This window comes from Zhongshania aquatica, from assembly GCF_027257955.1.
Lineage (GTDB): Bacteria > Pseudomonadota > Gammaproteobacteria > Pseudomonadales > Spongiibacteraceae > Spongiibacter > Spongiibacter aquatica.
Genome location: NZ_JANZNQ010000013.1, coordinates 1 through 57,671, shown reverse-complemented (window position 1 = coordinate 57,671; position 57,671 = coordinate 1). Strand labels below are relative to the sequence as shown.

The window sequence follows — 57,671 nt, the reverse complement described above, 5'->3', positions numbered from 1 at the left end:
GCCTCACTGGTTGGCGCTAAGGAAGTCGGCTTTACTTTGCTGGCGATGAACTTGGCCTTGGTTGTGGTGTTTGTATCGATATTATTTATGGGCGGTGTGGTCGAGCGCTTGTTTCGAGAATTCTCAATCACCCTCGCTGCCGCCATGCTTATTTCTCTGCTGGTATCTCTTACCCTGACACCAAGTTTATGCGCGCGCTGGTTGCGTCCGAGGTTTGATACCGAAAAAGGCGCGACCGCAAATACGAGCGGGTCAAACAGCTTAGAACATCGTATGTCGGCCTTTAGCGAAGAGATGTTTGACTCTCTTAAAAATGGCTATGCCCGCAGTTTAGATTGGGCCTTGCGTCACGGCATTGTGGTGATGTTAGTGTTGGCGGCGGTTATCGGCTGCAATGTGTATTTGTATATCGCCCTGCCAAAAACGACCTTGCCCCAGCAAGACACAGGGCAGGTGCGTGGCTTTGTGCGCGGCGATGATGGTTTTTCCTTTCAGCTGATGCAGCCAAAAATAGAGGCCTTTCGCCAGTATATTTTAACCGACCCCGCCGTTGCCGATGTGACCGGCACCAGTGGCGGCGGTAGCGGACTGACCAATGCTCAAATCACGTTAAATTTAAAACCGTTATCTGAGCGCGGTGTGTCTGCGCAGGAAGTGGTAGATCGGCTGCGGGCGAATGCGCCAAAGGTGCCCGGCGCCATGCTGTATATGATGGTGGATCAAGATATTCGGCTGAGTTCGCCCTTTAGTCGCAGTGACTATGAGTTACTACTGCGCTCAGATTCCCTAGATGCTCTGGGCAAGTGGAGCCGTATTGCGTCGCAGGCAATGCAGGACATACCCGAGTTGGTTGATGTTGATTCGGTGGGTAATGAAGACGCCAGACAGGTGACTTTAAATATCAATCGCGAGCTGGCCAAGCAGTATGGCGTAGATATGAGTATTGTCGCGTCGATGCTAAATAATGCCTTTTCTCAACGTCAGGTCGCTACCTTATACGATGATATGAACCAGTACCGTGTGGTAATGGAATTGGCGCCGGGCTATACCTCGCAGCCTGCGGTCCTCAGTCAGTTAAATGTATTAACCAGCGATGGCGCTAGCGTGCCACTGTCGACATTCGCGACATGGGATTATGGTATGGGCGAAGATCGTATTCGCCATGAAGCGCAATTTGCCTCAGAGGGAATCGGTTACGCCTTGGCGCCCGGTGTGACTGCAGTTGAAGCAGAGGAGGCGATAGCCGCCGTACTTGACCGTATTATGTTGCCGACTGCGGTGCACGTTGCCGCCGACGGTGGTAGGCCGGATTTCGGCGCCGATCTCAATCAGCCTTGGTTAATTTTGTGGGTATTGCTGGCGGTGTATTTGGTGCTTGGCGTTCTGTACGAAAGTACATTGCACCCGCTCACCATTTTGTCGACCTTGCCATCCGCTGGTATTGGTGCCTTGCTCGCCTTAAAAATTAGTGAAACGCCCCTGAGTTTAATTGCTTTGCTGGGTCTGTTTTTATTGATCGGTATTGTGATGAAAAATGCCATCTTAATGATCGACTTCGCGCTGCAAGCGCAGCGCCGCGATGGTTTGCTGCCAGAGCAAGCCATTCGACAGGCAGCGCGCTTGCGCTTGCGCGCTATTTTAATGACCAATCTAGCTGGTCTGCTTGGCGCGGTGCCCTTGGCCATCGGGTTTGGCGAGGGTGCAGAATTACGCCGCCCATTGGGTATCACGATTATTGGTGGCTTGGCGGTTAGCCAGTTTTTAACCCTGTACACCACGCCGATTATATATCTTTATTTAGAACGTTTGCGCCAATACGTGTTGCGCGACAAATCGGCTGAGCAAGTCTTCGCGCCAGCCGTTACCGAAAAAAGTGAATGACAATTTATGAGTTTATTAACTATTAAAAAGTTAACAGCATTTTCCATGCTTTTGAGCTTGGCAGCGTGTGCGGTTGGACCAGATTATCAACAGCCGGCATCGATGGTTCCCACTACTTTTAAATATGATGCCGGCTGGCAAACTATTTCGCCGCAAAGTTGGGCGGCCCAAGGTGATTGGTGGACGGCCTTTAATGACCCGGAATTAAACTTTCTTATTCATAAGGCAGATCAGGCGAATCAAACACTGGCGCAGGCCGAAGCGCGTTATCGTGCTGCACAGGGACAGTGGCGTTTGGCGAGGGGTGATTACAGTCCACAATTAGATGCGTCCTTGAGTGCCAGTCGCAGTGGCGGCGATAATGTCAGCGTAACAGAAAGCTATTCCGCCGGATTAAACGCCAGTTGGGCGCCGGATTTATGGGGCCGCGTGCGCCGCAGTATTGAGTCTAGTAAAGCGGGAATGCAAAGCAGTGCTGCCAATCTTGTTGCTGCACGTTTAAGTATTCAACTCGCTGTTGCGCAGAGCTATATTCGTCTGCGATCTTACGATTTGCAACGCGCTATTCTCGAGCAAACCATGGTGGCTTATGAGCGTTCATCAACTCTAACGAAGAACCAGTACAAAGCGGGTATTGTGCCGCGTTCAGATGTTATTCAAGCAGAAACTCAGCGCCAGTCGCTAAAGTCTGATCTTATCGATTTAAAAAATCAGCGTGCGCTAGAAGAAAACAGTATCGCCGTATTGCTAGGCGAGGCCCCGGTAAATTATTCCTTAGCCCCCGCTCAGCAACTGCCTGAGTTACCGCTATTGCCTGCGTCACTGCCTTCAACTCTGATTTCCAGACGCCCCGATGTGGTGTCTGCTGAACGCCAACTTGCCGTCGCCAGCGCCCAAATAGGGGTGGCGCAAGCAGCATGGCTACCTAGCTTTAGCATTAGTGCAGGCTATGGCGCCAGTGCAACTCGCTTCAGTGATTTGTTCGATGCGCCGCAGGCGATTTGGTCTGTGGGGCCATCCTTAGTGCAAACCCTGTTTGATGGCGGCGCACGCCGGGCCAGCAAAGACATCGCGGTGGCGCAGTATGACGAGCAACTGGCGGCTTACCGGCAAACCGTTTTAGACAGTTTGGCTGAAGTAGAAAATGCACTGGCAACCTTGAGCTTGTTGAAAGAAAAAGCCGAACAGCAGGATATTTTGTTAAAGCTCGCCGAAGAGAATGAACGCATCGTTAATAACCGTTATAAATCCGGCTTGGTGAGTTTTCTAGAAGTTGCTACTGCGCAAAACCAGACCCTCAATGCGCGTCGCACCAGACTGGCTACTTCAGCAGATCGCTTGCAGGCGTCGTTGCAATTAGCCGCAGTGATTGGTGGAGCATGGGATATTAATGATCCAGTGGTGCAGTCGGTGAGTTACCTCAATAATTCTAACGAGTAGTATGAGCGGTCATTTAATGGAAATTACGTGTAGGTAGTTCTACCTGTGGGAGCTAGGTATATCCCGCGACATCCATAAGGTCTTCATAGTTCGTAATATACGAATCTAGCTTCGGAGGCGCGCCCAATGTATTTGGCTCGATTGATTTATACCAGTCACCCATCAGATAATTTTAAGCCGGAAGATGTCGAGAATATTTTGACGGCGTCGAGGCGAAATAATTTAGCTAAATCAGTATCTGGTTTACTGTATTTTAATCAGAATTATTTTCTGCAATGCCTAGAGGGATCGCGGAGTTCTATTAATCAGATATACCATAAAATACTCAACGATGATCGGCATGGCACACCGTTGATTCTTGAATATAAGGAGATTGTCGAGCGTGATTTTCCACGGTGGGAAATGGGTTATCTTCCAGAAACAGCTGATACTAGATTGCTTTATCGAAGGTTTTCGGGTGCCGACGAATTTATCCCCTACCATATGTCCGGTGAGAGTTGTCATCGACTAATGATTGAGATGCGGAAGTTAGTTAAGGCGGTATAGGTGCACAAATTGATCGCGTCGCATTTGGTTAGTGGGCTTTACAAATCGCTTCAGCCCACACGCTAAGCCCGTACTAGCATCTAGTGGATTTTTGCGTCTCTCACCTCATGGCTCCGAATAAATTCTATTCCGCTCCGCTCCGCTCCACTGGCCATGGCATAAGTCAGAATATGGCCAAGAAGATTAACCGTATAGGTTTCCACTGGAATGTTTTCCTTTTTCAAGGCGTTTGCCATTAAGGCCATTTGCTCCGGTTCGACTAGCTTGTCAAATTGACCGTGGTATAAAAATACCGGCGGTGAATTCGGGCTAACATGATTGACCGGAGAGGCGTCTTTCCATTGCGCCTCGGCTTTAACCATCGGTTCACCAATGAGTTTTAAAACCAGCGGTGAGTTGGGCCATCTGGTGAGGTCTGCGGGCGTGCCCCCAGCAACGATACTGCGTAAATGCGGTGATGATTTTCGTTCTAAACCTGCCATCAATATTAAGTGTGCTCCAGCAGAATAGCCCCATCCGCTGATATTACTTGGGTCTATTTCGTATTCATCGGCATGATTGTATAGCCACACCAATGCGTCGGAAACATCGTTCACTTGCGCGGGGTACCTGCTTTCTGGTGCGAGCCGGTAGGTAATGTTGAAGACCACAAAGCCGTTATGAGCGAGTTTTTTGCTGATGCCTTCCATTTTTCCGCTGCGGTTTGTCCAGCCCCCGCCGTGAACCACAATCACTGCGGGTTTGGGGCCCGCAATGTCAGGAATATATATATCTCCGGCCAAGGCGGTCGTGTCTATTTGCTTAAAAACGATATTGTCGATTTTGCGAACGTCTACGGATTTATTAAACCCTACGGTGGAGCAGGCTAAAACGAAGAGTAGGGCAAAGGCAATGAGGAGTAGTTTCATAGTGGTTGTCGAGGTTAGGTGTGGCGTAATTACGCATGGGAGCCGCTGAGTCGCTTGGCATATTCTTGTAGATAATGATTTTTGCTGCTTGTACGGATATTAGCGGCAAGTAGATTACAGGCGGATTCTTATACGGCTTTTCCAACTTCGCGTCGGCTGAGTATCGACTATCCACGATAACGCTGAGCGGGCGTTTCAGTTTTGCTATTCGTTCGTCAGCGCTAGATTGTCTCTTAGTTATAGCGGTATTGCCAGTATTGCAATCTTGGCGATAAAGGCGAAAGGACATAAGAATTGGCTGATAGTTGATTGAGGCGGTTTATTACACGGAGCCAAAGGGAGTTTGGGGCATTTGTTTTTGGGCTTTGACTTATAAATGATATGGTATATCATATCTTAATCCTTGATGTGGCGTCTCTCAATTTACGTGACCCTCTTGATGACTGAAGTGCCTTAACTGTGTCGGGTGCTTTGCTACTGAGCTGAAATGAGTCCTTGTTGCACGTAAATAAATTTGGGTGCAGTTCTGGTTTGTGTTGAAAAAATGAAATCGTTTTATTGGAGAGTTAAATGAAATACAAGCTATTGCTTGGTTTGTTGGCACTGGCCTCGATGAAGGCACATGCCTTAGATGGCGTTGTAGTAAATGACAGAGGCGCGCCTATTGCGGGTGCAATAGTCAAAGGCCTTAACTCCGCTCAAGCTGTTGTAAGTGATGCGCAAGGCCGATTTTCTCTGCCAGGCGATAGTGATGAAATCCATGTTATGGCAGCGGGATATAGCCACCGTGTATTGCATCTACATGAGCAAGATGACGGGTCTATTGTGGTCACTTTATCAAATACCGTTATCGAGCAAGTCGATGTCGTTGGCTTGCCAGTTCACGGATCGGTTATTGAATCAGCCATACCGGTCACGGTGCTGACCGGTGACTCATTGCGCATGCAGCAGGCCGCTACCTTGGGTGATAGTTTGGGACGTCAGCCAGGTGTGAACAGCAATTTTCACGGTTCAGTTGCCAGCACGCCGGTCATTCGCGGATTAAGTGGGCCGAGAGTATTAATCACTCAAAATAATTTGGATGTGAGCGATGTGTCGCGGGTGGGACCTGACCATTCGGTTGCCTCAGAAGTATCAACGGCCCAGCAGCTAGAAGTTTTACGAGGACCCGCGACCTTGTTTTACGGCAGTGGTGCGATTGGCGGCGTTGTGAATGTGGTGGACAACCGTGTGCCAATGAGTTCTGAAACCCGTGGTGAAATCTTATTAAGTCGTGAATCTGTCGATAAGCAAAACTTGGCGTCTTTTAATGTAAGTAGTGGTACTGAAAATTTTGCATTTTATGTCGATGGTTTTAGTCGAGAGTCTGATGATTACGATGTGCCGGTCGCGCTGGACGGAAAGAAGACCGTTGTAAACAGCGCGGAGGATTCTAGTGGCTACACTTTCGGCACAAGTTATTTGCTGGACAATGGTTATGTTGGAATTTCGCTGGGGCGCCTAGATCGAGAATACGGCATTCCCGGCCATAGCCATGGAGGGCATGAAGAGAGCGTGTACGCTGATTTAGAGCAGGATCGATACCAATTTATAAGTGAATTAGATCTGGATTCGTCTTGGCTAAATGCCATTCACACCCGAGCTTCATACACCGATTACACCCACTCTGAAATTGAGGGCGGTGTGGTAGGTACGACGTTCTTTAATAAAAGCTCAGAGTTGCGCGTTGATCTATTTCACAAGGAGTGGGGGCATTGGAAAGGGGCTTTAAATTTACATTATAAAAATAGTGAATTGGAGGCCGAAGGTGAAGAGGCTTTTACGCCACCTTCAGAATCTGAAACCGTTGCCATGGCGTTAATTGAAGAACGCCACTTTGGTGATGTGTTGGTGCAAATGGGGGCGCGAATCGAACATGTTGCCGTGACCGCAGATAGAGTGTTACTGCCGAGCATTGAGGTACATGGGCATGATGTTGGGCAGGACCAGCACGCTCATGAAGATGAAGTGACTCGCGTTTTTGCAGTAGATCATGACTTTACGCCAATTAGCGTATCTCTGGGTGCGGTTTGGGACTTTATGCCGGGTTATAACGTCGGCATTTCTGTTTCACGATCGCAGCGTGCGCCATCGGCGTCAGAGTTATTATCGTTTGGGCCTCATATCGGCACGCGTGCCTATGAGGTGGGGGCATTGTTCGCACTGCATGAAGAGAATGGCGAGCAGCACTTTGCCTTGAGTGACTCAGATTTCGACCTCGAAACATCAAACAATATCGACCTTTCTTTTCGCAAGCACGAAGGTAATGTCGGCGTTATTTTAAACATTTTTTATAACCAAATTGATAATTACTATTATCAAGGTGCAACGGGGTTATTCGCTGAGAGTGGGCACGACCACGACCACGATCACGGCGGAGACGACGGGCATGACGATGAACTTCCTGTGTATCTGTTTAGCCATGCGGACGCTGAATTATACGGCTTTGAAGCACAGGGAATCTGGAAACTCAGCGAGCGTTGGAAAACAACCTTGTTCTCTGACTATGTGCATGCCGAACTGAAAAGTGGCACTGCGCTGCCGCGAACGCCACCACTGCGCGTAGGTGCGGACTTGGAATATAGCGGTGAACGAGCAAACGCAACACTAAGTTGGACTCGCTATGCCAAGCAGAGTGATGTGGCGGATTTAGAATCGACCACCGATGGCTATGACATGTTAGATGCCACCGTTAGCTATCTGCTGCCAGTGGGCTCACAAGACGTCACTTTATTTCTTAAAGCGGAAAACCTCAGTGATACCGAGGCTCGCGTTCACACCTCATTTATTAAAGATATTGCTCCGCGCCCTGGCCGAAATTTTACAGTCGGTATTCGCGGCACATTTTAGTGCTAGTGACTCGGCATATCCCTCGATTAACGTTTAAAATTTAAGGAAGAAAAAATGAAACAACAGAATACAATGTTTAAGTTGCAGACTTTGGTTATGGCCATGAGTGCGATACTGGTACTTACCGCGTGCGGCGGTGGCGACACAAAAATTGTAGAAAGAGAACCTGTTATTACAGACGGCGATGACCACGACGACTATGATCATGGCAGCGGTGAAGCCGGCGGGCGGTTATTTGTTCTTAATTCTGCTGACCTTCAGGCAGAGGTGTTTGATCTGGATGATAACGACTTAATAAAATCGATCGCTTTGTCTGCCTTGCCGTATTCGGTTTACGCGTCGGGTGCCTATCGCTATGCGGCCTTGGTCGATCGCAATGCCAATAAGGTAAACTTTATTGATGGTGGTTTGTGGCTAGAGCCACATGACGATCATTTTCATGTAAATTCTTCTATGCCGAAGCTCATTAACTACAGTGTTTCTGGCAGCCGCCCGACGCACTTTGTTTCCCACGGTGGCGAAGTGGCAGTTTTCTATGATGGCGATGCGGCAACTAATAGCAATGCTTCGGTTCAGGTTTTAACTGACGAGCTAATCGCTGGTGCGGGTATACCGGCCGAAATTAATTTTGATATGCCGATGCACGGGGTGGCGGAGCCTAGGGGTGAGCATCTGCTATCGACTATTCGCCGCGACGATGCAGACAGTACATCTAATAATTTCGTCCTTCCCGATCAGGTTGGTGTGTACCACGTACACAGTGGAAGCTATGAATTGGAGCAAACTCTCGACGTAAATTGCCCAGATTTACACGGTGCCGCTCAGAACGAAACCCATGTCATTTTTGGTTGCAGCGACGGTGTGTTAGTTGCGGCTGAGGGCGAGAATGGCGATTACAGCGCACAAAAGTTAGACAATCCAGACACGCTTATCGACGGTGCGCGTATCGGCAGTATTTGGGGGCATGAGGCTAGCGAGCAGTTTATTGGGCTTGCATCATCGGGTGATGTCAGCCAGTTTTTTGTTATCGATCCCGCTTTGGGAGAGCTTGAGCTAATAGATTGGGAGCCACTTGACAATGCCAAGCCCGTGGCGCGCGGTTTTGCTTATGAGGCTGAGCAATTTGTTATTTTGGATGATCAAGGCTACCTGACGCAAATAACATCACATCAAGAAGGGGATTATATCCACTGGGAATACAGTGGACGTTTAGAAATTACTGGCGCTGATCTCGGCGAGATGCCAGAGGGGGCTAATTTCTCGATGACCTTCTCTCAAAATGGCCATACGGTCTATATTTCAGATCCAATTTCGCAGCATATTGTGATAGTCGATTTAGACAGCTTTGAGGTTAGCGGTGAGATTGAGCTGGATTATGTGCCGAGCATGATTACGTGGTTGGGTATTGCAGAGGAACATGATCACTAAGGAGTGCTGTTTATAGTTCTGTCAGATATTTGCGGAAGCCTGGCTTCCGCTTTTTTTATGCAGAGTGAATATGCAAGGACAGCGGAAAGCTATTTTCAAAGGGAGGCATTCAAGTAATTTAAGCGCACATATTTAGTCTTTGCGCAGGTTTTGAGAGAATATAGCTGCATCGGTGAGGTATGCTTACGATACATCGAGCCTTATTTGGAGATACAGCTTTGAAGCAGCCGCGACTGAATACCATTATGGGTAAAGCACAGGATATCTGCGCGCACTCAGGTGGTCGTTTAACTGAAAAGCGGAAACGCATTTTAGAGCTCTTGCTGCTATCAACCACTCCGATGTCGGCTTATGAGGTGGCGGATGCCTATAATAAAGATGCCGAAGCCTCGATGCCGACAATGTCAGTTTATCGAATTTTGGATTATTTGGAGTCTGAGCTACTGGTACACAAACTTAGCTCGACGAATAAATATGTCGCTTGTTCACATATCGCCTGTAGTCATGTACATGAAGTTCCGCAATTTTTGATTTGCAGAAAATGCCAAACCGTGAAAGAAATTGCGATATCTAAGCGGATTATTGAGGAGCTAGATCTACAAGTGGCTGACGCTGGCTATAAACTTCTCAATTCACAATTGGAGTTGCCGTGCCTCTGCGATAAATGTTTGGCGAGCGGGGCTTGATATTGCCAGTAAGATTTTAGCGAGGCGTGTAATTGGGGCCACGTGATTTTTCTTTATGTGGATTGGCTGCGTTAAAATAAACCCGCCATTCGACCATCCTTGTCGCCAATGGTTAACTTTGGGCACCGGAATTAGCCACAACAGAGATAATCGGATTAGTATTAACCGGCCCATGAGATAAGCGCTAGCCGGTCTAAAACCTCTGCTTTAAAAAGTCGTCGCAATCCCTTTCTGCCGCTGGATTGGATAAGGCCTTTTTCTTCGTAGTATCGTAGCGTAGCGCTTGGCAATCTCTGCGATGTTCATGGATGATCCTAGTATTGGCAGTGTGATCGCGACGCTTGACTTCAAGTCGATGTTAACTTGTATGCTATCGGTCAGCCGTGATGCTCGCAAGCACAGCTACCGATATACGTTAAATGGTCATAGGAGCTGTTTATGGATGCAGAGTTTTGGCACCAGCGCTGGGGCGCTAATGAGATTGGGTTTCACCAAGAGCAGGGAAACCCCTTGCTTAAGGCGCATTTTTCTAAATTGAATTTGGCTGTGGGTAGTCGGGTTTTTATTCCCCTGTGTGGCAAGACTAAGGATATTGCTTGGTTATTAGCGCAGGGTTTCCACGTTGTTGGTGCCGAGCTTAGTGAGTTGGCGATAGAGGCCTTATTTGCGGAATTGGGGTTGTGTCCTGATGTGACAGAACTGGGCAAACTTTGTCGCTATCGGGCGCCGTATATCGATATATTTGTTGGCGATATTTTTGATCTGTCGGCGGAGCTAGTCTGCGAGGTAGATGCTATTTACGATCGCGCGGCATTGGTGGCCTTGCCTGAGAGCATGAGGCGCAGTTATACCACTTTGCTCATGGAAATCTCCGGCGTGGCACCGCAGCTCATAATTTGTTTTGAATACAATCAAGATCTGCAGGAAGGACCGCCGTTTTCAATTGGCGAAGCTGAGCTGCGTGATCATTATGAGGCAGTTTATGCTCTGCAATGCCTAGAGCGTGTGAGTTTGGAAGGGGGGTTAAAAGGCGGTGTGATTGCCAATGAGGTGGTGTGGTTGCTGAACAAAACGGAAGTGTCATTGCTGTGAGCAGTTTGGACATACACCGACTATGGTGTATGTCCAAATGAATTACCTAAAACTCACCGAATATTGAGCTAAGTGGAAGACATTGGCCGCCAAGCAGCGGTATCTCGTCAGGCGCACATAGGGATTCAGTGCCGCCACTGCTGCTGCCTTTACAGGCATCGGCATTGTCGTAGCTGTCGTCCACCACCTCATTGATCCACTGGGTCACCAAATTAAACGCAGTGCCGTGAACAGTACTGCGAGCAATAGGGGGCATGCGGGCAGCTAGGGTTGTCGCCTCGGGCCCCAAGCGATACGGTAAAATAGAGTCTATGGCACTACCTGGGACGATGTCATATTCGCGTCCTCCGCGGCCCTCGGTGCCACTTGCGGTTGGTCCCTTACAAATACCGAAGGTGTCGTTGACCGAGCGGAACACGTCAAGATAGAAGCCGGTGTTCTGCGCTAGACCACGAGGGTTATGGCAATGGCTGCAGTTTACTTCTAGGTATGAGCGCACGCGCTTTTCAATATCTTGATCGCTGCCGGCGGCAAAGCCCGCGTCACCAGGAACATTAAATTTGGGATTACGTTCTACCTCAGTTAAATACTGAGTAGAGGCGTCCAGCGCCAAGTTGCTAGGACAGTTTTTCATCAAACCGTTTTGGCACAGGTATAGCAATTGGTTCTTGCCATTTATGGGGTGAGCGTCTGTGCCGCTAGGCAGGGATGACTCACTGGCGAAGGGACGGTTTAAGTTCCGTGCTTTTGGCCCAATAGGTGCAGCCCCCGTTTCGGCATCGTCATTGGCATGACAGCTCTGACACTGATTGGCGTTCGGTAATGTGTAGCCATCGGTAGAGCCGACGTAATGCTCGCCGCTGTCCACGTCGTGGTAGTCCCAGCTGGCACTGACAACGGCGCCTTGCTGTAGCAAGCGGGCGACTTTTTGGCCATTTTCTACCGCCCATTTATACTCCAAACCTTCCCAGTAAACCTGACCACCGCTGGTTTGACGTTTTATGATCAAACGCGTTTCCACCGGCGTTTCGGTTTGTTTTGGCTCATCGGTAAACGAAAATGTTTTGGCTAAAATTGTGCCAACCGGAAATAGAATAGTCGCATTTGCACTGTCACCGCCGTCGCGATAAGTCGCTTGCTGGCCTTCTGGAATATAGGCCACTCGATATTTAGTAGAGTAGTCAGAAAACAGCTTGGTATTTAGCACGTACGGTACACCTAGACCATTCGGTAGGCTGGTCGGATCTTGTGGGTCGCTAAACAGATGGTATTGATCTAAACGTGGGCAATTGACTCGATAAGCGTCGGCATTAATTTTTCCGTCAGCCACATTAGCTTGGCAAAGCTGATCGATCAATGATTGTGGTGGCGCCGGATCAATATTGCCTGAAGCGACAAACTCCGGTATCACAATCGGTGCTAGGGTTGGCATATTGCTGCCATAGGTTTGCTCGCAAAGATGGGGTGTTAAATCCGTGTCTGCGGGAAAACTTGGCAAGCTGGTAATAATATCTAATATATCTTCTGGTCCACCCGGCGGTAGGTTCACTAGCAGCTCCAAGCCTTCTGTGCCGTGGAAATTGGCAAAGGTTGCGCTGTCACTGTCGAAATTATTATCCGCGTCGATACACGAATACCACCACTGAGGTTTTTTGCGCTCGCCTGCGTCGTTAAACTTGTAGGCGTTGTAGCGACAAGACGGGTTAGGGTATTGGTTGCCCGAGATAGGCTTACCCTCGGTGTCGGCTGGAATTGGCTGGCCTTTACTGTCTTTTGGATAGCCGCAGTCTGGATTGTATTCGTCTTCGTAACCATCCCAAACAATATGTGCGCCGCGATATTGACCGGCGCCAGCGAGCATTTTTAGACCCACCAGCATGGGAAATGCTGATGTAATCTGCTCACCACCAGTATCAATAATGGCGGCAAAGTCAGGCTGCGGTAGGTCGTTACCGTTGTCGGTAAACGTGTTGTTCCAAATGTGTACGCCTTCGCTGTATAAGTCCAAACGACGGTCGCCTGGTACGCCAAATAATTTGTAGCTGGTGTGAACAATACCGGCGGTACCGTTGTTTTCGAAGGTGTTTTCAAATACATCAATTTTGTCGTAACCCATGGTCAACATACCGGTGCCGCGAGGTACGTTAGAGACGATGCTACCGGGTTCGGCAAAGTTGTAAGTGTTGTTATTGCGAGAGATGTTGCGATACATACGGGTGCGGCTGCCGTAGCGCGTTAGGCCGTCTAAATCGTATACCAGGAACCCCCCGGTATTACATTCAGATAGGTTGTCGGCGTATTCGCCTCCGCGCACGTTTTCTATTTCAAAACCGAACACATTATAGGCTGCACGGCTGTTGCGGATGATGGCGTTGTCCGTTTGGCCAACGTAAATGCCAGCGTCGGACGCACCGACTGATTCAGTGTCTTCAACTAGAATATTCTTTGAATTAACCGGGTAAATACCGTAGCGGCCCGATAGTTTACTCACGGTGTAGTCTGGTGAAGTGGTGTCGGTTTCCAGCGGGTTAGGGTTGTCTGGGTTATGCCGAGCAGGATCGGTACAGGCTACATTGAGCTTGGTTTTGTAGTTTGCGGCGGTAATGGTATCTTCGTTTGCTGTGTTTCGACCACTGGACCAGATTGCGCGGACACTGCGCAGCGTACCGTGGTCAACGCCTTGAAGTTTAAATGCGTCCCCGGGCGAGTCAAGAACGGTCAGATCCTCTACCGTGATACCGCGTACGGTGGTGGCTAAAAAGCCTTCTTGAGAGCCGCTGTTTTTAAAAGATAAAACGGTTTTGTCTTTGCCTTGGCCTTTAACCAGAATATCCTCGTTACCCGAAATCTGAATACCTGATGTAAGCTCAAAATAGCCTTCGGCGAATTCGATAACGTCTTTTGGTTTGACTTCAATCATCGCCAATAACATTTGGTTTGTGGCGTCTGGTCCGGGTTGGATCACGAAGGTCCGCCCCAGCGCAACCTCGTCGGGATTCCCCGTGTCAGGGTTGCCCGTATCGGGGGTTTCTGTCTCGGTATTACTGTTAGAGGACGAGCTACTGCTTGAGCCTCCACAGCCGACAAGAGCGATGATTAGCGCTATCAGGGTAAGTTTGATCAATTCTCTATTTAGCGTATGCATTCAATTAAATCCGTATATTTGTTAAACAGAGGAGGCGCTAGCATGATTATTCGCCGCTCAGTTTTAGTATTCCCCAAACTACTATGCTAGCAAGTATAAATTTGCGTACAATGCAAATTCGCGTCGAAAACAGGTTAATTCGTGACAAAACGTTCAGCGACCATAACGACCAACCTGCAATGGGCACAAATGGTTTCTCGGCTTATCGCTGAAGCGTGTCAAGTCGATCAAGAACGCCTATTTGCGGAAGCCAAGCTAAGCTCCGGTGCATGGCAACAACTTACCCGTGTCGATCAAAACGACATTACCGCGCTGTGGAAGGCTGCCGATCGTTTGGGCGCTCCTCCTGATATTGGCCTGGATGTTTTAGAGCACTTTCATTTTCGTACCCTCGGCCCGCTCGCTTTTAAAATGATGGTGGCCACCACTTTTCGGCAATCTATTATCGAGGCGCTCCATCAAGTATCGTTGGTTAGCGAGGCTTGGCAATACGCCTTAAGCGAGCAGGGTAATCTCGCTGTTATGAGTTTTAAGCTGGCTAATCCAAGAATGGAAATTACCCACCATTCCTATGACGCCTTTATCAGTGCCTGCTCCCGGACTATGCAGGATTGTTTTCCCGGTGAAAATTATCGTTTCGCAGAGATCTGGTTTGCTCACCCAGACTATGGTTTGCGAAAAAAATACGAGCAATTATTAGGCTGCGCCTGCAAATTTAATTCGAGTAGCTACGCTATTTGTATAGAGTCGCGGGTGCTCGACTTGCCGCTACCGTCAGCAGATCCCATACTTTACGAATCGCTGGATTCTCGATTAAAACACCAGGCTCTCAACCTCAAAAACCTCAGTGCTAGTATCGAAACCGCTATCCTTTCCTTGATCGATAGCGGCTTAATTCCCAGTCGTAAAACCATCGCGGACAAGCTGGGCATGGGAGAGCGCACCTTGCTTCGGCGATTGCAGGATGAAGACATCACCTACAAAGAAATTCAGGAGCAAGTTTTTGAAAAACTTGCGTTGCACTGGTTAAAGCGCAACGAATCCATGAACTATATCGCCGAGAAACTGGGCTACTCAGATGCTGCCTCGTTTAGAAAAATGCTTAAACGCAGAACCGGACTCAGCATCCGTGAACTTAGAGCCTCTTTGCTTGAATAACGCTATCCCTTTTTATTAACCTTACCGCTGTCTCGCCGTGCTTATCCTATAGATTGGTATTCAGAATTAAACGTTTGAACACCACTGCATTGTGATCCTCTAAATCCCGCTCAGGTTCCTCTGCCAATGTAATGTTTGGGAAGCGTTTAAACATCTCTCCCAAGGTTAAATACAGTTGGCGCTTGGCCAGTGCGGCGCCGATACAGAAACGCGGGCCATAGCCAAATAGCACATCAGGTTCAAACTTCCGTTTCACATCGAGTTTTTCGGGGTTGCTGAAATAGGCAGGGTCGTGATCTTTAAGGTGCGGCATCATTAACACCATTTGGCCTTTCTTCACGTCTTGACCAAGCAATTGCATATCACTCGGCGCATAGCGCGCAAAGCCCATTTTTGAATTGCCCGACCAGCGCATAATTTCACTGAAGGCATTCGAAAAAGCATCCGCAGACTCTAGCGCCAATGGCACTTGGTCAGGACTTTTCAATAGCGCATAGACTGACCATTGTTGAGCAATCAGAGTGGTGTCTGCGCCCGCGCCGATCAAGGCGAGAATCAGAGTAATAACGTCCCACTCATTAAAACTGTCGTTTTCCGCTTCAATTTTTAGCAAGGCGCTTAGAAAGTCACCTTCCTTCGGATTTTCACGACGCTCAGCAATGACCACCTGCAGTATATCGATGGCCTTGTTGCTGTCTTCTTGCGCTCGAAGGCGACGCTCTTCCGATATTGTCGGGTTCCATGTTTCAGTAAAAGTCTGGGTGACTCGCTTCATTTCTGGCCAGTATTTCTCTGGCACGCCAACCATGGCGGTAATGGAAATAAAGGGGATGTGCTGGGCGACCTCGGTGATGTAGTCAAAGGACTCTGGCGTGCCTATATCGTCAAAAAGGCGTTTAACATGCGGCTCTATTTGGCGCTGGATATTTTCGACCACATTCCGCGAAAATGCCGGTGAGGTGATGCGACGAACCAAACGGTGATGATCGGGATCGGCAAGTAGGCTATGGCCGACCAGCGCTTTTTCGAATTTATTCCAGTTCTCTTCGGTGGGGCGCGGCGGGGCAAACTCCCAGTCATAAAAGTCCGAAGAGAGGTATTCGCGCTTCCAGCAATCCATGATGTCTGGCATTTGGGTCATGATCCATGCTTGCCATGGCGCATACCACACCAATGGTCCCCGCTCGGCCATCGCAAGGCACTGCGGCGCGGGGTTTTCCGCGTATGACTGTGAGTTAGGATCGAATAGGGATTCGATGGGGGGCAGGGCGGTTGCACTTTCTGACATGATAGATTCTCTCCCGTGACGCACTAGGCGGCGCAGATTGTTATTGTTGCCGATGATTTTTAGGCGCTTGCAAAAAAATATACTCCAGTGTAATTTTATTCTCAAGTTACTTAATAATTATAAATGCAATCTGGAGATTCTCGGCATGAAAGATTTCACGAACAAAGTGGCAGTGATTACCGGCGGCGCCAGCGGTGTTGGGCGGGCGATAGCGCATCTGCTCGCCAAAGAAGGCGCCAGGGTTGTTATTGCTGATATTGAGGCCAAGGCACTTGATCGCACAGTATCTGAACTAGAAGCCCTTGGCTGTGAGTGCATGGGCCAGCGTGCCGATGTAACCGACGCCACTTCAATGAATGCCCTAGTAGATGCGGTAATGGCGCGTTTCGGGGCGATGCACTTAGTGTTTGCGAATGCGGGCGTGGGTACAGGCGAAGCGGGCAATATGTGGGATTACGAGCTGAATGATTGGGAGTGGGGTTTTAGGGTAAACACTTGGGGGCTAATCCATTCGATCAATGCCTTTCTGCCTAAATTGGTCGCCCAGAATGAAGAGGCGCACTTTGTGGTGACTGGCTCAGGCAATGGCGCTTTCTTAATGTTGCCGAACACGCCAATTTACACTGCTAGCAAAGCTGCTGTTCAGGCCATTACCGAGAATCTGCATTATCAGCTTCAAGCAATGCAGTCGCCGGTTAAGGTGAATGCCTTATTCCCCGGCCCCCATGTTGTGAATACCGGTATATTCAACTCAGAGCGCAACCGTCCAGACTCCTTGCCGGGAAATCCCGACAAGCCAGATTCTGGTATTCACTCAGTAGAAGACATGAAGGCAATAATGGCGCAGTACGATATGCAGCTACAAACAACCGAGCCAGATGAAGTTGCCGCCTTCGCCATACAAGGGCTGAGGGACGAGAGCTTCTGGATTTCGCCTATGTCAGACAAGGCAAGGGCTGGCTTCATCGCCAGGGTGGACAGTATTTTAAATAGAACTACCCCGACGGTACCTGACGTTTTGTAGTGAAGTATCTGTGGAACTGGTTTTGCACTGTGGCTGCCCCTCAGGGTGGTCGCAGTTTGGTTCTTGACTTGCGTCTGCGTTACTATTCCATCCCAAATTAGGGTTTTAAGGTGAATATTTTGCCAGTCATACAGCTTGGTCGCAGAGAAAGAAAGAAAAAGGCCGTTCGCGAAAATATCTGTGAGCAAACCCTACACCTGATTAGTCGTTACGGCGTGGAAGGGATCACTATTGATGCTATTTGCGATTGTGTCGATATCGCCAAAAAGACTTTTTACAACTACTACAGTTCCAAGCACGACTTACTGGTAGATATTTGTCAGGCGGAATTGTTGCAACGTACCAATGACTTGATCACTGAAGCCATAGCGCAAAGCGATGATTTAGGCGCGCAGCTAGAGTTTGTGCTTGGTGTGCTCGCCACTAGGAATAGCACTGCCAGCAAATTAGAGCGGGAGCTAATCGGCTATTTAGTTAGCTCATTGTCGACCAATATGAATCAAGGTGCTGGTCAACTGCAGTTTATGAATGACTGTTTTTTCAGGCTCTACGATCACAGTAAGGCGCAACTGAAAGCTGGGCTTAGCCCACAGTTTTGTGCGGAAATGACTGTCGGTATGACCAATGTGATTACGCTGAATTGGCTACATGATGACAATTACGATACGTTGGCGCGGTTTCAGTCTCTGCAATTGTATTTGAGGAATAGCATGTTGAAATGAATCGTCGCTAGTTTTGCTCTTTGTTATTGAATCTTTCTGCAGAACATTACGACTATCTCTTCGGGTGCGTCAGTTGTTGGCTAATAACTGAGCGAGTAACTTGTGTTCATATTTTTAATCAGCTTTATGTCGTAAATTAATTACCTCCTCACAGCTTCAGCAAAATACCTAAGAACAGTCAGCTGATATCGCAATGGTTTATGCATTTCAACGTGTAATCTAATACTTTATATCGACAAACGGGCCAGAACCACCGTCGATACCAAGTTTCATTAATAAATCCCATTGCTCCAGAGTTTTAATGCCGTCAGCGTATACTTTAGTGCCAATACTATGAAACATAATGGCAAGACATCTTGCTAATACTTGATTTCTCTCAGAAATTTGGATGTCCATTGTTATGGTACTGTCCAGAGTGATGAAGGCAATGCCACAGTCAAAAATACTTGCCATGTTTTCTAAATGTAGGCCAGCGCCGGTTAGTCCGATAAGATAGTTTTTTTCATGTAGATGCTCGCAAATACGCTTAAACTCGGCAAAGTTTTGCGTAGCGAAATATTCTGGTATTTCAATGCAGGTGCCGGCGGGGAAGCTAGGTTCGAAATTATCTGGAAGATGCGATTTACTTTCATAGTATTTAAGCGTGATTGGTGACGGTGCAAACGCAATAGGATGTCTGAGTTGATCGTTAACGGTATACATCTTTTCAAGTGCTGCATGGTCAAACTGAAACCCCCGTTGAAGGCGAGCGACCCAGGTATATAGTTGACGACGGCTTATTGCATTTTCACCATTCGCATGACTGCATGTTAATTTGCTGTAAAGAAACTGACCGTCACGGGAAAGTACCGTATCGCTATCTATTTCTAGCTTCTTACCGTCAATAATGTCGTCGATTATTTTCTGCCAATATTTCGAGTCCTTAATACTACTACTACTTTCATCGTCATATGTTATTTCAATGTTAGAGGCTCTCTTGCTCTCCGCTAAGCAGAGAGCTTGATCAACTATGCTCAGTGTATGTGCGATACTTTCGTTGGCGTAATACTGATGTGCCGCAGTGGGAATGATGACTTCGTCTTGTAAATCGAATTCTTGTAATTTGGCGAGTAAGGCATAGTAGACTTCCTTTGCTAATGCGCCAGCGGATTTTTGATCGGGAGCTAGAACCGCAAAATCAGATCCATTTAAACGTCCAGAAATCCATTGTTCATGCTCTGTCGATAGGTTTCTGAGTAATTCTCCAAATTGTTTTAGAAGTAAGTCGACAATACTTCGCCCTTCATTTCTATTAAGATCCTGTAAATTGTGTATTCGAAATATAACAAGACTGCCATGATCACTTGCTTCAAGGCTACTTAGGCTTTGGCGCATCAGCATAAGGAAGTGCTCCCGGCTATGTAGCCCCGTAATAGGGTCTATTTGATTTTCTAATTGCATTTTAATTAATTGGGATGATTCTTCTTCAAAAAAATACTTAATGCTATCGGTTAGCGAATTCATTGCGATAACAAGTTCACGAAACTCCAGCGTGCGAGGCAGGGATACCGTTAGAAAACGACGGTTTTTGAGTGCATGGGATTGTTCTACAACACTGTGCAGGGGGGTGGTGATAGCTTTAAGAATTAAGTGACCAATTAGGCCGAAGACTAAGGCAGCAGCCGTGAAGTACATTAGCAAGTTCAAAGCTGTGTTCCATACTGCTTGATAAGCAAAGCTAGGATCACTTTGTACCTCAATCTCACCGAGTTGTTTCCATCCGGCTTGAACTGACGCAACAGCGACATCTGATTTAATACTAAAGATACGCTGGAACCACTGAGCCGGAATTGATGTGGCGAGAGGCCGAGTGAGTTCTATTATAGTCTCACCTTCAGGGCTTAAATAACGAAGTCGCTGATAGTGTCCGCTGTCAAATTGAGCACTTATTAGCAGTTCTACCATAGTATGGTCGTCTGCAAGTTGGCTCGCGGCTAAAGCTAAGTTATTGGCGTTATCTATGTTTTTAATATGGAGTTGTCGTTCCATATTACTTTTTATGGTTAACGTACCGATACCAAAACTACCAAGAAATGCCAAGAGCATTAAAATGGCAATCGAAAGCCATAGTTGTTTATATAGTGACATCGTCGTTTCCTAAGGTCTTAATCCAAACCTTCATCATGAATTTTTGCTAACGTTTTTTGCCAGCGTGATAAGCGTGATTTCGGGTCATAGCTACTTGCTTGCGCTGCGTTACCAACCCATAAGCGCTCACTATTGAAGCCAAATACGGGTGTTAAATCAGGACGTTGGCTGGCTGGCCGAATGTTCGGGTATAAATTGTCCAGAATAAGTGGGGTCGCCGCTGGCGACTCGTAGTAGCTAAGCACCATATGCGCCTGACTTATTTTGCTGGATGCGGCGCCAATCCTCGCCTTTACATAGGTTAGTCTCAGTTTATCTAAAGGTATGCCTAGTAATCTCAAAGCCACAAACTTAGCAATGGTGAAATCCTCACAATCGCCAGCGCCTTTACCTATAGTTTCTAACGGCGAAGCCCAATAGTCATTTTCTCCCCAAAGACTAATGTCATCTCTAAACTGGATGTTGTCGTTGAAGAAATCATTGACCATTTTTAGTTTTGTGTCGGTGTCAGCGTCACTAAGATTTACAAGGAGGCGAGTGAATTCAACAGCGAGTGAATTTGCGTTTGCGCCATATTGAGAAGACGCTAGACGTTCAAATTGTTCAAAATTCGCAATGCCGAAGACATTTAGGGACGTTAAGGCGGCAAGAAGCAGCCAAAGTAATATTCTGGAGATACGATGTGTTCTGTATATTCTTATACAAAACACGTGGTGTATGTAAAAAAGTGTTGGCTGATAGACATTGTTATGTCCGATACCGAGATTGTTTTATGTGGTGGTGCCCACATACACTTGGTTTGTTGACGCTTTGGTACGGTTTTACATGCATAGCGATAAAAATGCATCGTACTAAGGTACTAGGTATGAATTCCTGGCTTTTTTTTATGTGGGCTCGCATTGTTTCCTTTACAGAATAGCTCTCGGTGTCGAAAGCACAGCGCCGCAATATGTGTTGATTCACCCATAAACTAGCAGGGAAATTGAGCCACAAGATGGCCAAAAGGAGCGCTCTTGGCGGTATAACTTTAAGTTCCAATCGGGGTTTTACCCATAACATGGCCGCGAGTTCACCCATATTGTGGTCGTAACGTCACATTAGCGGACGTAAAAAGTCTGGGCAGGCTAATACCTTGGCTGCATACACCCGCGTATTATCCAATCCAATTGCTATGGTACGAGTACTAGCGGGGAAAGACGGTCAAGAAGCTTATAATTAGTTGTCTTTAGTCTGTATATCAAATAAGGCGTTAAAATATATGACATCGACGGATCATCAATATGATACTTTTTGGCCGCGTTTTTGGGCGTTGTTAGTTGATGGATTATTGTTCTTTCCGTTAATGTTTCTTGAGGACTTTATCTACGAAGGCAATAATTCTAAAAATCTAGTTTTTGGGGTGTATTTTTTATTCGGTGCGGTTAGTTACAGTCTTTATAGGATAGTGATGCATGGTAAGTATGGCCAAACACTAGGGAAAATGCTTCTGAAGGTGAAAGCAAGGTCAATACATGGAGGCTCCATGAATTATCGTCAAGCTTTGCTAAGAGAAATCGTTCCGCTGGGCTTCTCAGTAGTGATTGCTTTGTTATCGGCGAGCGCAATTTACTCGGGTGCAACTCCCCATAATGCGTCTGAGCTTATTCCAATCGCTCGGTGGTTCGACTGGGGGGCAACTTTATGGGTTGTCATCGATATAATGACATTTTTCTCAAGTTACCAGTGTCGAGCGCTTCATGATTTCATAGGTAAGACTATCGTATATCGAATTTAATCAGTGGCCTTGTTCAAAGAAGCAATTTATTTGGGGATTACCTTTCTGGCTCAGAAAATATGGCTTTAGGCAAGTAATATGACAGTGTCGTCACAAAAGCCGTCATACGTTTGAGTTCTGCGCTAGACTGGTATCGACCCAAAGCGGACATAAAAATTCTTCGTACTAGTGACGTCTTGAAAATTACAAACATAAAATTGCTGTGCCTGAATAATAGCTCCACCATTAAACCATGGAGGTTAATTTAAAGGTATGAGTCTTGCGGGAATACGTTCAAATAGAGGGGATACATATCAGCGGTCCGTAGCGCTTTATTGGGTTGTTGAGATGCTAATGGATGAGAATATTGCTGGCATTCAAGTCGATGCAGTCGCGTTACCTGACGAGGATTACCTCATTTATGGTGATGATATCGTCATTTTATTCAGCAATGGTAATAAACGCTTCCTCCAGGCCAAAGTCAATCAGACTGATCACCAATACTGGAAACTTACGGACACTGTTTTAAAGAAGGAGCTGATTTCTGCAAGAGACCAACTTCTTGTGGAGGCTGATTGCGACTTTCATTTTTATTCGCGAACGCCATTTAACTTACTACAGCGCCTCATCGAGGAAGCTAATCTTTATCCCGATTACCAGTCTTTTCTTAGAGTAGCTCCGCAGAGGCAGAAGGATACTTTGAGTGACCTCGCCACATTGTGGGAGAACGACCAGGCGAATGCATTTGCATTAGTGAAACGCATAGGTATTGGAGACCACCATTCTTCTGAGGGCTGGCAAAGGCTTAGCCTTGGATTGCTACATGCAAATTTTTCTCAGTCAGAGACTGCACTTAAACTTATTTATAATTATGTTGATCGCCAGCATAGCAAATTAGGCGACCCTCAATTTGTGATAGACCGTCAAGTTGTTATTGGTATGCTTGAAAGGCATGGTATTTATCATGTTCTTGGTTTTAATGAAAAGGTAGTTATAGAGGCATTTCGAGAATTTTCATTACAGGGACGCCAGTGGGTCCGAACCATTGGTGGAGCTAAGATAATTCGATCTGAGCTTGAGTTATTAACGGACGCAGTTCATAGAGGCGTATCTTCGGTGTTATTAGAGGATATAGCCGGTGGAGGAAAAACATGTATTTTGTTGGATTTAATGGAATATTTGGATGCCCAAACTGATATTGCTACCTTATTTATAAAAGGTGATCTTTTCGCATCAATTGATTCACTTAATGACTTGGTGGAGTCTGGGTTGCCGCCAAACTTTATTGCTCAGAGCGCACATCTGGCAGGAAAGTGCCGTCTTGTTGTTATTATTGATTCACTGGATGTACTAGCAGTTGGGCGGAGCCACAAAAGCCTCCGGTGTTTTCTTGGTTTGATTGCAAGTCTCTCCGTTGTTCCAAATATCACATTGATTGCGGCTAGTCGTTCTTTTGATGCGCAATATGACCCTTTGTTACGTGAGGCGTCATGGGCTGAAACGGTGACGGTTGAACCTCTATCGTTCAATGATGATATTGCACCACTGTTAATTGAGTGGGGAGTTAACCCCGATGAAATAAGTGCTACGTTGAAGGGCTTATTACTGATTCCACAGAATGTGCGCCTGTTTTATGTGCTAATCCAGAGAGGAATGAGGCTGCCAGACATTGAAGAGCACGACCTTTACGAACTATACATTCGGGAGCTAATAGAGAACGACGAATACCTAGGCGCTGAAGTTGTGGAGGCACTTCAAAATATTGCTGTTGGCTTGCTGGCACAACGCAGTTATAAATTCCCAAGAAACCTACTGGGCGTCAACCCTCAACAATTACAGCGCTTACTAAGCCAAGAAGTGATTGCTGAGGTTAGCCCTCATCAATTGATGTTCAGTCATCAGACGCTGGCTGATGCACTTCGTATCCGACAGGCTCAGGTAAATGGTGTGGACTTGAAACGGTTTGTCACCTCACAGCCTCAGCTGCCCTTTATTAGGCCCGCTGTTAGAGCATTTATCCTAACACTTAGATCAAATCAGCCAGACCAATTTACAAAACAACTGCGTCAATTTTTATTAGACGACAATATTTCAATGCACTTAAAGAGGTTGGCTATTGAGACTTTGGCAGAAATGGCCGCAAGAGAGGATGACCTTGCGATCATATCGGTGTTGTCGTCAAAACTACCAACTATATTTAGCCGGTTTCTCGACAGGGCTAATGGAAGGGATTGGTTTTTATTGCTACATAATCACTGGTTGTCGACGGCTAATATATCCTCTTTAGGGGATAGCGTTGGTGTTGTTCTACGCTATTTTTCACAGTTTTTGGATGGTTATGAGGAATGGATAATTGCGATTTGGAATCGTGCTCTTGATGAGCGGTGGTTACCAATTGATAATTTAGTTTGGTCTATATCATCAGATATCAGAAAGCTAAAAAAGTGGGATGCTCCCGGAGTTGGCCTACTTTTAGAGAAACTTTTATCTGCCAATGAGGGTGAACGAGATGATGTTGGTCGCGCGATCTGCCAGTATGTTGACGCGACGGGGGATGGTGACGAGTTATTGTGGCGATACATTATCCGTGATGCGGAACCCATTGCTGAAATTCGTCGTGGTCGGGAGTTAAAGCTCAACTGCCAACGGCACGATCTTTTGAATGAAGGATATTTAGAGAACCGACTAAAACAGTCAGATATTCTATTTGGTTGTGCAATGGAGTATATACTGCAATTTTCTCAGGGATTTGTACCCGAGGACGATCATTATCCGTTCGAGTCCAACCTGTTAGATGCAACATCCTACAATCAGCGTCATACAAACTACGATATGCTGCCGCACGATTCAATTCACGAATTTTTAGATGCCGTTGAATCAGCAATGAAAATTAGGGCGCAGAGCAATGACCCTCGTTGGAAAGAATTTGAAACTCGCTTGCGAGTAAGTCGAGAGTTAGGTGTACGTTATTTATTATGCGAAACATATTTATTTAATATCCCAGACCATATTGAAGGAATAGAAGGCCAGCTTATAGACAGTGAGCTTTTGCGCTATGGCCATATGGAATATGAATTAGGAATGCTGGCGTCAAGGGCTTACCCCTATATATCTCACACAGCACAGGAGCAACATCAACGATTACTTATAGGATTGTATGATGATCTAGAGGATGGATATGACTGGATAGAGCGGAATATATATCAACACTTAGCGTGGGTGCCCGCCATATACAGACTGCCTGAACTGAATGATTTCTTTGGAAAATGTGAAAAGGCGTATGGCGCTATTCTTCCTGAACCATCAATCGGTGCCAGCGGCGGAATGGTGCGGTCTCCAGTATCTTCAGAAAAATTAATCGAATTAAACCATATAACGCTGATTAAACTATTTCGTCATTATAATGAATATGATGGATGGGGTGTCAGGCTTTCAGAGGGCCTTGTCGGTGGACGAGAGAGCTTGAATGGCGCTTTAAGCACCGCAGCATCGTGGGTGCCAATGCATTTTGTTCCGCTAATTCCAATGATTGATCGTTCCTCTTTATCTACCAGTTACATTTATTCAATTATTGATGGTCTAGCATCTCATTTAAGGTGTCGCTTTGGAAATCTCAGTAATTCAAACTGGAAAGCTATTGACCCTTTACCTGAGGGAAACATGCTTGCGAAAACTGTACTGGATTTAGTTGAGCAGTACTGTGGCGATGACTACCGTGGATATACTTCCTCCAGAGCTATCGAAGCTTGCGGTACAGTTTTAGATGACGATCAATCACTTGAAAGGATTTATTTCCAATTATGGCGGCTAGGTTTGCACCCAAGCCCGGAACCTGAAAAGGATGAAGAGGCACATAGCCTTATTAATGCCGGAATTAACTCTGTTCGTGGAACTGCCGCTGAAACCTTATTGATGATATGCAACGACCGCCTGGATAGGGGAAAACCAGTAACGGACGAGCTACAGCAGTTACTTATCCGCTATGCAAAAGATCCTTCAATCGTAGTGCGTGCAACTTTTCTCCGAAGGTTTCCTTATTTTCATAGTAAAGAGGCTGATCTAGGCTGGAGATTAGTTAACCTGCTGGTTACAAGTGCAAAACCGAGATTAATAAAGCACTTGGAGAGAACTCTGTATTATCAATATCACTCCCACTTTGACAGCGTTAAACCTTATATAGAGCTTCTTAAGACGGTTGATGATGAGAAAAGCTCTGCTGCTTGGGGACGCTTGGCTACACTCTCTTTTCTATCAGGTCATATGGATGAAGATGAGCTCTGGGAAGGCGTTCATGAACGTAATGAGGCCGTTGTGGAAGGCATCGGGCAGGTATTCGTTGCAAATCTAAACTGCACCAAAAGCTCGTCAGTTTGTATAGAGGGTTTATCTCGTTTGATGCAAACTGATACATCAAAATCAGTTTTTACTGAATTTGAACGTTCTCTGGATAATCAGGACCAAATAAGATTTGTGCCTTTTTCTTTGATCAAGTTGTTCATTGCTAAAGCGCCGATAGAGCATGTTCGAGAAATCGACAGCACATTTAATTGGTTAGAAAAAAACGTTGCGTCTGAGCCCATTAGCATCCTAGAAGTATTGGAAGATTTGGTAGAGCGTTTATCTGACCTACCTAGCCACATTTATTTTCACCGCCCTGATGCGCTGCTCACGACGCTAAAGTTACTTCTTCAAGAAGCCGATTTATCAGATGATGATGATTTTATCGATAGAGTGTTGTCAGTTCAGGATTGGTTTCTTAATCATGGGGTCACAGAGCTAGAGGCGTTACTTGCATAGTTTAACTTACTAATCATTAGGTGGTTTAAAAAGGATAGATGAGTATTTGTAGTAAATATAAATCGAATTTCCGCTTATTACCAACTACCGACCCTACTTGCGCATGGCAATATTGCTTTTTACCATAAGCTGGCCAAAACGGACATTTTATGGGTGAATCGACATATGGCCAGCATATTCGACGAAAGACTGGGGATGACAGAACATGATATTGTGCCCTCAATTTATAATCGCTAAGGAGTTAAAGCCTTGCTCAAATGTGAAATATTAGAGCCCAAAGGCGCGCCAGATGCCGCTGTGATTTGGCTGCACGGCTTGGGTGCCAGTGGCCATGATTTTGTGCCTGTGGTTCCTCATCTTGGTCTGCCAGACAATCATGGTATTCGTTTTATATTCCCTCATGCGCCAGAAATACCGATTACCATTAACGGCGGAATGGTGATGCCGGGGTGGTATGACATTCTTGCGATGTCGATAGAGCGCGAGATTGACCTAGTTCAGATACAAGCTTCGTCCGCGGCGGTCGGAGAGTTAATTCAACGGGAATTGGATGCCGGTATAGATAGCAGTCGTATCGTATTAGCAGGTTTTAGCCAGGGCGGTGCCGTGGCGTATCACGCCGCGCTTTCTTATCCAAAACCCTTGGCGGGTTTGCTAACGATGTCTACGTATTTCGCAACCGCTAAGGAAGTGACGCTCTCCGATGCGAACAAGGCTCTACCTATTCATATTTTTCATGGCACTCAAGACCCAATGGTGCCAGAAACTATGGGACATACCGCTAATCAAATTTTACAAAGTATGGGCTTTAAGCCTAAATATCGTAGTTATCCGATGCAGCACGAAGTCTGTGGTGAGGAAATAGTCGATATTGGAAACAGTATTAAAGAGTGGCTCAAGGTCGGCGGTTAAACGGGCGGAAGAGGAGTTGGCGGTATTTTGGCAACTAACTAATGAGAACGACGGTAAACATATTTTTCATAATTTAATTACTTATATGCGAGATCGTAAAGAACACCGCGAACGTTGGGTAATTGTACTACAGCAGTCGACTATTCCTTTAGCGCTGATTAATGGCGCGGTTGATCCAGTGTCGGGCGCTCATATGGTCGCTCGTTATAAATAGCTCAACTGCCGGTTGGGCTATTTCGGCGTATTGGCAAATATTGGTCATTATCCTCAGGTGGAGGACTCTGACGGAGTGGTTAGGCATTATCTTGATTTTATGGAGGCGATAAAACATACGTCAAAGTGATTCAATGAACTAGCCCTAGATTAATGCGTTGCAAGGTGTTCCGTGCTGTAGGCTTTTTGGGAATCTTCGTCAGCCTGTTGCTTGAATTTTTTATTGGAAGAAGGGCTGGGAGTAAATTATCTTTACTGATTTAAACGCTAAAATGGATGCTAGGGAACAAGACAATTCCGTTTCTATACTTGGTCACTAATTCCTGTTTTAGTGGCGGTCTATTTCGGGCGTAAAAGCTGACTAATGGTTCTGAAGCGATTGACGATTAGTGACAGTAAAATCAAGAAACAACCCACCAACTGATTTGTGTTCATGGTTTCACCAAACCACGCCATTGCGATTAGCGTTGTCCACAGCGGTTCCAGTACCATGATTACCACGCCATGACTGTTCGCAGTCAAGCTCTGTGCATAGGTTTGACATAAGAAGCGCAGGGCCGTGCCAATTGTAGCGGATAGTAAAACCCAGCCAACTAATTCGGGCTGGAGATTGACGAATGTGGGGTACCAAGGCTCAAGCATCGCTGATACTGCGCCGGTAATTACGCCGGTGGTTCCTAGAACAATAGTCGTTAAGGCGAGTACAGGAACGTTGCCTTTTTTGATGCTCTCGCCATTTGCTAGTATCGATGATTGGGTATTGGTGGCCCGGGTATTCAGGTTGAAATACAACGCGAAAAAAGTGGCTGATGTCAGTAAAAGAATATGCGAAGTTTCTAGTTTCATCGCGTGATCTAGTGGTGCGCTAAAGGACAGAAAGCCAAGCCCAAGGACTGCGACAGGCAAGGCGAGCCACGTACTGTGGGGGATCGCCTCTTTAAATAGAAGTCTTGCAATGATGGGAACCATCACCACTCCGAGGCTGGCTAAGAATGCGGCCTCACCTACATGGCTAGCTTTGGCTAAGCCCGTAACCCAAAAACACATCGCAACGCCAAATACCATGCCTACCCGAGCGCCGTGAAACCAGCCAGATAGCGCTAGCTCGCCAAGTGCTTTGTAAGAGACGCAAGCGAGTAGCAAACCCGCCAGAATAAAACGTACCGACATAAATAATAGAGGCGGCATTTGCATTACCGCCTCTTTCGAGAACATCCAGCTGACGGCCGCCAATAGAGTTACTATCACAAGTATCAGATCGGCTTTATGGGCGTTGTTCAAGCGTTTTGGCCAGATTGGAGTGGAGCGTTAGTATACTGGTTTTCTCGGTCCATGGCCTGCTACCGCTATCTTCGCATTGAGGTCGAGTGATACTGGTATATCGTTGCTACTTTGTTGTTATACGATTTCGGGTTAATGAACCTTCAAAGATGAAATAAGGCGTTCATTTTTTTGTCTCAACGTCATCTTTTACGCATGAATCTTCGTATCGACCCAGTGGACTGTTTGTAAGTATTTTAGGGCGTATACCAATGCGTTTGTCGTATGAAGATGAATCTAGAGTGATAGAGATGGCGTGGGAAGATAGGACGCCATTCGAAGCTATTAAGCTTCAATTTGGCTTAAATGAGGCTATGGTTGTTAGTGTAATGCGTAGTCACTTGAAGCCGCAAAGCTTTAAGTCGTGGCGGAAAAGAGTAAGCGGGCGTTCCACAAAGCATTTGAAGCTAAGGAACCCAGAGGTGAGCAGAGCTTACTGTCCAACGCAATATAAGCATAAGTAACTGGGATGTGGGTTCACCGACTTTATTTCGACGTGACTAACTAGCGTCTGTAAACGTCGATCCCTGCTAGAATGCGGAGTCAAATTTCTCGTGATATTTACAGACATTTAAGGATGGTACGATGATCAAGTTTAGATACTTTCTTCTGCTTTGTGTGCTGCTTAAAGCGGGCATAGTATTTGCGGAATCGATACCGGCGGCGGTTAGCGCCTTAGATGTGTTTAAAAGCCCGTCATGCGGCTGCTGTGGCAAGTGGGTTGATCACCTTGAAGAGCATGGTTTTACTACTAAGGTCTATCATCCTGGGGATTTAGATCAGAAAAAAGTAGCTTTAGGCGTACCTCGAAATCTCAGCTCCTGCCATACCGGTGTTAGTGAAAATGGCTATTTCTTTGAGGGTCATGTTCCCGCGAGTGTCGTAGCGAGTTTCTTAGCTAATCCGCCGGCCGATGCTGCGGGATTGGCGGTTCCCGGTATGCCAGTGGGCAGCCCTGGCATGGAAATGGGAGGTCGGTTTACGCCATATAGTGTCATACTTGTGAAGAATGATGGAACAACAGAAGTCTTTGCTCGGATGGAGTCGTATAACGATCAGTTCTAGTAGCCGTCGCTTCTTAGTCGGAAGTTGTGTCACCGAATAATTAAAATGGGCACGGGCAGTGCGCTACGATTCGTTCACCCGTTGATGGATGATCAAATTCTAATGAGGCAGCATGCAGTAATAGTCGCGGCGCGAGTTGTGTTGAATTCTCAGAGTTATATAGATCGCAGCCTAAAATTGGGTGGCCAATTGCTAGGCTGTGAATTCTAAGTTGATGTGTTCTGCCGGTCAGCGGGGTAAAGAGCACTCGGGTTCGTTTAGGGTTTAACAATCTGGCGATGACTTGAAAATGACTTTGTGCTGCTTTACCTGTTACTTCGCAAATTTTAAGTACAGGAAAGTTCTCCGGGTCTTTCGCGATAGGAGCATCGATGGTGCCAACATTTTCCTTGAGATGTCCCATTAGTTCGCTGATATAGGTTTTTTGCATACTGCGATGCTGAAACTGCCTGCATAAATTAGCATTGACAGTTTTGTTTAGCGCTAAAATCATAATACCCGATGTACCTAAATCGAGGCGATGAGCAAGGGTGATCTCTGGGAATTTGTCGCGCATGCGAAAGTGTACTGAGTCTTTGTTTATCGGGTTTTTCCCTGAAAGACTCAGCAAGCCACTTGGTTTATTTATGAGTAGGATGTGCTCATCTTGAAACAGAATATCTATCTCTTCAAGGCAGGGCGGCGCGATAAAATCATCAATACCCGAACTCAAAATAGACACGGATTCTTTGATAAACCCACAGAATTAGCCACGAATTTTTGAGAACTCGTCGTCCATACGCATGAACATATAAATGCCCATTTTATTTTCATCGTCAGAGAAATTCTCAGTAAGACGTTTAATCACATTGCAGGCGCTGGCAATCATTTCGTTACAATGTTGCTGTCCTTCTGGGGTGAGTGTAATGAGTTTTTCCCGTCCAGAATGTGGATCCTCTTCCAGCTCTATATAGTGGAGGGGAGCTTTTGACAGGGCGCGCAAAGCTTTGGAAACACTGCTGCTGGTAATGTCATACCAGTTAGTCATTAATTTCACAATATCTTTACGGCTAATAGACTTTTCACCGCTGCGGACGGTTTCCGATCTAAGTATCCACATAATGACGGTTTGGTGGCGATCAAGGCGTCCGCATTCCATTAGTCCGGCTTCGATTTTCATCCCAATAGAAAAGTGAATGGGGTAAAAATAGTCCAAAAACATATTTGGCGCAGTTTCCTGGTCGACAGGCACGTCGTCGTACTTTCTCCAGCTGTTTTTCAATTGTTTTCCCAATATATTGATTTGTATGTGAATTTAGGGTCGATTTTGCGCAGTGTCAAGATCTATGATCTGTGACATTGTGAATATTGGAAATAGTGTCCAGTTGACACTATTTCTTTGTATCTATATTCTAGCTCGAAATGATAATGATTAGAGCAGGATGTGGATGTGAGTAGCAACCTTCAACGTCAGTTAGATATCTTGCGCGGCGCCTACCAATTGGAACGATTTCCATCGCTTTCAATAAGACTGGATCGCTTGCGTCGGGTAAAGGCCATGTTATCTGAAAATGAATCTGCGTGGTGTGAAGCCCTATCCGAAGATTTTGGCTATCGCTCGGTAGACCAGAGTTCATTTGCAGATATCACGACGAGTATTAAATCAGTAAACCATGCTTTAAAGAATTTGAAGTTTTGGATGAAGGCCGAGCGCAGAACGCCTGATTTAAGCTTGAGAATGAGCGGTGCCAAGACGTATGTAGAGGCCTTTCCTAAAGGTGTGGTAGGTATTGTGAGCCCCTGGAACTTCCCGATTAATTTGGCATTGTCGCCATTGGTATCGGTTTTGGCAGCGGGTAATCGCGCGTTTATAAAGCCATCAGAGGCGACGCCGGCGACATCGGCTTTACTCGAAACCTTAATTGCTAAGTATTTTTCCGATAGCGAAGTGTCAGTGGCATGCGGAGACGTCGATGTCGCACAAGCATTCGTTAAACTGCCATTTGATCATATTATTTACACCGGCGGAGAAGTGGTCGCCCGGCATATTATGCGTGACGCGGCAGAAAATCTTGTTCCACTTACCCTTGAGCTCGGTGGGAAATCACCAGTTATCGTCAGTGCGTCAGCCGATTTAAAATTGACTGCAAAGCGCATCGCCTTTGGTAAGTACTTTAATGCTGGGCAAATCTGCATTGCCCCAGATTACCTTTTAATTGCGCCAGAGCGATTAGACTCATTTCTGAGCGAGTTAAAGGCGGCTGTTGAAACAGCCGACTCAGCTCAGGGATCCGCAGATTCCGTGTCGGTAGTGAATGAGCGGCACCGCCAGCGACTAAATAATTTGGTGTTGGATGGCGAGAAGCAGGGCGGTCGTATCCTCACATTTTCGGGTGTCAATCAATCCGCCTACCAGTTAACAGTGGTGATTGATCCCTCAGATGATGCAAGCATCAATTGCGCTGAGATATTTGGGCCGGTGTTGCTCATAAGAACGATTGGCAACCTTGACGAGCAAATAGCGTATATCAATCAATCTTCACATCCCTTGGTTATTTATTATTTCGGTCGTAGCGAAGACGAGTTTCGACGTGTCGCGTGTGAAACCAGTTCGGGTGGTTTGGTCAAAAACGACGTTATTTTTCAATATGCCAACGACGACTTACCGTTTGGCGGGATTGGTGGTAGCGGCATGGGTAAGTATCGCGGCGAGTATGGTTTTAAAGAGTTCTCTAATAATCGGGCAGTGTATAAATCTGGATTTATAGATGTATCAGGCTTCGTCACACCCCCTTATTCAGATGTGTTCAGAATGGTTAACAAATTAATGAGGAAGATATGAATAATAATGCTTTGAGCGCTAGTGGCATCGACATCGACGCCCTCGTTAAAAATATGCTTTCGCCGGAATGTATTAGCAATCCTTACCCGGTCTATAAGCAATTACGTGCCCACGCACCTGTGAACGGTTTATTGGATTATCCACCGGGTACTGTTCCAGGTGTTGATACGCCGTATCCGGCTTGGGTCGTAACGCGCTATGAGGACGTTGACTACGTCTTGCGTAATCCTGAAATATTCTCGTCGGAAGATCCGATGCAGGCTAATTCAAGTGCACCCAGTTTGATGTTGGTTAATCATGATCGTCCTCGTCATACCGCATTAAGAAACTTGGCAAAAATGGCGTTTACGCCAAAGCGCATTCACGATGATATTGTTGATCGTCTGCGTATTGATATTATCAAAATTATAGATGCTGGCGTAAATTCCGAAATGGATTTTATGGTGGACGTGGCTGGCGTTATTCCTGCACTGGTAATGACTTACCTAATGGGCTTGCCCCGTGAAGATTACAAGCTGCTAGTTCGCTGGGCGAATGCCTTTATGGTGTCTTCAGATTTCACACCGGAAGAGCGCCAATCTTGTAATGTAGAGTTATTTCATTACTTTGTTGCCAAGGTTGAAAAACGCTACTCGGATATCGCGGCTGGTGTAAAAGTCTCTGACGATCTTATGACTGCGTTCATAAACGCAGAATACGAAGGTGATGTTCTGTCGAAGGAAGAGGTCATTCTTTTTTGTATTACCTTGGTTGTCGCCGGCGCTGAAACCACAACCTACTTTATCGGAAACTTAATGGGCGTCATGCTTGAAGACCCAACGTGGTTTTCGAAATTAAAAGAAGATCGCAGTCTTATCCGGCCGTTTATGGAAGAGTGTCTTCGTAGAGACGGGCCACCGCAGCGCTTATTCCGTCTTGTCCTCCAGGATTGTGAAATATCGGGACAAGCTATTAAAGCGGGCGATTGGATTGCCTTTTTTATGGCTGCCGCTAACCATGATGAAAGCGTATTTCCTGAGCCAGAAAAATTTATTATTGGGCGAAAAAATATCGCAAAGCACGTCACCTTTGGACGTGGTATCCATCACTGCCTTGGCGCGCCCCTCGCGCGAGTTGAGGCAGAAATAATGCTGAACGTGATATTGGATAAATGCGACGGAATCAAAGGTAGTTTGGCTGCTTCTCGTCGTCAGTCTGGCGGTCTATTGGCCTATGGTTTTAGCACTTTACCGGTAGAGCTTGTTGCTAAGAAAGCATAAGTAAATTTAATGAAAAATATCGATTAAGGGTTTGAACGTGCAGGTAATAGTAACAGATAGGGCAGGTGAAATAGCTGAGTACAACGTGGCAGGATTCTCTGAGCTATTTAGTGTTCTTAGCGATGAAATGAAAATAGATGCCTTGTGTGGTGGCTGCTGCTCCTGTGCAACATGCCACATTTATACTGATGAAGATGACGCGGTTAAATTATCTGATTGCGATGAGAATGAGCGCGACGTATTGGATGGCTTGTTGCATGTTCAAAGCGGCAGTAGATTACTGTGTCAATTAGCGTCGAAAGCAGAAATTAGTAAGTTAAATATCACAATAGCTCAAGCTGAATAGGGGAATAATAATGAGTGAGATCGAAACAAAAAAACTTGAAGAGGCAAATTTGGCGTTAACCAAAGAGGTGTTTTTCCGATTTGGTAGTCACGACGTGGATGGTATTGTGGAACTGCTCCATGAGGACGCTCATATTGAATTCTATGGTCCCAGTGAGATCCCCTACGCTGGAGACTATAACGGCTTAACCGAGTGTAGGGAGTTTTTTAAGACGGTTCTTTCTTCCGTCGATATTCATGTTTTCGAGGCGGAAGAATTCATTTGTGAGAATGACAAAGTCATTGTTGTTGGTAGACTTAGATTAACTACCAAAGTAAATGGTAATGAAATTAAGTCGCCCTTTGTTCATGTGATTACCTGTAAAGATGGGAAATGGTTGTGGTTCCGTGACTTTATGAATACCACTGTAGCTTACAAGGCGTTTACCAATAATGCTGCCTAGTCATCGTAGTTTTTACGCGTCGGATGTGGGTTTGTTTCTGCTGTTGGCAATACCATGCTTAAATGAATATGTAATTGGCTTGGTACTCTCCTTTGGTGATACAGACTTCTATGCTGGCTCGGCAAAGACTGCCTTGAATACTTTTGTCGGTATTGCTGGTGTGCTAGGGCTCGGATTTTCTTTACTAAGGCTGCGAATTAAAGATAGCAGAGATCTTGTTTTTATAAGTCTGCTGGTGAAATTGTTCGCTGGTAGCTGGTTGTTATTTGGCTATATGCAGGGCGTTTCTGCGGCACTGTTAATTCTTTCAATTGCCGACTTTGGCGCGGCGTTGGTTTTTATTGCTGCCTTTATAAAGAAGACATGAGTTTCAATTTTTAATCTGGAAGTGGTAGTTGCTAGCAGGCACCTAATAAGTCTGCGGTACTGTTAATAAAAATTAGATAAAAATGGTGTGTAAATAATGAATTACTTTTATCGAATGATGGCCTTGGCTATCGGTGGTAGTACAGCTATTTCGATTCCAATGACAGCGAATGCTGCTGGGCAAGGAAGCCGTTTGATCGAAGAGGTCATGGTGACTGCGCAAAAGCGTGAGGAGGACTCGCAAGATATCCCGATTATGATTAGCGCATTTAGTGGCGAAAAACTTGATGCAATGGGCGTTGACTCGACCGCAGATCTTCAAAAAATCACCCCTGGCTTAACTTTTACTTATGCTTATGGCTACACCGTGATTTATTTACGTGGTATTGGTACTGATGCATTTCTACCCAATGCTGACCCTAGTATTGCAACCTATATTGATGGCATAAACATCGGGCCTAGTCAGGGTAAGCAAGATACTCTAGGCGCTGTAAAGCGCGTGGAGGTTCTGAAGGGGCCACAGGGTACTTTGTTTGGTCGAAATGCCACAGGTGGTGCGATCAGTATTATCACTGAAGATCCACCAGAAGAATTCACTGGCTACCTGAAAACAGAAGTGGGTAATTACGACGCCAAAGCTAGCCAACTGTATTTAGGCCTGCCGGTTACAGATAGTCTAGGTTTAACCGTGTCGCTATTTAATAGTTCGCAAGGCCTATACGGTCGCAATGAAGTGAACGGCCAGCCTGGTCCAATGAAAGACGAGTTTGCCGAAGGCGCGCGGGTAAAAATGCGTTGGGATCCTTGGGACAGCTTTTCCATGACGTTGATTGCCTCTTACGGTAACCAATTTACTAGTAACTCTTTGTCACAAGAGAACACACGCCCCGCACCGGTATTGCTCGCAGGCGTCGAGGCAGACGAGCCGGATCGAGTTTGGCACAATAATGATCTTGGCGGTAACTCCACCATGAACGAGCTCTACGGTGGCATATTTGAATGGCATCCCGGCCCGGTTGATGTGAAATTTATTTATTCTGAGAACTACGCGATTGTTGATGAGGCGCATTACGACCTTGATTCAACTGAGCAAGCTGAAGCCTATTTCTATAGTGCCGACCAGTTTAATGATCAGAAAACCTATGAATTGCAGGTTTTGTCCAACGAAGATACCTGGCTGTCGGAAGACCTGCAGTGGGTTGCCGGTTTGTACCGTCTTGAAGGCGAGGGTGGCTTTGGTAGTTTATATTTAACACTCAATCCCGTCGGTTTAGCGGCTAACCTAGCGGGCTTGCCGAATCTTTTGAAGCCTATCTTAGGTCCAATACTCAATTCGACGCCCGACATTGTTCTCGGTAACGGCGGTATTCTTACCACCGAATCTAATTCTGCGTATGCGCAGGCCACCTGGTTTACTACTGATTGGTTTAACGTAACTGCAGGTGTTCGATACCAAGAAGAAGTGCGTGGTATTACCAATAGCTATTTAGATGTGGTTTTACCGACCGCTGGCGATCCGCCGAATGAGTACTATCGCTCCGGTGACCGCTCACAGAATATTCGTATCTCTGATTTTCAGGCGCCAGATCTTGAGGAAAAAACGGTTTCACCGCGGTTAGCAATACAGTTCTTTCCATCCGATAATCTGCAAATATTTGCGTCTGCGCAGCGTGGTTACAAGAGCCCAACCTATAATATTGTAAACTTCTTCACCAACCCCGACCCGGTTGATAAGGAAGAGGCTACTGCGTTTGAAATTGGTTTTAAATCAGATTTGTTTGACAGTACCTTGCGCTTAAATGGCGCTATTTTTAAGACTAAAATAGAAGGCTTGTTAACCGCCTTGGTTGCTATTCCCTCTGGAGGCATAGTGAGTTTTAAAAATGCGGGTACGGCTGAAATAGAAGGCGCTGAAATTGACTTTCAATGGCAGCCAATGGCAGACCTGAACCCCGGTTTAGTCTTTAGTGGTGGCGCAACATATTTGGATGCACTCTATACTGACTATAAAAACGGTGCAGGTTTTGATGATGACACTGGTTTGTACTTTGGAGACGACAGTTTAACCGGCGATCCAGCGCGCGACTTTAGCGGCAATCGCATTGTAAGAACGCCACGTTTTAGTTCAAGTGTTTCTGCTAACCAGTTCTTGAGTATGGGAGATTTCGGTAATCTGGAATTTGGTGTGGACTACTACTACAACAGTGGGTACAACACCACGCCGCAGGCATCTCCCTTTTTTATTCAAGACCAGTATGAAACTTGGGCCGGCCGTATCTCTTATTTCTATGATCCACTGGGCTTGCAGTTGACTGCCTTTGTGAATAACGCCAAAGACAAAGATTATACCCAGGCCATGGTGCAACAAGACTTTGGTCGCACAGTGACTTTAGCGCCACCGCGTACCTATGGTCTGAAGTTGAAATGGGATTTCGATACGTTGCTCTAAGTCGACCGATCGCTCTTGCGGAGGATATGTAACGGCGTGTCCTCCGCCTTTTTAATTATTGAGAATAAAAAGGAAGTAAGTATGAAGTTTAAAAACTATTTTTCTAAATCTATTGTTGGCGCTGCTTTACTTGCGGTCTCGTTGTCTGCAGTAAGTCGTGGCGCGTCTGCGCAGGCTGAGGTATTTAGTCTTTTATCGCTCACCGATGGTCCTTTGGCAACGCTGTATGCACCAATCGGTCAATTGGGTCTGTTGCCTGGGGCGCTTGAGAATGGCGGTGTATTTTTCATTGCCGGATCTGACATATTACTCGGAGGTGACAATCCTGTTGATACTTTAATTGGCTTGGGTGGTCCCTTAAAAGGCCAGCTAATACCAATATTTGACGTCTTGGTAGAAAATCCGTTGACCACGGTGGATTATATTTTGGGTGGTGGGACTATTATTTCGCCGGGTTTGACGATAGTTCCCCAGCTACCCCTGTTGAATTCACCGCTAATTGGTTTATAAGCTTTAGCGCAGTAATGGCCTTAGCATGTTCTCTAGGCCGTTTAGCTTTATTTCGTACATGAGTGCCAGTTGATCACCGAGTTTACCTGCCGGAAATCCCTGTTTGTGAAACCATACTAAATAGGGCTCCGGCAGTTCTAGCAATTTCCTACCTTGGTACTTTCCAAAGGGCATGATCTGATTCACGGCGTCGATTAATAATTGTGGATCTTGTTCAAGCGTCATTCTTGGGGCTCGTACTGTGCCAAGCATTTGCACCTAGGGCGATAAGCCGAAGCTGCTTCTCAGCTTTGAGGATTAACTCAGCATCATCCTCACCGCGTGGTCGGCCCATGAGCTGCTGAGTCACGATTTGAATCATCGAGCCAATCATCAAGCTAGCCAGCATTTGTAGGTCGTCTTCACTCCAATTATCGCTGCTCACTAATCTTGCTAAGTCGCTTGCGAGTTCTACTTCGAGTTGCTTGAACTCATCATTAATAGCGTTGCGGATAACTGCAACACCGCCATAGGCTTCTCGGCTAATGAATTGAAATTGGCGTCGATGAGCCCGTACATAGGTGACAAAGGTCTCTACGGAGCGGCGGATAATTAACTCTTCGGGAAGGGGGTTAGCGCGTACTGTGATTAGCATGGTGCGCAGTGTACTGAATGAAGAGGTGACCAGCTCCAAGCCTAGGCTGTCCATATCGGGGAAATGTCGGTAAAACGCGCCGGGTGTAATGCCAACTTCACGGGTAACTTCACGCAGGCTGATACCGTCGAAGCTCTTGTCGCGGTTTATCAGTTCTAAAACAGCTTCTAGTAATGCCTGTCGAGTATTAATTAGCGTATCGCCGTGGCTGCGATGGCGCTTTTGAGGACGACTCATAATGTTCTCGGGCTCTTGGTCGAGAAGGATGTGATTGCCGATCTAACGTATGCCCTAACAGCCTAGCTGTTGGCGTGGTATTTGCGATGATCAGTATTTAGAGGGTAAGTTTACAATCCTCCGCCGGATGTGACCAGCGGAGGATGTAGTGAAGGTGCATTTTGTTTATGCGGTAATTGCAGTTGACGTGTTGGACGTGGGTAAGGCGAATTTAAATATCTTAGCCCAAACAGAGGCGTATTGGCTCCAAAGTGGGCCGGTGTTGTAAGGAATATCGTATTTCTCACATACTTTGCGAACTTGTACTGAGAGTTCTGCATAGCGATGGGCTGGCACGTCTGGGAATAGGTGGTGCTCAATCTGATGAGACAAGTTACCGCTCATGATATGAAAAAGCTTGCCGCCTTCAATATTCGCTGAGCCAAGTAGCTGGCGGTAGTACCAGTGACCCTGTGTTTCATTTTCGCAAACATGTGCCGGAAATGTGTGGACCTCGGCAGGAAAGTGGCCGCAGAAGATGATGGTAAAACTCCAGATATTCCGAATAAGGTTGGCCACCGCATTTGCTGCCATAACAATGGGAAACAGTGGGCCAGCCAGCGCTGGGAACAGAATAAAATCTTTGCTAAATATTCGCGCAGTTTTACCCAGCGATTGTTTCAGTTTTGGCCAGGTTTCACGAAATGTCCGTTTGCCTGAGCGTAGGCTATCCATCTCGACATCGTGGAGTGCGACACCGGTATCAAAAAACAACATTAGTAGTGTGGCGTAAATAGGATTTGCCAAATAGGCCGGATGCCACTTTTGAGCGGGGTCCATGCGCAATATTCCGTAACCGATGTCTCTATCTTTACCGAGTACGTTCGTGAAGGTGTGGTGTTCATAATTATGTGAATGTGCCCATTGCTCACTAGGGCAATTGGTGTCCCAATCGTAGTGTTGAGAATGGAAGCGTGGATCGCCCATCCAATCGTATTGGCCGTGAATGATATTGTGGCCAATCTCCATATTGTCGAGGATTTTTGCGATACCTAAGCCGATGCTTCCCGCGCAAATCAGTATCCAGAAGAGGGGCCAGCTTGCGACAGATAAGCCTAGCGAAGGTAAAAATGGCAGTGCGGCATAAATACTGATTCTTGAACCGATAGCCAGCGCACGTTGAATCCATACAATCTGTTTTATGTATGTTGCGTCTCTTTGCCCGCGTTGCTTCAAAGCGCCTTGTTTTATGGCGTCTATCTCGCTGCCAAATGCAGCGAGTTGGTCAGCGTTGAGTTTGATGTTTGTCATGACGTTACCCCTTAATTTAGGTGGTAGGTGTAATAGTATTTGAGTTGTATTTACAGTGAGAGAGTGACGTCACCAAGCGCTTGAGACACACACAGTCTGATGTGTTCTTCGCCGTGGCTAATTTCACCGGTATTCATATTCCGTACCGAGCCGCTGGTTTTTAAGCAGCTACAGGTATGGCAAATTCCCATCCGGCATCCAGATTGCGGGTTTAGACCCGCATCTTCAGCTAGGTCTAGTAAGTTTCTGCCATCGTTGCTCGTGGCCTGTTTGCTGGTGCTAAATGCGATATTGCCGCTAGCATCGCCGAGATTTTGTGTAACACTTGGTGCTTTGAATCGTTCACTGAGTAATTTGTCGCTGTGTCCAAGTAATTTGAACTCGGCTGTGACCGTGTCTATTAATACTTCAGGGCCGCACACGTAGGTCAGTGGCAGTGTGATCGCAGCTGTTTCCCTTGAAAGCGCATTTTTTGAGCTCAGGGCTGTTAGTAAGTGATGTTGGTTGAAGCGGCCCGTTAATTCCTGAGTACTCGATGGGGAGCTAAATACCAAGATCAGTGAGAAATTGTCGTGCTTCTTCGCCAAATCCTCTAAGCGTCTGCGGAAGATGCAGGTTGACGTGTCGCGGCTGTAGTACAGCAACGTGACCGGATGACTATGTTTGCCTTCAAGCAAGGTTTCGAGCATCGCGATCATTGGCGTTATGCCACTGCCGGCGGCTATGAAAAGTAGTGCACTTGGGATTTGTGCTGGCAGTACAAATTCGCCGAGAGCGGGAGAGATACTGATGCGATCTCCTACCTTCAGCTGTGTGTTGATGTATTTAGATACGAATCCGTCGTCGTGGGCTTTAACGGTGATGCGCGGCTTTTTGCTAAAGGCGCTGTTGCTAATGGAGTAGCTTCTACTTTGTAGACGACCATCGATCTCGATAAACACCTGAATAAACTGACCCGGCTGAAAGTGCGTCCATTCACCATTGGGAGACAACTCAATACTCACAGCCTCGTCGGTTTCGGATGTGATGGCGCTAACTCGTGCCGGGATTCGATTCTTGTCCAGCGACCACATTGGATTAATCACCTCTAAGTAGCGACCAATGCCATGGGGGGCAGCAAGTGCATTAACTAATGGCGTATCAATAATACTGCGCCAGGTGCTGCGTGAAGTTGTTGTGGTGAGGTTCATACCCTCTCCTTTCGCTGGTCTGAATGATCGTTTTGTATGTGGTTTTCACTAAGACGTAAATGACTTTAGTGAACGTGTGTATACAATAGGTGTGAAAGATTTGTTTGTCAACATGTGTTTACTTTGTGTGATTTGCCGGAGACGGCTTCTGCTAGAGGTTGCGCTCATAAATTAAGTCGTTGAATTTAATGAGTTTATTTTTTTTAGGTCCGCTCTTGTCACGTATTAGTATTCGGCATTGCGAGAAGTGTGAATTTTGAATATGCCATTTTTTTATAGCTGTAGTTCGGATACCTCAGTTGAGTAGTGTTAAGCGCTGGGATTGCACTTAGCACTTCTGTTAAACTTCGCGGCCCAGTATCCGTACAAAGAGAAAGAGTTATGGCGGAACAAGCTTCAGCGCAACAGGTGGTTCGCGAACATTTAGCGCAGTTGCATGAACAGCCCAAGGTGTCTGCAGAAGAGCGGGCTGGCCTGCGTGAGAAAATTAAGCGTCTGCTAATTGAGCGTAATGCTGTGTTAGTGGCGCATTACTATACCGACCCTGAAATTCAGGCCCTTGCGGAAGAAACCGGCGGCTGCGTGTCTGACTCCTTGGAAATGGCGCGTTTCGGTCGCGATCACGATGCATCTACACTCGTGGTCGCCGGTGTTAAGTTCATGGGCGAGACCGCAAAGATCCTATCGCCAGAAAAGCGGGTGTTAATGCCTACCTTAGAGGCTACTTGTTCTTTGGATATTGGTTGCCCGATTGAAGAGTTTTCCGCGTTTTGTGACGCCAACCCCGACCGCACGGTGGTGGTATATGCCAATACCTCGGCGGCGGTAAAGGCCCGAGCCGATTGGGTGGTCACCTCTAGTATTGCCCTAAATGTCGTCGACTACCTTGATAGCGAGGGCGAAAAAATACTATGGGCGCCGGACAAACACTTGGGTGGCTACGTTCGTAGGGAAACCGGCGCAGATGTTTTGCTGTGGGATGGCGCGTGCATAGTGCATGAAGAATTTAAAGCACAGGGTATTCTCGATCTTAAGAACGTGTACCCAGACGCGGCAGTATTAGTTCACCCGGAATCGCCAGCCAGTGTGGTTGCCTTAGCTGATATGGTCGGCTCTACAACGCAGATTATTAACGCTGCCCGTGATTTGCCGAATAAGCAAATGATTGTCGCGACGGATCAGGGGATTTTTTACAAGCTTCAGCAGTTGGTGCCAGATAAAGAGTTTATTATCGCCCCCACCGCAGGCAGCGGTGCGACGTGCCGCAGTTGTGCTAATTGCCCTTGGATGGCCATGAACGCCTTGGATAATTTAGCCGCAGCGTTAGAGAATGGCTCTAATGAAGTGTTTGTTGATCCCGCGCTTGGGGTTCAGGCGATGAAGCCGTTAACGCGAATGTTAGATTTTGCAGCAGGTAAGCGTTAATTCATAACCGGCATGCTAGATAAAAAAACGCCGCTAATGATAGCGGCGTTTTTTTTGGGGCCGTATATTTTTTTGATTGTTACTATAGTTTTTTCAGTTTTTCCTCCAAATCAGCGATATCTTTCAATCGTTGTCTAATTCGGCTTTGTTCAATGTGATTGCTTCCGGTGCGCTCATAGGCGTAGCGTAATTGCTGCTTGGCGCGTTCGAACTGGGCGACAAGAATAAAATACTCGGCGCGTGCCAAGTGGACACCGAGTATATTGCCAGCCAAGCCGCGAACTTCAGCCAACTGATACCACAAGTTCGGATCCTCTGGTCTATTCTGAGATTGTTTACTCAGTAATTTGTCAGCGTCGTCGTAGCGATTAGCATCTTGCAGTGCATCGGCGAGTTCCATTGTGTACGGGTTGTTGCCTGGGGTGATTGCCAATTGCCGCGTTAGCAAGTTAATGGCTTTGTCGTAGTCTTTTTTACCAATGAGGATATCCGCTTCGGCTATGCGGTAGGCTATGCGATCACCATCGTCATTGAGAAGAGGGGCGAGTTTTTCTTGGGCCTCATCCCAGCGTTCTAGTTTGATCAGGGCTATGACGACGCCATAGCGATGTGCTTCACCGTTGATGCTGATGTCGCCAGACCAGTTTTCAAGTTGATCCTCAACATTGTTACTGTGGAATAGTGTGGCCCGCATTTTCATTAACTGGAAATTGATATTGTCTGTATAGACTTTGCGCGGATATTGGCGAGCGCGGTTTTTGCTATCGCTGATCCGGCTGTCGGTTAGCGGGTGAGTTAATAGAAATTCTGGTGGTTTTGAGCGGGCATAGCGAAGATTTTGACCCATATTTTCAAACATGGCAGGTATGGCATTAGGGTCCATGCCTGCCTTTGAAAGCGTTTCCATTCCCAAGCGATCAGCTTCTTGCTCATTCTGCCGACTAAAACGCAGCTGGCTATCTAATGCGGCGGCCTGCGTGGCTGTAATAGCCGCAATACCTGCATCGGCCCCTGCGGTTGCGGCAAGGACAACACCGGCGAGTAAGCCCGCTAAGGTGGGAATTGTACTTTGCGCAGATTGATCTAAAGAGCGAGTAAAGTGGCGTTGGCTTATGTGGGCGATTTCGTGAGCGAGCACGCCAGCGAACTGTGCCTCATTGTCAGTATTCAAAAATAAGCCGCTGTGTACGCCAATCACGCCGCCGGGAACTGCAAACGCGTTAATCGTGGGGTTATCGACGACGACAGTCTCCAGCCGTCGGTCTTTTAATTCGCTATTCGAGACCAGGCGATAAAGCAGGGACTCGATATAGTCCTGTATCAGAGGGTCATCAATTGTTTTTACACTATTGCGGAACATTTTCAGCCAGGTTCTGCCCAAATCATGCTCTTGCTGGGCTGAATAGCGTGATGCAGTGACATCCCCGAGGTCGGGGAGGTTATCGGTAGGGCTGTTGTCTGCAATTCCGATACTTGCCGTTACCAGTAAACTGATACCTAGCAGATGTTTAAACACAGTCAATCTTATAGTCCTTGCATCGCTGAAATATTGTGCGTCTTCTAATCATACTAGAGCGCTTAGCCTATGACCTTCTTATTTGAGAAAAGTGCGTAAGCAGACTGTGACTTGGGGCCGTTGACGTCGCAGGCTATACTGGCGGTTTACGTTGCAACGCATTGTGATTATGACTGAAATTGATATCTTTTTGGACGCCGCAGGCCTAGATTGCCCGCTGCCATTGTTAAAAGCAAAGCAGGCGCTTAATCGCATGGAAAGTGGCGAAGTGCTCGAGGTACTGGCGACGGATGCCGGTTCTGTGAGGGATTTCGACGTATTTGCCAAGCAAAGCGGCAATGCTTTGCTTCTTAGTGAAGACAACGCAGGCATCTATCGCTACCTCTTTCAAAAGAAGTAACGCTGCCCGTCGTACACCTCTAACCTTATAGGAATCTCAGTCATGCTGGGTATTGTTCGTTCATGGTTCGATCGTTTGTTTGCGGAAGAAGAAACCGTTGTTCTGCTGCTGTTGATCGTTGCCTGTTTGTTGCTAATGCTGACCTTGGGCAATGTGCTAGTGCCTATTGTTGCGAGCATTGTGCTGGCGTTTATGATGCAAGGAATTATTGCGCGCCTCAGCAGCATGGGGATGTCCCGTTGGCTGACGATTGCTATTTCTTACCTCGTCTTTGTGAGTATTTTCTTTGGTGTGCTGGTGGTTGTATTGCCACTGGTTTGGCAGCAGTTGACGAATTTGTTCCAAGAATTGCCAAGTATGCTGCGCAAGTTGCAGCATTTATTACTCATGTTGCCGCAACGTTCGGAAATGTTTACTGAGCAGCAGATTAGAGAGTGGATGGCCTTAGCGAGCAAAGAGCTGGGATCGGTAGGCCAATACTTGTTGTCGTTTTCGATTGCCCAGCTGCCTAATGTGGTCGGGTTGCTGATTAATATTATTCTTATCCCAATTTTGGTGTTTTTCTTTCTTAAAGATAAAGAAGCCATACTCTCTTGGCTGGCGAGCTTTCTACCGAATCAGCGCCCATTGTTAAGCGCTGTTTGGGCAGAAATGAACGTGCAGGTTGCCAACTATGTTCGTGGTAAGGCCGTTGAAATCGTTATTGTTGGTGTTGTTTCCTACATTGCCTTTGTATCTATTGGTCTCAACTATTCGGCATTGCTTGCATTGGCGGTGGGGCTTTCGGTCGTGATTCCTTATATCGGCGCGGCAGTAGTGACATTACCCGTTTTGCTGGTGGGGTTTATTCAGTGGGGCTGGGGTGGGGAGTTTTTTACGCTCTTTATTGTCTACAGCGTGATTCAGGCTCTGGATGGGAACGTCTTGGTTCCGCTGTTGTTCTCTGAAGCGGTAAATATGCACCCTGTGGCGATTATCGTTGCGGTATTAGTGTTTGGTGGTTTTTGGGGCATTTGGGGCGTGTTTTTTGCCATCCCATTGGCAACCCTAGTTAAGGCCATCTTGTACGCTTGGCCTAGGTCTAAATTGCCGGAGCGGAGCACAACCGATGTTCTGGTCGGCGAATAACTGTCAGTAAAAGTTCATACGTGGTGAAGGAAGGTTTGTGAGATATTTTAAATTACTTGGTTTGCTGGTCATTGCGTTTCAGTTATCTGCCTGTGGTTTGCTGGTCCCAAGTTGGGATGATGCCAGCGAAAAGGCTGCCGTTTCGGTGCTTAAGCCGGTTAGTGATCAGCGGCAGTATCGCTATACTGAACTCGGAAATGGCTTGAAGGTGGTTCTGATTTCCGATGCCGGGGCTGATAAAGCCGCTGCGTCACTGGATGTGAATGTGGGCAGTCGACAAGACCCTCAGAATTACCAAGGCTTGGCACATTTTCTGGAACACATGCTATTTCTAGGAACTGAAAAATACCCGGTAGCGGGTGCATATCAAGAATTTATTACTGCCCACGGTGGCAGTCACAACGCCTTTACCAGTTTTGAGCATACCAATTATTTCTTTGATATCAGTGCAGACTCACTTGAGCCTGCGCTTGATCAGTTTGCCCAGTTTTTTGTGGCGCCGCTGTTTAATGCTGAATACGTGCAGCGGGAAGTGAATGCGGTGAACTCTGAATATCGCGCTCGTATTCGCGATGATCAGCGCAGAGAGTTAGCGGTGTTCAAGGCGCAAGTGAACCAAGCGCACCCCTTCGCTAAATTTTCAGTGGGAAATTTAGATACTTTACACAGCACTGACGAAGTCGCCTTGCGTGAGCAATTATTGGCATTTTATCGTAAGAATTACTCATCTAATATCATGACGTTAACAGTTATTGGTAAAGAGTCGCTGGATGAACTCGAAGCATTAGTCGTGCCTAAATTTGCAGATGTCGTTAACCGTAGTCGTTATTTAGCACCGATTACCGTGCCCTTGTTCAACGCAGGTGATTTACCGCGTTGGGTGAATATTCAGCCTGTGCAAAATCGTCGTTCATTGTCTATTAACTTTCCTGTGCCAGACGCGGAGAAGTATTGGCATAGTAAACCGCTGAACTATATCGGTAATATTCTTGGTCATGAAGGTGCTGGTAGTTTGTTATCTGTGCTTAAGGCGCGGGGCTGGGCTGATAGCTTAAGTGCGGGGCAGAGCTTTGACTATCAGGGCGGTGCCTTGTTTGGTGTGGATGTGGCATTGACTGAGTCAGGTCTGAAGCACGTCGACGATATTGTTGGTTTGGTTTATCAAAGTATTGCCCAATTGCGCAGCAACGGTATAGACGCATGGCGCTTCGACGAGCAAGCGGGCTTGGCAAATCAGCAATTTATGTTTCGCGCCCAGCCCGCTGCGATAAACGAAGTTGTGCAATTATCGATGGGACTGCAGCGTTATCCGGCTCGGGAGTTGTTGCGCGGGCCGTATTTGATGGATCAGTACACGCCTGAGCTATTGGGTGAGTTTCTTGCCGCAATGACCCCCGAGAATAGTTTTATTAGTTTAGTTGCACCTGACGTGAAGGTAGATATTGAGATTCCGCGATATCAGGTTGCTTACGGTGAGCGCAAGGTGAGTGCCGAGCAATTAGCAGCGCTTGCGTCAGAGAATACCGCTGAGTTAACGCTACCAGTAAAAAATAATTTTATTGCCTCTGATTTTAGTCTTAAGAAAGGTGATGGCTCCGCAATCCCTAGGTTGATTTCCAGCTCACCGATCGAATTGTGGTTGAGCACAGATGACGTGTTTGAGTTGCCCAAGGGGCGCGTGTATTTGCTGTTGGAATCGGAAGACGTTGTTGCCGATGCTGATCGGCGAGCGGAAAGCGATTTGTGGTTGAGGATGGTCAAGGATCAGCTCAATGAACTGGCTTACCCAGCGCAGTTAGCGGGCTTAGATTTTGATGTGTCGGTGGGTTGGCGTGGTATTCAAATTAGCATTGGCGGCTACAATCAAAAGCAGGGTGAGTTGTTGCGCAAGCTGTTGACGGTGCTTAAAAATCCCGAATGGCAGGAAAGCCGGTTTGCGCGTCTGAAAGCGCAGCGTTTGCGTCAATTTGAAAACACGCGCAGACAGTCGCCCTATCAACAAGTTGTCGCTGAGTTACCGAGGTTGTTGAATAGGGAAAACCCTAGTTTAGATGCATATGAGGCCGCCACTAAGGCTGCTGATTTGGCCTCTGTGGCTGCGCATGTTGAAACGGTGATGAAAGATCTTCGTTTGCGCATGTTAGTAGATGGCAATTTTAGTGAAGATGATGCGAAATCCTTGGCGAATGTTGTTACGTCTACGCTGCCCTTGTCAGCAGAGTCCCGAACATCTGCGCAATTTATTACTCATCTTCCTACTGGCACTGCGCTGCGGAAAATTGCCGCCGAACACGATGACAGTGCAGTATTGTTGTACCTGCAAAGTGCAGCCAAAGGAATGCAGGCGAGGGTGGCGATGGGCTTAACCGCACAAATGTTAAGCGCCGATTTTTATCACAAATTGCGCACGGAGAAACAGTTGGGCTATGTGGTTAGTGCCAGTGTTTATCCGCAGCGCGAGGTTGCAGGTTTAATATTTTTGGTTCAGTCGCCGGTACTTGATCCCGCTTCTGTGCAAAGCGAGATTAATGGCTATATAGAGCAATGGTTAAAGACTGGCATAGACGAAGCCAGTTTTGAAAAGCACAAAGCAGGACTATTATTGCGTTTGGCGGAGCAGCCTGAAAACTTATGGGATGCGGCTGACCGCCACTGGCAGGACTTGCTGGACAATTATCCCAAGTTTGACAGCCGTGCGCGACTTGTTAGCGCCTTGCAAGCGTTGACCTACGCGGAATGGCTGACAGCGACACGGCGCGACCTTGGCGTTGAACAGCGCGCCTTGCTTGTATATAACTCAGGCAAATGGCCCCAGTCTGTACCCAAAGGTAAGCCTATCGGCGAGCCAGAGATTTATAAGGCAAACTTGCCAGCTTACCAATTTAAATGAAAAGGGCTTATGCAGTGGCTGCTCATAAGCCACTGTTTTTAATGCAGTCTATGATAGTGCTGCAATAATCTATTCATATAAAAAATAGTTACATTTAGTTGATTTATGGCAAGAAAGCTGTGAGAATTTCCATCGCACAAAGTCTGTAAACCATACTTTGTGCAAAGGTAATAACCCTGTATTCGGGTGCTCGTAGGCTCAAAAGGCCCACGTTTAGCCCACTAGGCCAGGTGATAACCGTCACTCACAGGCTGATTCCAAGCACCCGGAGCTGATCGCTCTCCGGTGAGTCAGTTGTATGCGGAACACATCCAAGCTCAATGCTTGCTGGTCTGGACAGCCCACTGTATTGGTTAAAGGACTGTGTATGTATCAAGACGATGACTTGCGCGAAGATCTAGATCCCCAAGAAACCCAAGAATGGCTTGAAGCCCTCGATGGCGTCCTAAAAAATGGCGGTCGCGCGCGCACTGCGTTTCTCATGAAAAGACTGGCCAAGCACGCAACACGTGCTGGTACCGAACTTCCTGCGGCAATTACCACTTCTTTTCGTAATACCATTGAACCGAATAATGAGCGCCGCATGCCGGGTGACTTATTTATGGAGCGTAAAATTCGCTCAATGATTCGCTGGAATGCCTTGGCGATGGTGATGCGCGCCAACGACAATAATGAGGGTTTGGGCGGACATATCTCGAGCTTTTCCTCGTCGGCAACCTTGTATGACGTCGGCTTTAACTATTTTTTCCGCGGCGGTGAAAAAGCCGATCTAATTTACTATCAAGGTCATAGCTCACCGGGTATGTACGCGCGTTCTTACCTTGAAGGGCGCATCGATGAGAGTCAGTTAGATAGCTTCCGTCGTGAGGTCGATGGCAATGGACTGTCGTCTTATCCCCATCCTTGGTTAATGCCAGATTACTGGCAGTTTCCCACCGTGAGTATGGGACTTGGTCCCATTCAGGCGATATACCAAGCACACGTGATGAAGTATCAGCAGAGCCGTGGATTGGTTGATCACGGTGATCGTAAAGTATGGTGCTTTATGGGTGATGGTGAGAGTGATGAGCCTGAGTCTTTAGGTTCTATCGCACTTGCAGGCCGTGAAAGCTTGGATAACCTTATTTTTGTTGTTAACTGTAATTTGCAGCGGCTTGATGGGCCGGTGCGGGGTAACGGCAAAATTATTCAAGAACTGGAAGGGGTTTTCCGCGGCGCCGGTTGGAATGTCGTTAAAGTTATTTGGGGGCGGCACTGGGATAAGCTATTAGAAAAAGATAAAACCGGACTCCTGCGCCGCCGCATGAATGAAGTGGTTGATGGCGAGCTGCAAAATTATAAAGCCAATGGTGGTGCCTACACCCGTAAGCACTTCTTTGGTAAATATCCAGAACTCTTGGAATTGGTCAAAGACCTGTCTGACGAAGATATTATGTATCTCAATCGTGGCGGTCACGATCCCTATAAAGTCTATGCTGCTTATGCGCAGGCTGTGGAATCGAAAGGTCGTCCTACTGTTGTATTGGCGATGACGGTAAAAGGTTATGGCTTGGGCGAGGGTGGCGAAGCGCAGAACGAAGCCCACTCGGTTAAAAAGCTAGATTTAGACGAGTTGAAAAAATTCCGAGATCGCTTTGGCGTGCCCATTAGCGACGACGATTTGAAATCTGTCCCCTATTATCGTCCGGCAGAAGATAGTCCTGAAATGGTCTATATGCGCAAACGTCGTGAAAAGTTGGGCGGGTTTTTACCCGCTCGTCAGCACGAGTTTGAGGCGGTGAAAACACCAAGTCTCGATACCTTTAGCGCCCAACTTAAGGCTACGGGAAAGCGTGAAATCTCCTCTACTATGGCCTTTGTGCGAATTTTGTCGAGTTTGGTCAAAGACAAGGAGGTGGGTTCCCGCATCGTGCCTATCGTGCCCGATGAAGCCCGTACTTTCGGTATGGAAGGCATGTTCCGTCAGCTTGGTATTTACTCGTCTCAGGGGCAGCGATATACCCCGCATGATTCCGATCAGATCATGTATTACAAAGAGGACAAGCAGGGCCAAATTTTGGAAGAGGGTATTACCGAGGCCGGTGCATTTTCTGCTTGGCTGGCGGCGGCGACGTCCTACTCTAATCATCACTACCCAATGATTCCGTTTTATATTTTTTATTCTATGTTCGGTTTTCAGAGGATTATGGACTTGGCATGGGCGGCGGGTGATTCGCAAGCGCGGGGCTTTTTGATCGGCGCAACAGCGGGTAGAACCACCTTAAATGGCGAGGGCTTGCAGCATCAGGATGGCCACAGTCATTTGATGGCGAATATGATTCCGAACTGCGTGTCTTATGACCCAACCTACTCCCATGAGCTTGCAGTGATTATTCAAGACGGTATGCGTCGTATGTATCAAGACAAGGAAAACGTCTACTACTACGTCACCGTCATGAACGAAAACTACGCCCATCCAGACATGCCTGAGGGGTGTGCAGAGGGGATTATTAAGGGGCTGTATTGCCTCGCTCCATCTGCAGTGAAAAAGCCAAAACTAAAAGTACAGTTGATGGGCTCGGGTACTATTTTGCGGGAAGTGGAAGCCGCCGCTCTAATTCTAAAGTCCGACTATAAAGTCGATGCAGATATTTGGAGCGCGACCAGTATTAACTTACTTCGTCGCGATGGCTTAGATTGCGAGCGCTGGAATATGATGCACCCAGAAAGAGACGCGCGGGTGCCCTACGTGACGGAACAGCTGCGTGGTAAGCAAGGGCCAGTAATCTGCGCCACGGACTATATTAAGTCCTATGGTGAGCAGCTGCGGCCTTATATTGAAGCGCGTTATGTGGTCTTGGGCACCGACGGCTATGGCCGCTCTGATACCCGCGCAAAACTGCGCGCTCACTTTGAAGTAGATCGTCAGTACATTGTGGTTGCAGCATTAAAGGCCTTAGCCGACGATGGTCAGCTTGCCTTAAGCGAAGTGTCGAAAGCGATTAAAGCTTTCGGTTTAGATGTGGATAAAACCAATCCGCTTTATCGCTAATCGTTTATAAGGATTTTTTTTGTGGCAAAAGATACGGTAAAAATTCCTGATGTGGGTGGCGGAGATGTCGACGTCATCGAGGTATGTGTAAAAGTCGGCGATGTAGTCGCGAAAGAAGACTCGTTGATTGTATTGGAGTCGGATAAAGCGTCGATGGAAATTCCTTCACCGAAAGCGGGTAAGGTCGTAAGCATTAGCCTTAAAGAAGGCAGTACGGTTAGTGAAGGCGACGTTATTTTGGAGCTGGAAGTAGAGGGTGAAACGGCGTCAGACGATGCTGAGACACCTCCGGACGCCGATGCAAAGCCTGAGGCGCCAGCAGAACCTGCTAAGAAGGATGCTCCCGCCGCGGCCCCTGCTAACACGGAGAAGCCTGCAGTGGGTGGCTTGACGCGTGAAGTGGTCAAAGTGCCCGATATTAGCAGTGACGACGGCATTGAGGTAATCGAAGTCTGCGTAGCCGAGGGTGACGAGGTTGGCGAAGGCGATTCGCTGATAGTACTGGAGTCAGACAAGGCTTCAATGGAAATCCCGTCTCCCCACGCGGGCAAAATAGTGTCTCTGCTTATTAAAGCTGGCGATAGTGCCAAGCAGGGCACTGCAATAGTGGAAATTGAGTATCAGTCTTCTGCCGAGCCATCTAAGCCCGACGAACCGGCAAAACCCCAAGAGACTGCGTCAGAAAAATCAGAGGAAACGGCTGAAGAATTATCATCAGTTTCTGAAGCGGCGTCGTCAGAACCTGCGGAACCCACGGTGGTTAGTCATGCCGATGTGTATGCTGGCCCCGCGGTGAGGAAGTTAGCACGAGAGTTTGGTTTAGAGCTAGAACAGGTGGCGGGAACTGGCCCGCGCGGGCGAATTCTTAAAGAAGATCTGCAGCTGTTTGTGAAAGCTCTTGCCAACGACAAAACCAAATCTGCGGAGGCAACGGCATCGGGTATTCCGACCATTCCTGACATCGACTTTAGCCAGTTTGGTGAGATTGATGTTCAGCCATTGAGTAAATTGCACAAGCTAACGGCGGCTAATATGCACCGCAGCTGGTTGAATCTGCCACACGTCACTCAATTTGATGATATTGATATCAGCGATTTGGAAGATTTTCGGGCCAGCGTGAAAAAAGAAAGTGAGCAGCGCGGCGTTAAGCTCACCCCACTGCCATTTTTGTTAAAGGCAGCTGCGTTGGCGCTGCGAACTTATCCTAAGTTTAATGCCTCGCTCAGCGCTGATGGCGAAAGCATGGTGTTCAAAAAATACGTCAATATCGGTATTGCCGTAGACACACCAGCGGGGCTGGTTGTGCCAGTCATTCGCGACGTGGATAAAAAGTCTTTATGGGATTTAGCAGCGGAATCCGCTGAGTTGGCGCAAAAAGCGAAGGATCGCAAACTTAAGCCTGCGGATATGCAGGGCGGATGTTTTACTATTTCCAGTCTTGGAAGCATTGGTGGTACTGGATTTACGCCGATTATAAATGCGCCTGAAGTGGCGATTATGGGTGTGTCGAAACTTGCCGTTAAGCCGCAGTGGAGTGGCAGTGAATTTGTTCCGCGCAAGATGTTGCCGGTGTCCCTATCTTACGATCATCGCGCCATAAATGGCGTCGATGCCGGGCAGTTCTTTACCTATATGGGTGAGTTGTTGGCGGATATACGGCGTTTGTTGTTGTAGAGGCTGGGTGATAAGAGCTTTCATTAAGAAAGTCCTTATCGTGAATATGGAGGGTTTTGCTCCATCATAATTGTCGGCCTGAGTGGTGTGCTTGGTAATGGATGACGAAATAGTACGATGAATTTTATTTGGCTTTCTGAAAGTTTATAAAAAGAGTTTGGGTAGGTGAATAACGCGGTCAAAAATGAATGTTGACTACTACGGCGAGCTTCATGCCAAAGGGATATAGTTATGATTGCTCAATATGTTTTAATAATGTATTCGGTCGCGTTACTGATCGCCTGTGTTAGCGGTACATCCAGTTTATCTTTGCCGGCGGTTCCTAAGTAAATCTCCCTTTATGAAAATGACGGGAGTTGGGTGGCGGGGCTTGAGCTGTCGCTTGTCCATGCAGAGGAGACAATTGTCAGATGTGGAAATGAATCTACAGAGTTTTTTGCTAAGCACTTTGGTACTGGTGAATAGTGAGGGCCAATTCAATTTTTGTAAGTTTGAAACGAATAATATGATTTCTTGTGAAGGCGGGGCTAAAATCGATCTAACGCCTTTTTTTGAATCTATACCACAAGTAGTTGATATGGTCATGTGTGTAAGTCGAAGAAATGGTGGATCTGGAAAGAAAGAGTCAAGTTCCTGTAAGGTCTATGTTACGGGGTGCAGTTAGGGCATTTTAGTCGTCAGACCTTATTCATTTCGATTAATTAACCCCAGCTCCATCGCCATTAACGTGGCTTCTGCTCGAGAATTTATCTGCAATTTACGGTAAATGTCCTTCACGTAGCTAGCCACAGTATGGTGACTAAGTGACAGTGATTCTGCTGTGCCGCGCACACTGTAGCCGTGGGCGATGAGGGTGAGCACTTCTTTTTCGCGGGGTGTAATTTCTGTTTCGGGTGCGGTCTTTTGTGGCTGAAAAAAGCTCAGCATTCGGCGTGCAATACTGGGTGATAGCGGTGGTTGGCCTTCTAGTATGCCCTTAAGTCGCGCTTTGAACACAGCTTCGGTTTCGTCTTTGAGCAAATAGCCCATTGCGCCGGCTTTGAGCGCGTCAAACAGGTGATTTGAGTCATCGAAGATGGTGGTAATGACGCATTGGCAGCTGGGGGTAACAGCAAAAATATCCTCCATAATACTTATGCCAGAACCATCTGGTAGGCCAATATCCAATAAGGCTAACTGCGGCACCCAGTCGTTAATTGAGGATTTGGCACTGCTAATAGAGTTTGCAGTGCGGATGTTGGCCCCTTCAAAACAGTCAGCACATACACGGTAGAGCCAGTCTGCTACGTCCGGTAGATCTTCAACGATTAGTATATTTTGATAGGGGGCCAATCCTGCCTCGCCGTCTTTTATCTGTAGGGATTATAAACAATAATAGTGCCTGAATATGTCTACTGCATACACCCCCTATTCGTGGGTGAGGCGGTAAAAACAAAAAGAGAAATCATGAATTTACAGCTTCGCCTCGGCCTTGTTTTAAGCCTGCTTGTACTGTTATTAAGCTCTGCATTCTATCTGAGTATAAATTTACCTGAGACCGACGGTTATTTTTACGCCGATGAAAATAGCCTCATTTATCAAGAACAAGGCCAAGACGCCATTGCGATCAGCCATTTTATAAGCAGCGCCGGCGACGTTGAGGCCGAACCCTTACTGCTGATTCCTGAGCCAGATATCATCGAAACCTTTACGGATTTTAACCGCTTGATGTACGCGCATAGCCTTTAGGGTAAAGAGGCGCAATCAGGGGTGTTACAGTTTATGGGGGCGGATGGTGAATTGAATACGGTGTTGATTCGCGACCGGCATATTGTAGATCTGTCTTGGGATTTCTGGTTTCAGTTATTGGTGGCGACAGGGATTTGCTTAATTGGTGGCGTGGTGTGGGCTGCGCAACCAAGCAAGGCTACGAGTTTATATGCTTTGACGGGGCTTTGTTTAACGATTGCTATCGTGGCCGCCGCTGTTTATAGCACCCGCAGTTTTTTAATTGACGGAAAGTTGTTTCGTTATTTGTCTAATATTAATAGCTCGAACGCAATTTTGTTTTCTTCAGCCTTAGCGTCCCTGCTATGGTACTACCCTCAGCGTTTAGGGCGCTTTCCCGCCGTTTATATAAGTTTTGCTGCGGGTTTTGTTGGTGTGATAACGGTGTTTTTTCAGATCGGGTCTGGGGCATCTGACTCATATATTTATACCTTGCTTATCTATATAGCGGCGATTGTATTTGCTGCTACCCAGTGGTTTTACACCCGCCACAAGCCGGTTGAGCGCGCTGCACTACTATGGTTTTTATTGGCAATATTTTTAGGCACGGGTCTCTTTGCTGGATTCCAGCTTATTCCGGCTGCATTGGGTATGGACTTGCTTATACCTCAGTCGGTTTTGTTTGCGGTCTTTTTGCTGATGTATGCGGGTATTGCTTTGGGGTTGTTGCGTTACCGGCTCTTTGATATTGATCGTTGGTGGTTCGAAATTTGGAGCTGGCTGCTCGGTGGTATCGCCGTCATCTTGGTTGACTTCGCCTTGGTGTCTATTCCTGCTCTAAGTAACACAGCAGCCTTGTCCTTGGCGTTAGCAGCAGTAGGCTGGATATATTTCCCCTTGAGGCAGTGGTTTTGGACACGCTTTGTCAGTGTGCCGACACGTGATTTGCAAAATATTTTACAAAGCAGTATTCCGATGTTTGTCGATATTCGCGAAGTGGGTGAGCTGCGTTTACTTTGGATTCGATTATTGGAAGACATATTTTCGCCCCTCAGTATTTCTCCGCAAAACAAGGCACTTGAGCAAAGTGAAATTAGAGATGGCGGACAGCTATTAGTGGTCAATGAGGTGTTTGATGAAAATCACTCCATAGAAATGGCGATGGCTGAGAAAGGGCGGCGTCTATTTAACCGTGGTGATATCGCTATTATTGAATTGTTACAGGCACAGTTTAAAGTGGCAATATCTGCAGTTGAGGCGAGGGAGGAGGGGCGCTTCGCTGAGCGGGATCGTATTCGTCGCGATATTCACGACGACTTAGGCGCAAGGTTGCTCACCTTGTTGCATAGAAGTGCCGACAGCGAGCGTCCGCTGGTTCGTGAGGCAATAAAGGACTTGCGCGCTTTACTAGAGGCGCTAGATATTCCCCCCCGCAGTCTTTCGCAAATGCTCACGGCATGGAAATTGGAGTTTGAGGAGCGCTGTCAAAGCGCTGATGTTGAGCTTAGATGGCAGCAAAGCGGTGAATATCCGCTTAGCTTGCTTACGCCTGAGTCACAGCACCAGTTGCAACGTATTGTAAGAGAGGCGGTATCTAATGCCTTACGCCATGCCTTGCCGACTTACGTGGCTATTACGGTTGGCTTGAAGGAAGACCGTTTGAGTATTTCCATCAAGAATGATGGTTCAGTGACGGAAGGCGATTCCAGTGGCCGCGGCTTGTCAATTATGCGCCAGCGGGTTGCAGGGTTGCAGGGTCAGCTTAATATTCAGATTGAAGATGACTGTTGGATACTTGATGTATCGGTGGATATGTCAGAAATTATTGGCTGACATATTAACCCGGCGGATTTTGGTATCTGTTATGCGGCATAACGAATTTTCTCGTGCTTAAAATATTTGCGGACACGATGTGGCTTCCGTTGCAGCATACGCATGTGCTTCGATACCTTCTGTTTGAGT

The 57,671-nt window shown here is 46.9% G+C and carries 46 protein-coding genes (1 of these 46 running past the window's edge); 31 read left to right on the top strand and 15 right to left on the bottom strand.

The features are described 5' to 3' along the window. The 3 genes from O9X78_RS13720 to O9X78_RS13710 form a co-directional block, all read left to right on the top strand. Positions 1-1,881: the 3' portion of an efflux RND transporter permease subunit gene (locus O9X78_RS13720; RefSeq protein WP_269620276.1), read on the top strand. The gene continues 1,266 nt to the left of window position 1, outside the view; 1,881 of the gene's 3,147 nt are visible here — the last part of the coding sequence; its start codon lies off the left edge, out of view; its stop codon occupies positions 1,879-1,881. Positions 1,882-1,887: 6 nt separating this feature from the next. Then, the gene (locus O9X78_RS13715) at positions 1,888-3,321 is read left to right on the top strand and encodes an efflux transporter outer membrane subunit (RefSeq protein WP_269620275.1); all 1,434 of its coding nucleotides are present in this window, start codon (positions 1,888-1,890) and stop codon (positions 3,319-3,321) included. Positions 3,322-3,447: 126 nt separating this feature from the next. After that, a complete protein-coding gene (locus O9X78_RS13710) occupies positions 3,448-3,867 on the top strand; it encodes a BLUF domain-containing protein (protein ID WP_269620274.1) in 420 nt (139 codons plus the stop codon). Positions 3,868-3,947: 80 nt separating this feature from the next. Here O9X78_RS13710 and O9X78_RS13705 read toward each other — a convergent pair whose 3' ends face one another. Further along, positions 3,948-4,775, bottom strand: a complete 828-nt coding sequence (locus O9X78_RS13705) for an alpha/beta hydrolase (RefSeq protein WP_269620273.1) — start codon at positions 4,773-4,775, stop codon at positions 3,948-3,950. Between the two features lie 570 nt (positions 4,776-5,345). On the opposite strand from O9X78_RS13705, the gene O9X78_RS13700 reads away from it, so the two are divergent. The 3 genes from O9X78_RS13700 (at position 5,346) to O9X78_RS13690 (ending at position 9,778) form a co-directional block, all read left to right on the top strand. Then, positions 5,346-7,664, top strand: coding sequence for a TonB-dependent receptor (locus tag O9X78_RS13700; RefSeq protein WP_269620272.1), 2,319 nt, complete (start codon positions 5,346-5,348; stop codon positions 7,662-7,664). A 54-nt stretch (positions 7,665-7,718) separates the two neighbouring features. Then, positions 7,719-9,092, top strand: coding sequence for a 5-methyltetrahydrofolate--homocysteine methyltransferase (locus O9X78_RS13695; protein WP_269620271.1), 1,374 nt, complete (start codon positions 7,719-7,721; stop codon positions 9,090-9,092). Positions 9,093-9,337: 245 nt separating this feature from the next. Next, complete coding sequence (locus tag O9X78_RS13690; RefSeq protein WP_435056059.1) at positions 9,338-9,778, top strand: Fur family transcriptional regulator; 441 nt, start codon at positions 9,338-9,340, stop codon at positions 9,776-9,778. 161 nt (positions 9,779-9,939) lie between these two features. Here the strand turns inward: O9X78_RS13690 and O9X78_RS13685 are convergent, their stop codons facing one another. After that, positions 9,940-10,068 carry a MerR family transcriptional regulator gene (locus O9X78_RS13685; RefSeq protein WP_350339236.1) on the bottom strand — a complete coding sequence of 43 codons (129 nt, stop codon included), beginning with the start codon at positions 10,066-10,068 and terminating at the stop codon, positions 9,940-9,942. A 148-nt stretch (positions 10,069-10,216) separates the two neighbouring features. Between O9X78_RS13685 and tmpT the strand changes: the two genes are divergently transcribed. Next, positions 10,217-10,870 (top strand): thiopurine S-methyltransferase, encoded by a 654-nt coding sequence (gene tmpT, locus O9X78_RS13680; protein ID WP_269620269.1) that lies wholly within the window; start codon positions 10,217-10,219, stop codon positions 10,868-10,870. 46 nt (positions 10,871-10,916) lie between these two features. On the opposite strand, the gene O9X78_RS13675 is transcribed toward tmpT, so the two are convergent. After that, positions 10,917-14,015 carry a parallel beta-helix domain-containing protein gene (locus tag O9X78_RS13675; protein ID WP_269620268.1) on the bottom strand — a complete coding sequence of 1,033 codons (3,099 nt, stop codon included), beginning with the start codon at positions 14,013-14,015 and terminating at the stop codon, positions 10,917-10,919. Between the two features lie 141 nt (positions 14,016-14,156). On the opposite strand from O9X78_RS13675, the gene O9X78_RS13670 reads away from it, so the two are divergent. Continuing rightward, positions 14,157-15,173: an AraC family transcriptional regulator gene (locus O9X78_RS13670; protein ID WP_269620267.1), complete on the top strand. Its 1,017-nt coding sequence runs from the start codon at positions 14,157-14,159 to the stop codon at positions 15,171-15,173. Positions 15,174-15,219: 46 nt separating this feature from the next. On the opposite strand, the gene O9X78_RS13665 is transcribed toward O9X78_RS13670, so the two are convergent. Beyond that, positions 15,220-16,461, bottom strand: coding sequence for a cytochrome P450 (locus O9X78_RS13665; protein WP_269620266.1), 1,242 nt, complete (start codon positions 16,459-16,461; stop codon positions 15,220-15,222). A gap of 145 nt (positions 16,462-16,606) precedes the next feature. Between O9X78_RS13665 and O9X78_RS13660 the strand changes: the two genes are divergently transcribed. Both O9X78_RS13660 and O9X78_RS13655 read left to right on the top strand, forming a co-directional pair. Continuing rightward, a complete protein-coding gene (locus O9X78_RS13660) occupies positions 16,607-17,485 on the top strand; it encodes an SDR family NAD(P)-dependent oxidoreductase (protein WP_269620265.1) in 879 nt (292 codons plus the stop codon). 119 nt (positions 17,486-17,604) lie between these two features. Then, complete coding sequence (locus tag O9X78_RS13655) at positions 17,605-18,207, top strand: TetR/AcrR family transcriptional regulator (protein ID WP_269620264.1); 603 nt, start codon at positions 17,605-17,607, stop codon at positions 18,205-18,207. Positions 18,208-18,426: 219 nt separating this feature from the next. On the opposite strand, the gene O9X78_RS13650 is transcribed toward O9X78_RS13655, so the two are convergent. Together O9X78_RS13650 and O9X78_RS13645 are read right to left on the bottom strand one after the other, a co-directional pair. Further along, on the bottom strand, positions 18,427-20,334 hold the full coding sequence (locus O9X78_RS13650; RefSeq protein WP_269620263.1) for a bifunctional diguanylate cyclase/phosphodiesterase: 1,908 nt from the start codon (positions 20,332-20,334) through the stop codon (positions 18,427-18,429). Between the two features lie 17 nt (positions 20,335-20,351). Beyond that, positions 20,352-21,044 (bottom strand): transglutaminase-like cysteine peptidase, encoded by a 693-nt coding sequence (locus O9X78_RS13645; protein ID WP_269620262.1) that lies wholly within the window; start codon positions 21,042-21,044, stop codon positions 20,352-20,354. A gap of 548 nt (positions 21,045-21,592) precedes the next feature. On the opposite strand from O9X78_RS13645, the gene O9X78_RS13640 reads away from it, so the two are divergent. From O9X78_RS13640 to O9X78_RS13625, 4 genes are all read left to right on the top strand, one after another. Next, complete coding sequence (locus tag O9X78_RS13640) at positions 21,593-22,108, top strand: RDD family protein (protein WP_269620261.1); 516 nt, start codon at positions 21,593-21,595, stop codon at positions 22,106-22,108. A 333-nt stretch (positions 22,109-22,441) separates the two neighbouring features. Continuing rightward, complete coding sequence (locus O9X78_RS13635) at positions 22,442-26,884, top strand: NACHT domain-containing protein (protein ID WP_269620260.1); 4,443 nt, start codon at positions 22,442-22,444, stop codon at positions 26,882-26,884. Positions 26,885-27,133: 249 nt separating this feature from the next. Then, a complete protein-coding gene (locus O9X78_RS13630) occupies positions 27,134-27,796 on the top strand; it encodes an alpha/beta hydrolase (RefSeq protein ID WP_269620259.1) in 663 nt (220 codons plus the stop codon). After that, the gene (locus O9X78_RS13625; protein WP_269620258.1) at positions 27,756-28,010 is read left to right on the top strand and encodes a hypothetical protein; all 255 of its coding nucleotides are present in this window, start codon (positions 27,756-27,758) and stop codon (positions 28,008-28,010) included. Before O9X78_RS13630 ends, O9X78_RS13625 begins: the two co-directional genes overlap by 41 nt. Before the next feature lie 338 nt (positions 28,011-28,348). Here O9X78_RS13625 and O9X78_RS13620 read toward each other — a convergent pair whose 3' ends face one another. Beyond that, the gene (locus tag O9X78_RS13620; protein WP_269620257.1) at positions 28,349-29,290 is read right to left on the bottom strand and encodes a DMT family transporter; all 942 of its coding nucleotides are present in this window, start codon (positions 29,288-29,290) and stop codon (positions 28,349-28,351) included. Positions 29,291-29,541: 251 nt separating this feature from the next. Here O9X78_RS13620 and O9X78_RS13615 point away from each other — a divergent pair, with 251 nt between their 5' ends. Both O9X78_RS13615 and O9X78_RS13610 read left to right on the top strand, forming a co-directional pair. Continuing rightward, a complete protein-coding gene (locus tag O9X78_RS13615) occupies positions 29,542-29,793 on the top strand; it encodes a TIGR03643 family protein (RefSeq protein WP_269620256.1) in 252 nt (83 codons plus the stop codon). Positions 29,794-29,914: 121 nt separating this feature from the next. After that, on the top strand, positions 29,915-30,394 hold the full coding sequence (locus O9X78_RS13610; RefSeq protein ID WP_269620255.1) for a DUF411 domain-containing protein: 480 nt from the start codon (positions 29,915-29,917) through the stop codon (positions 30,392-30,394). A gap of 40 nt (positions 30,395-30,434) precedes the next feature. Here the strand turns inward: O9X78_RS13610 and O9X78_RS13605 are convergent, their stop codons facing one another. Then, entirely contained in the window at positions 30,435-31,115 is a 681-nt protein-coding gene (locus O9X78_RS13605) for an RluA family pseudouridine synthase (protein ID WP_269620254.1), read from the bottom strand. A gap of 24 nt (positions 31,116-31,139) precedes the next feature. Next, complete coding sequence (locus tag O9X78_RS13600) at positions 31,140-31,655, bottom strand: MarR family winged helix-turn-helix transcriptional regulator (protein WP_269620253.1); 516 nt, start codon at positions 31,653-31,655, stop codon at positions 31,140-31,142. A gap of 168 nt (positions 31,656-31,823) precedes the next feature. Here O9X78_RS13600 and O9X78_RS13595 point away from each other — a divergent pair, with 168 nt between their 5' ends. The 7 genes from O9X78_RS13595 (at position 31,824) to O9X78_RS13565 (ending at position 38,587) form a co-directional block, all read left to right on the top strand. Continuing rightward, positions 31,824-33,215: an aldehyde dehydrogenase family protein gene (locus tag O9X78_RS13595; protein ID WP_269620252.1), complete on the top strand. Its 1,392-nt coding sequence runs from the start codon at positions 31,824-31,826 to the stop codon at positions 33,213-33,215. Beyond that, the gene (locus O9X78_RS13590) at positions 33,212-34,474 is read left to right on the top strand and encodes a cytochrome P450 (RefSeq protein ID WP_269620251.1); all 1,263 of its coding nucleotides are present in this window, start codon (positions 33,212-33,214) and stop codon (positions 34,472-34,474) included. The genes O9X78_RS13595 and O9X78_RS13590 overlap by 4 nt, the downstream gene beginning before the upstream one ends. Positions 34,475-34,511: 37 nt before the next feature. Further along, positions 34,512-34,820, top strand: coding sequence for a 2Fe-2S iron-sulfur cluster-binding family protein (locus O9X78_RS13585; protein ID WP_269620250.1), 309 nt, complete (start codon positions 34,512-34,514; stop codon positions 34,818-34,820). A 10-nt stretch (positions 34,821-34,830) separates the two neighbouring features. Beyond that, positions 34,831-35,262, top strand: a complete 432-nt coding sequence (locus tag O9X78_RS13580) for a nuclear transport factor 2 family protein (RefSeq protein ID WP_269620249.1) — start codon at positions 34,831-34,833, stop codon at positions 35,260-35,262. Beyond that, positions 35,252-35,629 carry a hypothetical protein gene (locus O9X78_RS13575; RefSeq protein ID WP_269620248.1) on the top strand — a complete coding sequence of 126 codons (378 nt, stop codon included), beginning with the start codon at positions 35,252-35,254 and terminating at the stop codon, positions 35,627-35,629. The genes O9X78_RS13580 and O9X78_RS13575 overlap by 11 nt, the downstream gene beginning before the upstream one ends. 96 nt (positions 35,630-35,725) lie before the next feature. Then, complete coding sequence (locus O9X78_RS13570) at positions 35,726-38,077, top strand: TonB-dependent receptor (RefSeq protein WP_269620247.1); 2,352 nt, start codon at positions 35,726-35,728, stop codon at positions 38,075-38,077. Positions 38,078-38,158: 81 nt separating this feature from the next. Beyond that, a complete protein-coding gene (locus O9X78_RS13565) occupies positions 38,159-38,587 on the top strand; it encodes a hypothetical protein (protein WP_269620246.1) in 429 nt (142 codons plus the stop codon). 3 nt (positions 38,588-38,590) lie between these two features. On the opposite strand, the gene O9X78_RS13560 is transcribed toward O9X78_RS13565, so the two are convergent. From O9X78_RS13560 to O9X78_RS13545, 4 genes are all read right to left on the bottom strand, one after another. Beyond that, entirely contained in the window at positions 38,591-38,812 is a 222-nt protein-coding gene (locus O9X78_RS13560) for a DUF3820 family protein (protein ID WP_269620245.1), read from the bottom strand. After that, positions 38,802-39,458, bottom strand: a complete 657-nt coding sequence (locus tag O9X78_RS13555; RefSeq protein ID WP_269620244.1) for a TetR family transcriptional regulator — start codon at positions 39,456-39,458, stop codon at positions 38,802-38,804. The genes O9X78_RS13560 and O9X78_RS13555 overlap by 11 nt, the downstream gene beginning before the upstream one ends. A gap of 165 nt (positions 39,459-39,623) precedes the next feature. After that, on the bottom strand, positions 39,624-40,748 hold the full coding sequence (locus O9X78_RS13550; protein WP_269620243.1) for a fatty acid desaturase family protein: 1,125 nt from the start codon (positions 40,746-40,748) through the stop codon (positions 39,624-39,626). 50 nt (positions 40,749-40,798) lie between these two features. Then, positions 40,799-41,938 carry a ferredoxin reductase gene (locus O9X78_RS13545; protein WP_269620242.1) on the bottom strand — a complete coding sequence of 380 codons (1,140 nt, stop codon included), beginning with the start codon at positions 41,936-41,938 and terminating at the stop codon, positions 40,799-40,801. Positions 41,939-42,319: 381 nt separating this feature from the next. Here O9X78_RS13545 and nadA point away from each other — a divergent pair, with 381 nt between their 5' ends. Continuing rightward, positions 42,320-43,363, top strand: a complete 1,044-nt coding sequence (gene nadA / locus O9X78_RS13540; RefSeq protein WP_269620241.1) for a quinolinate synthase NadA — start codon at positions 42,320-42,322, stop codon at positions 43,361-43,363. Positions 43,364-43,445: 82 nt separating this feature from the next. Here nadA and O9X78_RS13535 read toward each other — a convergent pair whose 3' ends face one another. Further along, complete coding sequence (locus tag O9X78_RS13535; protein WP_269620323.1) at positions 43,446-44,879, bottom strand: M48 family metalloprotease; 1,434 nt, start codon at positions 44,877-44,879, stop codon at positions 43,446-43,448. A gap of 169 nt (positions 44,880-45,048) precedes the next feature. Between O9X78_RS13535 and O9X78_RS13530 the strand changes: the two genes are divergently transcribed. The 5 genes from O9X78_RS13530 (at position 45,049) to aceF (ending at position 54,002) form a co-directional block, all read left to right on the top strand. After that, a complete protein-coding gene (locus O9X78_RS13530; RefSeq protein WP_269620240.1) occupies positions 45,049-45,279 on the top strand; it encodes a sulfurtransferase TusA family protein in 231 nt (76 codons plus the stop codon). Between the two features lie 42 nt (positions 45,280-45,321). Further along, entirely contained in the window at positions 45,322-46,407 is a 1,086-nt protein-coding gene (locus O9X78_RS13525) for an AI-2E family transporter (RefSeq protein WP_269620239.1), read from the top strand. A 37-nt stretch (positions 46,408-46,444) separates the two neighbouring features. Further along, positions 46,445-49,297, top strand: a complete 2,853-nt coding sequence (locus O9X78_RS13520) for an insulinase family protein (protein ID WP_269620237.1) — start codon at positions 46,445-46,447, stop codon at positions 49,295-49,297. Positions 49,298-49,682: 385 nt separating this feature from the next. After that, complete coding sequence (gene aceE, locus O9X78_RS13515; RefSeq protein ID WP_269620322.1) at positions 49,683-52,328, top strand: pyruvate dehydrogenase (acetyl-transferring), homodimeric type; 2,646 nt, start codon at positions 49,683-49,685, stop codon at positions 52,326-52,328. A 21-nt stretch (positions 52,329-52,349) separates the two neighbouring features. Then, positions 52,350-54,002: a dihydrolipoyllysine-residue acetyltransferase gene (aceF, locus tag O9X78_RS13510; RefSeq protein ID WP_269620236.1), complete on the top strand. Its 1,653-nt coding sequence runs from the start codon at positions 52,350-52,352 to the stop codon at positions 54,000-54,002. Positions 54,003-54,686: 684 nt separating this feature from the next. Here the strand turns inward: aceF and O9X78_RS13505 are convergent. Continuing rightward, a complete protein-coding gene (locus O9X78_RS13505; RefSeq protein ID WP_269620235.1) occupies positions 54,687-55,334 on the bottom strand; it encodes a response regulator transcription factor in 648 nt (215 codons plus the stop codon). 114 nt (positions 55,335-55,448) lie between these two features. On the opposite strand from O9X78_RS13505, the gene O9X78_RS13500 reads away from it, so the two are divergent. Together O9X78_RS13500 and O9X78_RS13495 are read left to right on the top strand one after the other, a co-directional pair. Next, positions 55,449-55,730, top strand: coding sequence for a hypothetical protein (locus tag O9X78_RS13500; protein WP_269620234.1), 282 nt, complete (start codon positions 55,449-55,451; stop codon positions 55,728-55,730). 21 nt (positions 55,731-55,751) lie between these two features. Further along, positions 55,752-57,542 (top strand): sensor histidine kinase, encoded by a 1,791-nt coding sequence (locus O9X78_RS13495; RefSeq protein WP_269620233.1) that lies wholly within the window; start codon positions 55,752-55,754, stop codon positions 57,540-57,542. The last annotated feature ends 129 nt before the right edge of the window (positions 57,543-57,671 follow it).

Excerpts from the sequence above, each read along its gene's own strand:
- O9X78_RS13715 (WP_269620275.1), top strand. The coding sequence starts at position 1,888 with ATGAGTTTATTAACTATTAAAAAGTTAACAGCATTTTCCATGCTTTTG.
- O9X78_RS13710 (WP_269620274.1), top strand. The coding sequence starts at position 3,448 with ATGTATTTGGCTCGATTGATTTATACCAGTCACCCATCAGATAATTTT.
- O9X78_RS13705 (WP_269620273.1), bottom strand. The coding sequence starts at position 4,775 with ATGAAACTACTCCTCATTGCCTTTGCCCTACTCTTCGTTTTAGCCTGC.
- O9X78_RS13700 (WP_269620272.1), top strand. The coding sequence starts at position 5,346 with ATGAAATACAAGCTATTGCTTGGTTTGTTGGCACTGGCCTCGATGAAG.
- O9X78_RS13695 (WP_269620271.1), top strand. The coding sequence starts at position 7,719 with ATGAAACAACAGAATACAATGTTTAAGTTGCAGACTTTGGTTATGGCC.
- O9X78_RS13690 (WP_435056059.1), top strand. The coding sequence starts at position 9,338 with ATGGGTAAAGCACAGGATATCTGCGCGCACTCAGGTGGTCGTTTAACT.
- tmpT (WP_269620269.1), top strand. The coding sequence starts at position 10,217 with ATGGATGCAGAGTTTTGGCACCAGCGCTGGGGCGCTAATGAGATTGGG.
- O9X78_RS13675 (WP_269620268.1), bottom strand. The coding sequence starts at position 14,015 with ATGCATACGCTAAATAGAGAATTGATCAAACTTACCCTGATAGCGCTA.
- O9X78_RS13665 (WP_269620266.1), bottom strand. The coding sequence starts at position 16,461 with ATGTCAGAAAGTGCAACCGCCCTGCCCCCCATCGAATCCCTATTCGAT.
- O9X78_RS13660 (WP_269620265.1), top strand. The coding sequence starts at position 16,607 with ATGAAAGATTTCACGAACAAAGTGGCAGTGATTACCGGCGGCGCCAGC.
- O9X78_RS13650 (WP_269620263.1), bottom strand. The coding sequence starts at position 20,334 with ATGTCACTATATAAACAACTATGGCTTTCGATTGCCATTTTAATGCTC.
- O9X78_RS13640 (WP_269620261.1), top strand. The coding sequence starts at position 21,593 with ATGACATCGACGGATCATCAATATGATACTTTTTGGCCGCGTTTTTGG.
- O9X78_RS13635 (WP_269620260.1), top strand. The coding sequence starts at position 22,442 with ATGGATGAGAATATTGCTGGCATTCAAGTCGATGCAGTCGCGTTACCT.
- O9X78_RS13615 (WP_269620256.1), top strand. The coding sequence starts at position 29,542 with ATGCGTTTGTCGTATGAAGATGAATCTAGAGTGATAGAGATGGCGTGG.
- O9X78_RS13610 (WP_269620255.1), top strand. The coding sequence starts at position 29,915 with ATGATCAAGTTTAGATACTTTCTTCTGCTTTGTGTGCTGCTTAAAGCG.
- O9X78_RS13590 (WP_269620251.1), top strand. The coding sequence starts at position 33,212 with ATGAATAATAATGCTTTGAGCGCTAGTGGCATCGACATCGACGCCCTC.
- O9X78_RS13580 (WP_269620249.1), top strand. The coding sequence starts at position 34,831 with ATGAGTGAGATCGAAACAAAAAAACTTGAAGAGGCAAATTTGGCGTTA.
- O9X78_RS13575 (WP_269620248.1), top strand. The coding sequence starts at position 35,252 with ATGCTGCCTAGTCATCGTAGTTTTTACGCGTCGGATGTGGGTTTGTTT.
- O9X78_RS13570 (WP_269620247.1), top strand. The coding sequence starts at position 35,726 with ATGAATTACTTTTATCGAATGATGGCCTTGGCTATCGGTGGTAGTACA.
- O9X78_RS13565 (WP_269620246.1), top strand. The coding sequence starts at position 38,159 with ATGAAGTTTAAAAACTATTTTTCTAAATCTATTGTTGGCGCTGCTTTA.
- O9X78_RS13560 (WP_269620245.1), bottom strand. The coding sequence starts at position 38,812 with ATGACGCTTGAACAAGATCCACAATTATTAATCGACGCCGTGAATCAG.
- O9X78_RS13555 (WP_269620244.1), bottom strand. The coding sequence starts at position 39,458 with ATGAGTCGTCCTCAAAAGCGCCATCGCAGCCACGGCGATACGCTAATT.
- O9X78_RS13550 (WP_269620243.1), bottom strand. The coding sequence starts at position 40,748 with ATGACAAACATCAAACTCAACGCTGACCAACTCGCTGCATTTGGCAGC.
- O9X78_RS13545 (WP_269620242.1), bottom strand. The coding sequence starts at position 41,938 with ATGAACCTCACCACAACAACTTCACGCAGCACCTGGCGCAGTATTATT.
- nadA (WP_269620241.1), top strand. The coding sequence starts at position 42,320 with ATGGCGGAACAAGCTTCAGCGCAACAGGTGGTTCGCGAACATTTAGCG.
- O9X78_RS13530 (WP_269620240.1), top strand. The coding sequence starts at position 45,049 with ATGACTGAAATTGATATCTTTTTGGACGCCGCAGGCCTAGATTGCCCG.
- O9X78_RS13525 (WP_269620239.1), top strand. The coding sequence starts at position 45,322 with ATGCTGGGTATTGTTCGTTCATGGTTCGATCGTTTGTTTGCGGAAGAA.
- O9X78_RS13500 (WP_269620234.1), top strand. The coding sequence starts at position 55,449 with ATGAATTTACAGCTTCGCCTCGGCCTTGTTTTAAGCCTGCTTGTACTG.